The sequence below is a fragment of the Streptomyces sp. NPDC034099 genome (assembly GCF_055575415.1).
In genome coordinates this window covers 1-54,675 of sequence record NZ_JBVISR010000011.1, presented here as the reverse complement: position 1 = coordinate 54,675, position 54,675 = coordinate 1, and the positions used below count along the sequence as shown (strand labels likewise).

The window sequence follows — 54,675 nt, the reverse complement described above, 5'->3', positions numbered from 1 at the left end:
CGTGCCGGGCGGAGGAACGCTGGCGGGCCGGTGCATCGGCGAGGATCTCCGACAGCCGCTCCACCACCGACCCGGTCGCCGCCGTGACCACGGACGACGACGAGGCCGGCCCGCGCCCCGCCAGCTCCGCGCGCAGGATGTCGATACGGCCCTGCAGCAGCCGCCGTACGTAGCTGAGGTCGGCCTCCTCGCGCTGGGCGTCCCGGCGCAGCGTGCGCAGCTCCGGCAGGCTCAGCGCGGCCAGGTCCCGCTCCGGCGGGCCGGCCGGCAGCTCCGGGCTGTCCGTGCGCTGCACGGGCGGCCGGGGCGCCTCCGGACCACTCGGGCCGCCCGGACCGCCCCGGCCGCTCGGAGATGTCAACGCGGCAGTCCCGAACGACCGCCCCGTACTCGGTGTGCTCATGTGCCTCAACCGTCCCCTCGCCCGGCGCCTGGGAGCATCGTGCCACCCCAAGTGGCCGCTATGTGACCGAGTGCCCCCGATCGGACCCGATCGGCCCCAGATGGGGGGTTCGCAGCGAAAAGAAACCCCCTACGGCCCCGCCCCCCGGCACCCTGGGGGCGCACGGCATCATGACGGGATGCGTGCAGTGGTGCAGAGGGTGGACGGCGCGAGCGTCGTCGTGGACGGCGAGACCGTGGGCGCGATCGACGGCGAGGGCCTGTGCGTCCTGGTCGGCGTCACCCACGACGACACCGAGGAGAAGGCGGCGCAGCTGGCCCGCAAGCTCTGGTCGGTGCGGATCCTGCACGACGAGAAGTCGTGCAGTGACCTCGACGCCCCGCTGCTGGTGATCAGCCAGTTCACTCTTTACGGCGACGCCCGCAAGGGCCGCCGCCCCACCTGGAACGCCGCCGCGCCCGGCGACCTCGCCGAACCGCTGGTCGACGAGGTCGTCGCCCGGCTGCGCGCGCTGGGCGCGACCGTGGCGACGGGACGTTTCGGCGCGCAGATGCGGGTGTCGCTGACGAACGACGGCCCGTTCACGGTCCTCGTCGAGGTCTGAGGCGGCCCTACGGCTCGACGACGGTCTCCTGCGCGGCCGCCGTCTCCTCGGCCATCAGCCGGGCGTCCACCGGCACGTTCCGCTTCACCAGGGCGAGGGCGACCGGGCCCAGCTCGTGGTGGCGCGCGGACGTGGTGACGAACCCGATCTTCCGGCCGTCGGGGCCGTCGTCCGCGAGGCGGATCTCCGCCCCGTTCGGCGGCAGGTGGACCTCGCTGCCGTCCAGGTGCAGGAAGACCAGCCGGCGCGGCGGCTTGCCGAGGTTCTGCACCCGGGCGACGGTCTCCTGCCCGCGGTAGCAGCCCTTCTGGAGGTGCACGGCGGTACCGATCCAGCCCAGCTCGTGCGGGATGGTCCGGTGGTCGGTCTCGAAGCCGAGGCGGGGGCGGTGCTGCTCGACCCGCAGCGCCTCGTGGGCGAGGATCCCGGCCGCGGGCCCGGCCTGGGCGGCGAACGCCTCCAGCTCCTCCCTCGGCAGGAAGAGATCACGCCCGTACGGCGTCTCGCGTACAGCCACGGAGTCGGGGGCCTGGGCGATCGACCCGGCCGGCAGGTGCACGACGGCGGTGTCGGCGGTGCGGTCGGCGACCTCGACCCGGTAGAAGAACTTCATCGACTCCAGGTAGGCGATGAGCGCCTCCTGGCTGCCGGGCTCGACGTGGGCCCAGACGGTCGCGCCGTCGTCGACGAGGTACAGGGCGTGCTCGATGTGGCCGTTCGCGGAGAGGATCAGCGCCTCGGTGGCCTGGCCGGCCGGCAGGTCGCTGACGTGCTGGGTGAGCAGCAGGTGCAGCCAGCTCAGCCGGTCGTCGCCCGTGACGGTGACGACACCGCGGTGGGAGAGGTCGACGAAGCCGGAGCCGTCGGCGAGGGCACGCTGCTCGCGGAACAGGTCGCCGTAGTGGGCGGCGACGCCTTCGTCCACCCCCTCGGCGGGAACGGCGCCGGGCAGGGACAGCAGGGGGCTCTTCATACGCCCAGCCTACGACTCGCCTACGACTCGGTAGTTGAACCCTTCAGGGAACAGCTCTCGCACCGGCCGAAGATCGCGAAGTGCTTCATGTCGGTGTCGAAGCCGAACTGCTCGCGCAGCTTGGCGGTGAAGTCGGCGGCCACCGACAGGTCGGCCTCGATCACGTTGGTGCAGTCCCGGCAGACCAGGTGGATGTGGTGGTGCCGGTCGGCCAGGTGATAGGTGGGCGCACCGTGCCCGAGGTGGGCGTGGCTGACCAGCCCTAGCTCCTCCAGCAGCTCCAGCGTGCGGTACACGGTGGAGATGTTGACCCCCGACGCCGTCTTCCTCACTTCGCCGAGGATGTCGTCGGGGGTCGCGTGCTCCAGGGTGTCCACGGCTTCGAGCACCAGCTGCCGCTGGGGGGTCAGCCGGTAGCCACGCTGCCTGAGGTCGCTCTTCCAGTCGGTGCTCACCACACCACGAGTCTAGGACTACTTGAAGAAAGCGATCCCGTCGTCCGGCATGTCGTCCGGCAGGGCCTTGGCCCAGCGCTCGACGTCCTCCGGGGTGACGACCTTCTTCAGGTGCGCCGACATGTAGGGGCGCAGCTCGACCTCGGGGGTCTGCTTCTCGCCGACCCACATCAGGTCGCTCTTGACGTAGCCGTACAGCCGCTTGCCGCCGGTGTAGGGGCGGGAGGCCGCGGTGCGGGCCACCGCGTCCGTGACCAGGTCGATCTGGGGCTTCTGGTCGGCCAGCTCGCCGTACCAGATCTCGATGACGCCGTCGTCGCGGGTCATCGTGACCTCGACCTTGCGGTTCGCGTCGATGCGCCAGAAGCCGTGCTCGGACTCCAGGGGACGGACCTTGTTGCCGTCGTTGTCCAGCACCCAGGTGTGCGACTGGTACTCCAGGAAGTCCCGGCCGTCGTGGGTGAAGGAGACTTCCTGGCCGAAGTTGCACTTCTCGGCACCGGGGAAGTCGTGCACGCCCGCGCCGGCCCAGTCGCCCAGCAGGAAGACGAGCGGGACGAGGTCCTTGTGCAGGTCGGACGGGATCTCGATCATGAGCGGTACTTCCTGGCGTCGGTGATCAGCGCTGGCCCTGGTACAGCTTCTTCACGGTCAGACCGGCGAAGGCGAGAACGCCGACGCAGACCAGGACCAGCAGGGCTTCGAAGAAGATCTCCACGGGGTGCTCCTTGAGCGGGGGGCATAAACAGGGCCGGCCTCAGCTTACGCGGCCCGCGCCGGCTCCTCTCGCCGGACTCCGTCCAGGAAAGCGACCCACGCGGGCGCGGCGAAGAGGAGGGCTCCGCGGGCGGGGTCCTTGCTGTCGCGCACGGGTACGAGGGGGAGGCCGGGGGCGACCTCGACGCACTCGCCGCCGTCCTGGTTGCTATAGCTGCTCTTGCGCCAGGTGATCGTGCTCAGGTCGATGGCTCGCATGGCGCTTCCTCCAGCATCCGCTCGATGAACTCCCGCGACGCCCCCGGAGACAGGGCCGTATCGCGCACCCGATCGTATCGGAGCTGAAGCTGGTCGACTGCCGTAGTTTCCTGGACCAGTTCGCCCGAGTAGCCGGTCTCGACCCAGGCGACGATCCGGCCCGCGCCGTGCAGAAACATGGTGTGGGTGTTGGTCAGCGCGTGCAGCCCCGCCGACCACGGGACCACCTGGACACTGATATTCGGGCGCTCCCCCATCGCGACGAGATGGCGCAATTGCGCATGCCATTCAGCGCTGCTGCGCAGCGAACTGTGCAGCACCGTCTCCGAAAGGATGGCCCGGAACTGCGGCCCGCCTTCGGCCAGCAGCGGTTCACGCCGACCCATACGCGCCACCACCTGCTTGTCCAGCTCCACGCCCGTCAGCCCGCCCTGGCTGAGCAGCTCCGCCGCGTACTCGGGCGTCTGGAGCAGGCCCGGCACGATGCTCGGTGAGTACTGCCACATACTCACCGCCTCGGCCTCGAGGACCATGTACCGCCGGTACCGCTCCTTGAACTGCGTCGGGTCCGCCACCGCCAGCTCCCACAGCGTGAGCAGCATTCCGCCCGTGCCGTAGTACTGGTCCAGCGCCTCCACGATCTCCGGGCCGCCCAGCGTGTGGCCGTTCTCCATCTTTCCGAACTGGGACGCGTCCCACCCCACCACCTCCGCGACGCCCCGCAGGGACACGCCTCGCCCGTGCCGGAGCAGCCGCAGCTCCTCCGCGAACCGCGCCCTCGGCTCCTGACTGCGACCCGTGATCGCCCTCCGCTGCGGCACAGCACCCCTCCCGGCTGTGGAATTTGTGGAATTTGGAGCGCCCGTTGTGGCACTAGCGGCCGTTCCGGGCTTGGCGACCCCCGGCGTGGGTCATGCTCGTAACTGCCCACCGCTACGCAGAGTAGGGCAACTGTCACATTCCGTACAGACGTTGACGTAAGGGAGCGGACCCGTGAGAACAGAACCGGCCACCTACGAGCCCGGCACCGTGCTCTACGACACCGCCGCCGCCAAGGTCGGTGAGTACCGGGGCCGCAGCGGGGCGCGCATGATGCTCCGCCCCCTCGGCGGCGGCCGGGAGTGGGAGGCGGAACCGGCCGCACTGCGCCCGGCGACCGACCGCGAGCGCCTCGGGGCGAGCCTGCGCGCCGCGAACGACCGCACCCTCGCCACGCCCCCTGCCCCCGGCGACCAGGACCGACCGCCCCTGCCGGTCCCCGGCTGCGAGGCCTGCGCCTGGCTCGCCGACCGGCGGGAAGCCGCACGCGCGGCGTTCGACCACAGCGCGGTGACGGACGCGAACGTCCTGCTGCGCCAGCACCAGCGCAAGGAGCACGAGGGATGACGTACGACGGCGGACTGCCCTACGAGGAGTGCAGGCGGGCGCAGCGGCTCGCGCCGCGACAGGAGCGGGCTCCCCTCTCCCCCGGCTTCACGATGCCGCCGTTCCATCCGGGGCACCCGCCCCGGCCCGCGCCGAAGCACAAGGCCCGGCCCCGGCGGCGCACCCGGCTGGAGGGTGCCACCGAGGCCCTCGTCCATTGAGCGGTCACAGGAGCAGCCGGGTCTGCAGGGCCACGGTCTGCTGGAAGGGCACCTCCTCCGCCCCGCCCGCTCGACTCTGCAGCACCACCGCCAGAACATCGCCGGCGCCGAGGTATGCCTCGCGGACCTGTTCATCGCCGTAGGGCTCGGTCTCGGTATAGACGGAGGTGAGCACGTCGTCGGACTCGGCAGCCTCCGGGAACTCCTCGTCGGGCCCCACCGTTTCCGTGCCTCGCACGGCGTAGGCCGGACTGTCGTAGGGCGCCAGCTGCATGGTGATCAGATCGTCCACCGCGGCCGCCGTGCCGAACTGGAGCAGGTAGATCCGCGTGTGCGTCCCGTCGGCGGCGGTCCAGCCACGGGCGGCGATGTGCCGTAGCCCCGCGTCGACGATCTGCAGCCGCAGCGCGTCACGGTCGGCCTCCTCCCGGTACTCCGCGAGGAAGGTCTCCGTCCGCAGCCAACCGTCGTCGCCGTGCAGCCCCCGGTCCGCCGTCGCCCCCTCGGGCGCCGGCAGGAGCAGGTCCCGCAGATCGGCGTAGTGGGCACCGGCCGCGTTCTTCTCGTCGAACGGCCCCGGGCTGCCGGACGGCAGCGGCGCCGCGGTGAGCGTCGGGTAGGACCAGCGCCCGTCCGACGCGGTCGCGAGCCCGGGCACGTCCGTCCGGTCCATCCGCGTAACGCCGTAGGCCGCGGCCGACCCGACCGCCGCGAAGACGACGACGGCCGCGGTCCAGCGCAGCACGGCACGCAGGGCCCGGCGGTCCCTGCCCGACAAGGTCGGGGCGCCGGGCGGCGGGGCATCCGGCAGAGGCGGCAGCGCGGGCACCGGCGTGACGGGTGCCGACGGGGTGATCTGCTCGGTCACACGGACTCCCCGGGTTCGATGATCCGGTCCAACTGGTCCTTGAACAGCGTGGCGGCGGCCTCGGCGTCGATCGGCCACAGTCCCTCGGCGGTCGCGTTGACCGTGATGTTCGCCACGGAGGCCGAGCAGTACACCGAGTCGAGACTCTCGTCGTCGCCTGCGTCGGAGGGCGTCCGGAAACACTCCGCGTCCTTGTAGCCCTCGATCTCGGGGCCGTCACGGAAGACGTCCAAGGCCTTCATGAACTCGCTCCGGCCCTCTGTCACGGCACGCGCGGCGGCCGGATCCTTCATCCGGGCCAGAGTGATGCTCATGGTGGCGGCGACGCCGTTGAAGTGCTCATCCACGTTGAAGGCGTAGCTGCGCATCGCCATCTCCTCGATGGGCCTGCGGTCGATCTCCTTCTCCAGCTGCTTGCGCTCGGATCGAGGCAGTCCGGCCAGCGACTCCTTGAGCAGCGCGGCCGTCCGGGCGCCGTTCAGTACGGCGTCCGAACCGAACTCCCCCAGGTCGGGGCCGCGCGACCAGTCGTCGGGCCCGTACGGCACGAGGGCCGAGGCCAAACCGCCCGGTTCGGCCGCCGCCGGATGGTCCCGGGTGGGTTCGGGACGCGCCCAGGAAGGGGTGCCCGGATCCCGATCGGCGTCCGCGACGGCCGCGGCGGTGTAGGCGACGGCACCGACGACGGCACCGGCCAGCAGGAGTGCCCCGGTGACGGCCGCGATCCGGCGGCGGCCGCGCCGCCCGGCGGTGGGCGCTGCTTCGGCGGCGTCCACGGGGGCCGGCGTGGCGGCGCTCGCATCGGAAGGGGCCGCGGTCGTGGACGGGGCGTCGGTGCGGTTCTCGTTCACAGCCGCTCCATCTGCCGCTCGGCCACACTCGTGATCATCTTCTTCTCGACCCGCTTGGCTCCGCTCACCCAGATCTCCATGGCGATGTCACCCCGCCGGGCGTGCGCTTCCGCCTGGTAGGGAAACGGCGCGCCTTCGAGGCCGGGGACGGGCCGGTCGTACACGTACACCCGCCCGTCGCCCGTGCCCGGAATCCCCCCGTCGTCGACGCCTCCCTCGCCCGCGTGGTACTGGCCGCTCGCATTGGCTCCGCCTGCGCCGAGGACCTCGTCCTGCCGGTACTGGATCAGCCGGATCTCCACGGAGTACGCGCCGTCGACCTCCCAGCCGGTGACGGCGGCCCGGCGGAACTCGCTGTGCAGCAAGTGCTCGTACTCACGCGACGGATCCCCGAACGTCCCGGCGTAGCCCGCCAGGTCCATCCAGCCGTCGGAGCCCTCCAGCCAGTCGACCTCCTCCGCCCCGCTTGGCTTCTTCAGCAACAGGTCGCGCAGGTCACCCTCGGTGCGCACCTGGCGGTCCTGGTCGACGGACAGCGGCTTCGGCGCCTTCCCCGTACCGCGCGCGAGCGCGGCCTGCGACAGCGGCGGCAGCTTCGTCGGTTCCCGGTCCGCCTGCACGAGAACCCCGGTGCAGGTGCCGGCGACCAGACCCAGCGCCGCGGCGGCCGTGATGAGCACGGCCGTACGCCCGCGCCGTCGTCCGGCCCCCTCGGCGGGTGCGGCCGAATCGCCGGCCGGCGGCGCGGGTTCGTCCGGCACCACAGGGCCGTCCGCCGTCTCGCGGCTCTCCGCTTCTGCCGCGGACATCTCCGGTGTCGGCGCGGGCGGTGCCGCGGGTCTCGCCGGTTCCTCTTCCATGACGTCCCCCACAGAACGTATGACGCATTCGATCAAGCGTGCGCACAGGAGACCCACAGCCCTGCTCCTGGGTTGCGGCGGCGTTGATTACGATTCGGCCATGGCGAAGAAGCTCGTGATCAAGGTGACGGCGGGGGCGGACGCGCCCGAGCGGTGTTCTCAGGCGTTCACCGTGGCGGCGGTGGCGGTGGCCAGTGGGGTCGACGTGTCGCTGTGGCTGACTGGTGAGTCCGCGTGGTTCGCGGTGCCGGGGCGCGCGGCCGAGTTCGAGCTGCCGCACGCCGCGCCGCTGCCCGACCTGCTCGACTCGCTCCTGGCGGGCGGCCGGGTCACGCTGTGCACCCAGTGCGCGGCCCGCCGCGACCTCACCGAGAAGGACGTCATCGAGGGCGTACGGATCGCGGGCGCGCAGGTCTTCGTGCAGGAGGCGCTGGCTGACGACACGCAGGCGCTCGTCTACTGACGCAGGGCGGCGGCCACCAGGCCTTCGAGGGCCTCGCGCGGCACCTCGCCCCCGCAGACCAGCCGGTCGAAGACCAGCCCGTCGATGCAGGACAGCAGCGTGTGGGTGCGGTTCTCGACGTCCGTCACACCGTGCCCGGCGAGGAACAGCCGAACGGCCTCGCGGCCGGCGTTCTCGCGGGGTACGAGGATCTCCCGCAGCTCCGGGGCGCGCACGCTCTCGACGGCGCAGGCGTAGCGGGCGAGTGAGCGCCGGCGCCCCTCGCCGGTGAGCCGCCGGCGGACGAGCAGCGTCATGCCGTCCACCAGGTCCTCGGCCGTGCGCAGGGGCGGGAGACGCTCGGCCGTCGTGTGCAGTTCCGCCTGGTCGAGCTGGACCAGGCGGGTGACGAGTCCGGTGAGCAGCGCGGCCCGGGTGCGGAAGTACGCCGACGTGGTGCCGGACGGCAGGCCCGCCCGACGGTCCACTGCGCGGTGGGTCAGGCCGCGGATCCCTTCGTCGGCGAGTACGTCGAGAGCCGCGTCCGCGAGGAGGGTGCGCCGATCCGTAGCCACGCTCTCTTTCTACACCTGTAGCACTTGGGATAAGGTCGTTTTTCTACAGGGGTAGAAGAAGGTGGGGCTCGCCATGGGCAGCACAGCGGTGATCGTCGGAGGGGGCATCGGCGGACTGGCCGCCGCGATCGGCCTGCGTCGCATCGGCTGGGAGGTGACGGTCGTCGAGCGCGCGCCCGTACTCGACGACGTGGGGGCGGGCATCTCGCTGGCCGCCAACGGCCTTCGGGCACTGGACGAACTCGGAGTGGGCGAGGCGGTGCGGGAAGCGTCGCGGGGCCAGTACGAGGGCGGCACCCGCACTCCCGGGGGCGGTTGGCTGGCCCGGATGGACGGCGCGGCGCTGGAGAAGGCGGTCGGCACGCCCATCATGGGGATACCCCGCGCCGTCTTGCACCGGCTGCTGCGTGAGGCCCTGCCCGGCGAGACGCTGCTGATCGGCTCCGAGGCCGGCCCGGTCCAGGAGGCCGGGCCGGGGGCGGTTCGAGTCGGCTGCGGCGACCTGGTGCTGGACGCCGACCTGGTGGTGGCGGCCGACGGCATCGGCAGCACGTTCCGCGGCCGTCTGTTCCCCGCTCACCCCGGCCCGGTCCACAGCGGCTCGACGGTCCTGCGCGCCATCACCGAGCAGGCGGTCGATCTGCCCACCGACTTCGAGCTGACCTGGGGTCACGGCGCCGAGTTCGGGCACATCGCCTTCCTCGACGGGCGGGCCGAGTGGCACGCGGTCCTCACGCTGCCCGCAGGGACGCGGTTCTCCGAACCCCTGGCCGAACTGCGACGGCGCTTCCACGACTGGCACGATCCGATCCCCGCCCTGCTCGACGCGACCCGGCCCGACGCCGTGCTGCACCACGACGTGTACGAACTGCGTACACCGCTCCCCTCGTACACGGCCGGCCGCATCGCGCTGCTCGGTGACGCGGCGCACGCGATGACCCCGAACCTGGGACAGGGCGCCTGCCAGGCGCTGGAGGACGCGGTCGTCCTGGCCGCCGCGCTCGCCGCCGAGCCCTCGGTGGAAGCCGCGCTCACCCGGTACGACGCCGAGCGGCGACCCCGCAGTCAAGCCGTCGCACGCGCCGCCCGGCAGGCCGGACGGATGGGCCAGCAGCTCGCCCGCCCCCTGCCCGTCGCCCTGCGCAACACGGCCATGCGGCTGACCCCCTCCCGCGCCGCCGTGCGCATGATCCTCCGGCATCACGACTGGGCCCCACCGCACCTGAGCCGGCCCGGCCGGTGACCCCGGCACCCGTCGGCGCTCACTGACGACCGCGCCGTCCTCGCGGTGCGCTGCCTGCGACGCCTCCTGGGCGGCACGGACACACCGGACGACGAGGACGACGCCCTCCAGTCGGCGCCCTGAGGGGCTAGTGGCGCTTCTTGCCGTCCAGTTCGTCCCACCACTCGTCGGACTGGGCGTCGCCCGACGGGTCGTCCCACCAGCGGTCCTCGGGGCCGCGCCGGTTGGCGATCATCGCGGCCACCGGGGGGATGAGCATCGCGAACACACACAGGCCCACGGCCGCCGGGACGGACCACAGGCGCACGACTCCCCAGGCCAGGACGAAGAGCACGATGCAGGTCCCCATCATGGCGAAGTAGACGTGCCGCCGCCGCGCGTACATACCTCCAGCGTAGGCCGGGCACGCCGAAGGGGCCGCACCCCAGGCGTCCAACCCGGTGGGTGCGGCCCCTTCGGCCGTCACTGCCGTCAGACGGCGATCGCGACCTCCGCCAGGCCGCCCTGCTGGGCGACGACCGTGCGGTCGGCGGTGCCGCCCGGGACGAGCGCGCGCACGGTCCAGGTGCCCTCGGCCGCGTAGAAGCGGAACTGGCCCGTCGCGGAGGTCGGGACCTCCGCCGTGAACTCGCCGGTGGCGTCCAGCAGACGGACGTAGCCCGTCACCGGCTCGCCGCCGCGGGTCACCTGACCCTGGATGGTGGTCTCACCCGGCTTGATCGTCGAGGCGTCGGGGCCGCCGGCCTTCGCTCCGCACATGTCGTTACTCCTGAGGGGTTGAGAAGGGGCGGGCTTACTTGTTGGCGCCGAGCTCGATCGGCACGCCGACGAGGGAGCCGTACTCGGTCCAGGAGCCGTCGTAGTTCTTGACGTTCTCCACGCCCAGCAGCTCGTGCAGGACGAACCAGGTCAGGGCCGAGCGCTCACCGATGCGGCAGTAGGCGATCGTGTCCTTCGCCAGGTCGACCTGCTCGTCGGTGTAGAGCTGCTTCAGCTCGTCGTCCGACTTGAAGGTGCCGTCGTCGTTGGCGTTCTTCGACCACGGGATGTTGCGGGCGGACGGGACGTGGCCCGGACGCTGCGACTGCTCCTGCGGGAGGTGGGCCGGGGCGAGCAGCTTGCCGGAGAACTCGTCGGGCGAGCGCACGTCGACCAGGTTCTGCGCGCCGATCGCCTTGACCACGTCGTCGCGGAAGGCGCGGATCGCGGTGTTCTGCGGCTTAGCCTTGTAGTCGGTGGTGGCGCGCTGGGGCACCTCGTCACCGGGGACCAGCTCGCGGGCGTCCAGCTCCCACTTCTTGCGGCCGCCGTCGAGGAGCTTGACGTTCTCGTGGCCGTAGAGCTTGAAGTACCAGTAGGCGTACGACGCGAACCAGTTGTTGTTGCCGCCGTAGAGGACCACCAGCGTGTCGTTGGCGATGCCCTTGGCCGACAGGAGCTTCTCGAAGCCCTCCTGGTCGACGAAGTCGCGGCGGACCGGGTCCTGGAGGTCCTGGGTCCAGTCGATCCGGATCGCGTTCTTGATGTGGTTCTTCTCGTAGGCGGACGTGTCCTCGTCCACCTCGACGATCGCGATGGACGGGTCGTCCAGGTGGTCCTGCAGCCAGTCGGCGTCGACCAGGACGTCGCTGCGGCTCATGTTTTCTCCTCCGGGGCAGTTGCGGCGGGGCGTGCGGTGAGAGGGTGTGCGCGCTCGGGCCGTGTCACGGCGCGCGCGGGTGCCCACGACAGTGCGGGGCGAGGATGAGGGGGACACGGACGGCGACGTCGCCGTCCGCCTCAGAAGGCGCGACAGAGCATGGCGGCAACGCGGCACAGGTCCACTGCCCGCCGCTTCGTGAGATCCGCCTGTCGCTTCATAGGACCCGATCGTAGGGATTGAGGGCGGGCCATGTCACCGACGTGTCGCATGATGAGACACGATCGTCCGGAATGTGGGATCGAGAGGCTTGTGGCCTTGCCGCCGAGGCCTGCGGGAGCCTGGGCGGGTGTCTCCGCATCTGCGGTACGGACGGCACTGTCTCGCCAGTCGGACATCGGCCGCCGGGGCCCGGGGGCGACGCCCTTAGTCCTACCCGGCCAGCTTGACGTGGGAACCCTTCACCGTGATCTCGACGCCGTCCTTCGCCGCCTCGACCTTGTCCAGCTCGATACCGCCGGGCAGCTCGTCGATGGTCTGCTGGAAGTCGGTGATGGCCCGGATCCGGGACTCGGCGAGCTGCCTGCCGCCTATCTCCGGCAGCCCGTCGGCGACGACCTCGACGTCGTCGTCCTTGACCTTGACCGAGCTGAGCACCTCGACCGGCTCGGGCACCTCGACGCCGAGGACCGTGGCCTGCAGCGACACCTTGATCTTGCCGTTGCCGCCGTCGGAGAGGCCGACGACCTTGGCGTCGATGCCGGGCGCGATCCGGGTGGGCTCGGACTTGGTGGCCTTCATCAGCTCGTCGTAGCCGACGGTCGCGGTGCCGGTGGCGGTGGCCGCGGTGGCGGAGGTGTAGTCGCCGGAGAACTCGACGCCCTTCATGTGCGCACGCAGGCGGGCGATGCGGATCTTCTCGTTCGCGTTGCCGGTGGACGCCTCGTAGTCGTCGATGCCGATCTCCACGTCGTCCAGTTCACCGCCGGCGACCTGGGTGAGGAAGGGGAAACCGTTGATGGACACGTCCGGCGTCGAGGCCAGGTTCTCGGTGCTGCGCAGCTTGTCCGCCGCCTCGTCCTCGGCGAAGTTGACGGCCACACGGTCGGCGATCACGAAGAGGCCGCCCAGGATCACGACGACGATCAACAGTATTCGCAGTGCGCGCATGCGGTGTTTCCCCAACCCTGGACGCTCGACGGCGGCGGACCCGACGACCGGCGGCCGTCCAGCGCGAGCGTAACGCGGCCCCCGGGCACCCCCCGGGTTTTGTCGAACAGCTGTGACAGGGGGCGCCGCCACCCGTGACAGGCGGCGCCGGGGCTCAGGCCAGGGCCCGGCCCAGGAGGTACACGGCCGGGGCGGCCGCCGCGAGGGGCAGGGCCACGCCCGCCGTGAAGTGGACGAAGCGGGAGGGGTAGTCGTAGGCCGCCACCCGCAGGCCGATCAGCGCACAGACCGCCGCCCCCGCACCGAGCAGCGCTCCCGACGCCCCGAAGTCCGTCACCGAGCCGGCCGCGATCCCCGCCCCGGCCGCCGCGAGCAGCGCGACGACCACGGACGCCGGGGTCGGCAACGGCAGCGCACGGGCCACGGCGGCCACCGCCACCGCGATCCCGCCGACCGTCACCGCGTCCGCGTCGGCCGCGAGGTACCCGCCCGCGACCACGGCCAGGGCCGCCGCGGCGATGGTCGCCATCAGGCCGTACATCCGCTCGTCGGGGTCGGCGTGCGAGCGCAGTTGCAGGACCAGGGAGAGCAGCACCCACACCCCGAGCGTGCCGAGGATCGCCGCCGGGGAGCGGTCCGACACCAGCAGCGCCGCGTCGGCGGCGAGCGCGCCCGCGAAGCCCAGCGCGATGCCCTGCCGGGCGGGCCACATGCCGTTCAGCCGGAACCAGCCCGCCGCGGTGAGCGCCTGGAGGACGACGAGCGGGACGAGGAGGGCGTACGTGCCGAGCGCCGCCGCGCCGGACAGCAGCAGCCCGAGCAGTGCGGTGAGACCGGCCGGCTGCATGCCCGGGTCGATGATCGGCGAACGCCCCTCGGCGCGGGCCCGCTGCGCGTCCGTGATCCGCGTGTTCCCGGCGACGGTCGCGGGACCGTAGCCCGGATCGTCGGAGGAGGATGCGGCGGAGGGCGCGGGGGCGGGAGCGGGAGCGGAAGCAGGAGGCTCGTACGGCTGCGGCTGGGGCTGGGGCGCGTACGGCTGCGGCTGGGGCTGCGGCTGGGGCTGGTGGGACTGGTACGGCTGCGGCTGTCCGTACCCCTGCGACGGGTACGGCTCAGGCTGTGGCTGGGCGTGCGGCGGCAGGTACGCCGTCTCCTCCGCGGAGACCGGCGGCTGCACCTGCGTCTCCCAGGTCTGCCCCTGCCACTGCTGCGTGTACTGGTCGGCGTTCGGGTCCGGCTGCTCCCCGTAGCCCTGGTACGGCTGGTACGGCTGCTGCCCGGGCCACGCCTGGGCGTCGTATCCCTCGTACTGCTGATTCGGGTCGTACTGCTGTCGCGGGTCGTACTGCCGGTACGGCTGCTGCGGCTGGTCGGTCATCGCTCACCCTCCTGCGAACGGCGGGAGCACCTCGACCGTGCCGCCCTCGGCCAGCCGTACCGTCTCATGCCCGCGGGTGCCCACGGGGTCGCCGTCGACGAGGAACGAGCAGCGCAGCAGCACGCGCGTGAGTTCGCCGGGGTGGCGCTCGCGGACCGCGCCGAGCGCGTCGGCCAGCGTCACCGCGTCGTACGGCTCCTCGGCCACCCCCGCCGCGGCCTTCGCGGCCGCCCAGTAGCGCACCGTGACCTTTGCCATCTCGTTCCTTCGTCGTCGGCGATGAACAACGTCAGGCTAGCCCGCCCGGGCCACCGCCCAGTCGCCGATGCGGTCGAGCAGCTCCTCGCCGGAGGCGTTCTCGGCGTGGCCCATGCCGGGCTCCAGCCAGAGTTCGCCGTGGTCACCGGCCGCCTCGGCCAGCATCCGGGGGTGGTCGAGGGGAAAGTAGCCGTCCCGGTCGCCGTGCACGACGAGCAGTGGCCTCGGCGCGATCCGGGGCACCGCCTCCACCGGCGACAGCGGCACCGGGTCCCAGTCGCGGTGGTGGATACGGGTGCGCAGGCCGTAGCGGCCCACCAGGCGCCCGGCGGGGCGCATCACCAGCCAGTGCAGCCGGCGCATGGGTGCCGTGCCCCGGTAGTACCAGCGGGCGGGGGAGCTGACCGACACGACGGCGTCCGTGCCCGCCGCGTCGTCGCCGGCGTACAGCGCTGCGTGCCGCAGGACCACCGAGCCGCCCATGGAGAAGCCGACGGTGACCACACGGGTGTGCCCGAAGCCGCGCGCCCAGGCGACCGCCGCCGCCAGATCGAGCACTTCGCGGTCCCCCACGGTGGACCGCCCGCCGGACGCGCCGTGGCCCCGGAAGGAGAACGTGACCACGGCGCCGTGCCGCGCGAACGCCCCCGCGATCCGCCGTACGTGCGGCTTGTCGGCATCGCCGGTGAACCCGTGCGCGACGACGAACACCAGGTCAGAGGGGTCACGCCCGGTCCTTCCCGGCTCGTACACGGCGTCGACGGGGACACCGTCCGCCGTACGGAGGAAGGTGCGCGCGGGCGTGCGGCGCGGCGCTCCCCGGGGCGTCTCGGCATGCGGACGATTGGCTGGACCACGGGTGGAACGCGCCACATGACCCGGCGGTCGGTTGCTCATGTCGGCTATTCTGCTGGGCAGAGGACTCGGGCAACGTAGCCCCCGGGTCCTTTTGTGCTTCCGGGAGCGATGCCGGGCGGTCGTCGGGCGGTCGTCGGGCATTCACCTCCCGGACGCGCCGCGGGCCCCACGGGCACGGGACCCGCACCCGCACGACCTGTACGAAGCAGTGCCGTAAACGTCCTCGCAGGGACCCAGGAGGAACCAGACGTTATGGGCGAGCGAACCGGGCACGACCACGAACCGTCCCAGGCAGGTGGGGCGCGATGAGTTCTCTGCTGCTCCTGACCAACGCCCTCCAGCCGTCGACGGAGGTGCTCCCCGCTCTCGGCCTGCTGCTGCACAACGTGCGTGTCGCCCCCGCCGAGGGCCCCGCACTCGTCGACACCCCGGGCGCCGACGTCATCCTCGTCGACGGCCGCCGCGACCTTCCCCAGATCCGCAGCCTGTGCCAGTTGCTGCGCTCCACGGGGCTCAGCTGTCCGCTGGTGCTCATCGTCACCGAGGGCGGTCTCGCCGCCGTCACCGCCGACTGGGGCATCGACGACGTCCTGCTCGACACCGCCGGTCCGGCGGAGGTCGAGGCGCGGCTGCGGCTGGCCACGGGCCGCCAGCAGCTCGGCGGCGACGACTCCCCCATGGAGATCCGCAACGGCGACCTGTCGGTGGACGAGGCGACGTACTCCGCGAAGCTCAAGGGCCGGGTCCTGGACCTGACCTTCAAGGAGTTCGAGCTGCTGAAGTACCTCGCACAGCACCCCGGCCGCGTGTTCACCCGCGCGCAGCTGCTCCAGGAGGTGTGGGGCTACGACTACTTCGGCGGCACCCGCACGGTCGACGTGCACGTGCGGCGGCTGCGCGCCAAGCTCGGCCCCGAGCACGAGTCGCTGATCGGCACTGTCCGCAACGTGGGCTACCGCTTCGTGACGCCGGAGAAGCCCGAGAAGGGCGAGAAGACCGAGAAGGGTGAGAAGAGCGAGAAGCCCGAGAAGTCGGAGGAGGCGGAGCCGAAGGGCGCCGAGGACCGGTCCGACACGCCGGCGAAAGCGGCGGGCGCAAGGTCATCCAAGGTGTGATACGCCCTGCCCGGAGCGGATCCATCCGCGTAGACTCCGCGCGTGGCCAAGGTGACTCGGGATGATGTGGCGCGACTGGCGGGGACTTCCACCGCCGTCGTCAGCTACGTCATCAACAACGGACCCCGGCCGGTCGCCCCGGCCACGCGCGAGCGTGTCCTCGCCGCGATCAAGGAACTGGGGTACCGCCCGGACCGGGTCGCCCAGGCCATGGCGTCGCGGCGCACGGACCTCATAGGCCTGATCGTGCCGGACGCGCGCCAGCCGTTCTTCGCGGAGATGGCGCACGCGGTCGAGTGGGCCGCCTCCGAGCGCGGCAAGATGGTGCTCGTCGGCAACAGCGACTACGTCGGTGAGCGCGAGGTGCACTACCTGCGCGCCTTCCTCGGCATGCGGGTCTCCGGCCTGATCCTGGTCAGCCACGCGCTGAACGACAACGCCGCCGCCGAGATCGACGCCTGGGACGCCCGGGTGGTGCTGCTGCACGAGCGCCCCGAGGCCATCGACGACGTCGCCGTCGTCACCGACGACCTCGGCGGTGCCCAGCTCGCCGTACGGCACCTGCTGGAGCACGGGTACGCGTACGTCGCCTGTATGGGCGGCACCGCCGAGACGCCGTCCGTCGGCGACCCGGTCTCCGACCACGTCGAGGGCTGGAAGCGCGCGATGAAGGAGGCCGGGCTCTCCACCGAGGGCCGGCTCTTCGAGGCGCCGTACAACCGCTACGACGCGTACCGCGTGAGTCTGGAGCTGCTCTCCGGGCCGCAGCGCCCGCCCGCGATCTTCTGCTCCACCGACGACCAGGCGATCGGCCTGCTGCGCGCGGCCCGCGAGCTGCGCATCGACGTCCCCGGCGAGCTGGCGGTGGCCGGTTTCGACGACATCAAGGAGGCGGACCTCGCCGATCCACCGCTGACGACGGTCGCCTCGGACCGGTCGGCGATGGCGCGTGCCGCCGTGGACCTGGTCCTGGACGACGGCCTGCGGGTGGCGGGTTCCCGCCGCGAGCGGCTGAAGGTGTTCCCCTCGCAGTTGGTGGTACGGCAGTCCTGCGGCTGCGCGTAGGACCCGCCCCGACACCCTCGTCCGACGCCTTTATATCGGGCATACGAGGTTCTGCCGGGCTTCTCAGGCAGCCCTCAGGCCGCTCTCATACGAGGGCGGGAAGCTCATGGACATGACCGAGAGCCTCCGCCACAACGGCGAGTACGAGCACGCGAACCCGTACCAGGGACCCCACCAGCACGCCTCCTCTCCCGTCAACCCGGAGTGGCCGCCCCCGCCGGCGCAGCCGCCCGGGAACCACCCCATGCAGCCCCTGCCCGAGCCGCCGCACGGCAGGCGCGCGGCCCGGCGGCGCGGTCCCGCCGCCCTGCTGGTCGCCGTGGCGATCGTCGCGGCGGCCGTCGGCGGCGGCACGGCGTACGGCATCCAGGAGCTGGCCGGCGGCGACACCGTCGCTGCCGGCTCGACGAGCACCAACGTGGTGCCCTCCAGCCAGAAGGGCACGGTCTCCGGCGTCGCGAAGGCGGTCAGCCCGAGCATCGTCGAGATCAACGCCACCTCGAACGCCGGCTCCTCCACCGGTTCCGGCGTGATCATCACCGACGACGGCGAGATCATCACCAACAACCACGTCGTGTCCGGCGCCTCGTCCGTCAAGGTGACGACGAACGACGGCAAGCAGTACACCGCCGAGGTCGTCGGCACCGACAGCAAGAAGGACCTCGCGCTGATCAAGCTGAAGGACGCCTCCGGCCTCAAGGCCGCCGCCCTCGGCGACTCCGACGGCATCGGGGTCGGCGACCAGGTCGTCGCCATCGGCTCCCCCGAGGGCCTGACCGGCACCGTGACCAGCGGCATCGTCTCCGCCCTGAACCGGGACGTGACCGTCTCGACGGACGAGGGCCAGCAGCAACAGCAGCAGCGGCAGGGCGGCCAGTGGCCCTTCGAGTTCGGCGGGCAGCAGTTCAACGGCGACACCGGCTCGTCCACGACGACGTACAAGGCGATCCAGACCGACGCGTCCCTCAACCCGGGCAACTCCGGCGGCGCGCTGATCGACATGAACGGCAACATCATCGGCATCAACTCCGCGATGTACTCGGCGACCGAGTCCTCCGCGAGCGCGGGCAGCGTGGGCCTGGGCTTCGCCATCCCGGTCAACACGGTGAAGGCCGACCTGCCCGAGCTGCGGGCGGGCGCGAGCAACTGAGCGGGCGCGAAGACGTGCGACGCTGAAGGCGTTGACACCCCGTATCCGTACCCGACCGCACCCGAGGACCCGAGCCCATGAGCCCCGCAGACGCCGACCGCGACCGCGAGATCCAGCGCATCCTGATCGTCGACGACGAGCCGGCGGTCCGCGAGGCCCTGCAGCGCAGCCTCGCCTTCGAGGGGTACGACACCGAGGTCGCCGTCGACGGCGCCGACGCGCTGGAGAAGACGGCGGCGTACCGGCCCGACCTCGTCGTCCTGGACATCCAGATGCCCCGCATGGACGGCCTGACCGCCGCCCGCCGCATCCGCGGCGCGGGCGACCTGACGCCGATCCTGATGCTGACGGCCCGCGACACGGTCGGCGACCGGGTGACCGGCCTGGACGCGGGGGCGGACGACTACCTGGTCAAGCCGTTCGAGCTGGACGAGCTGTTCGCCCGCATCCGCGCGCTGCTGCGCCGCAGCTCCTACGCGGCGGCGGTGGACGCCACCGCCGAGGACGACGACACCCTGAGCTTCGCCGACCTGACCATGGACCTGGCGACCCGGGAGGTCACCCGCGCCGGACGCCCGGTGGAGCTGACCCGCACGGAGTTCACCCTGCTGGAGATGTTCATGGCGCACCCGCGCCAGGTCCTGACCCGGGAGCAGATCCTGAAGGCCGTCTGGGGCTTCGACTTCGAGCCGTCGTCGAACTCCCTCGACGTGTACGTCATGTACCTGCGCCGCAAGACCGAGGCGGGCGGCGAGCCGCGCCTGGTCCACACCGTCCGCGGCGTCGGCTACGTCCTGCGGCAGGGCGGCGCGGAGTGAGAGGCGTCGCCCGCCGGGTCCGGTCCCTGCCCATCAGGGCGCGGCTGTCACTGCTGGTGGCGGCGGCGGTGGCGTTCGCGGTGGCGGCGGCGGCGGTCGCCTGCTGGTTCGTCGTCAAGAGCGTGCTGGTCAGCTCGCTGGACGAGGCCCTGAAGGCCAACCGCATGACCAGGCAGCAGGTGAGCCAGTACGTCGACCTGCGCACCGGCGCCTGCGCCCACGACCCCGTCACGCACGAACAGAACCCCTTCGGCTCGTCCGTACAGCTCGTGGACGGCACGGGAGGGAGCTGTCTCATCATCGGCACGCGGGAGGTGCCGCTCAGCGACGCCGACCACGCCGTGGCCGAGGGCAAGACCACCGACGCGTTGCACGACGCCACGGGGGCCGACGGCGCCCAGTACCGGGTCTACACCTACAGCGTGCTGCCCGAGCTGGGCGTGGCCGTCTCCGCCGCGCGACCGCTGGGCGAGGTGAACAGCTCCCTCAACGACCTCGCCCTGGTGCTCGTGATCGTCGCGGGCGCGGGTGTCCTCGGCGCCGGCGCCGCCGGGCTGTGGGTGGCCCGCACCGGGCTGCGTCCCGTCGACGAACTCACCGAGGCCGTCGAACACGTCGCCCGCACCGAGGACCTCACCGTCCGCATCCCCGTCGCGGACGACAGCGACGACGAGATCGCCCGCCTCTCCCGGTCCTTCAACAGCATGACCTCGTCCCTGGCCAGCTCCCGCGACCTCCAGCAGCAGCTCATCGCCGACGCGGGCCACGAACTGCGCACCCCGCTCACCTCCCTGCGCACCAACATCGAGCTGCTCACCCGCAGCGAGGAGACGGGCCGCCCGATCCCGGAGGCCGACCGCAAGGCACTGCTCGCCTCGGTGAAGGCGCAGATGACGGAACTGGCCGCGCTCATCGGCGACCTCCAGGAACTCTCCCGCCCCGACACCGGCCAGCACGAGGGCCGGACCCGCATCCTCGCCTGGCACGACGTCGTCGAGTCGGCGCTGCGCCGCGCCCGCCTGCGCGGCCCGGAGCTGGCGATCAACGCGGACGTGCACCCCTGGTACGTACGGGCGGAACCGGCCGCCCTGGAACGCGCGGTGGTCAACATCCTGGACAACGCGGTGAAGTTCAGCCCGGAGGGCGGCACCGTCGACGTACGCCTCGCCGACGGCGTACTGACCGTCCGCGACCACGGGCCCGGCATCGCCGCCGACGAACTCCCGCACGTCTTCGACCGCTTCTGGCGCTCCCCGAGCGCCCGCGCCCTGCCCGGCTCGGGCCTGGGCCTGTCCATCGTGGCGCGGACGGTGCAGCAGGCGGGCGGCACGGTGAGCCTGACTCCGGCGGAGGGCGACGGCACGACCGCGACCGTACGGCTGCCGGGCGCGCCGACGCCGCCGCCCGAGGTCGTGTAGGGCGCCCCTCTGCCGGAGCCGGCTGCCGCCTACTGCACGACCGTGATCCGGTCCGCCGCCGGCGGAGCGATCGGGTCGGTCGCCGAGGAGTTGGCCGTCAGGTACTGCTCGAACGCCGTCAGGTCGTCCGCGCCGACGAGTTCGTTCGTCCCCTGGCCCAGCGTGGTGAAGCCGTCGCCGCCGCCCGCGAGGAAGCTGTTGGACGCGACGCGGTAGGTGGCGTTCTCGTCGATGGGCGAGCCGTTCAGGCGGACGGAGTCCGCGACGACGCGGTCCGCGCCCGACTTGGTCAGGTCCAGGGTGTAGGTGAGGCCGGAGGAGACCTGGAGGATCTTCGGGGCCGCCTCGTTCGGGCCGCTCACCTGCTCCTTGAGGACCTGGATCAGCTGGGCGCCCGTGTAGTCCTTGAGGTTCACCGTGTTGGCGAAGGGCTGGACCGTGAAGCCCTCGGCGTAGGTGACCACGCCGTCACCCTCGGCACCCGAGGCCGCGTAGGTCAGCGGGGCGCGGATGCCGCCCGGGTTCATCAGGGCCAGGTCGGTCTCCGGGTCCTGCGCCTTGCCGTACGCGAACTGCGCGTCGGCGATCAGGTCGCCCAGTGGGGACTCGGTGCCGGTGCGGTCGATGTCGGCGGAGACGTAGCCGACGGGGCGGTTGCCGATCGGGGCGGCCAGGGTGTTCCACTCGCCGATCAGCCGGGTCATGTCGGGCGCCTTCGGGACGTCCCGCGTCACCACGTGGTTCGCCGACTTCACCGACGTACGGGCGATGTCACCCGTGCGGCGGTCGTAGGTCAGCGTGGTGTCCGTGTACAGGCGGCCGAAGGACGAGGCCGAGGTGACCATGCGGGGGTTGCCCGCCGGGTCGGGGACCGTGCAGACGTACGCGTTGTGGGTGTGGCCGGTGACCAGCGCGTCGACCTGCGGCGTGACGTGCTTGGCGATGTCGACGATCGGACCGGAGATGCCGTCGCCCGCGCCCGGGGAGTCGCAGTCGTAGTTGTAGGAGGACGAGGCGGGGAAACCGCCCTCGTGGATGAGCGCGACGATCGACTTCACGCCCTGGCGCTGCAGCTCCTTGGCGTACTTGTTGATCGTCTCGACCTCGTCCTTGAACTTCAGGCCCTTCACGCCCTCCGCCGAGACGATGTCCGGGGTGCCCTCCAGGGTCACGCCGATGAAGCCGACCTTCACACCCCGCTGCTTCCACACCCAGTAGGGCTTGAGCAGGGGCTTCCCCGTCTTCTCGTCGAGGACGTTGGCCGCCAGGTAGGGGAAGTCGGCGCCCTTGAACCCCTTGTCCGTGTAGCAGCCCTCGGTGGGGTGGCAGCCGCCGTTCTGGAGGCGGGCCAGTTCCCGGGCACCCTCGTCGAACTCGTGGTTGCCGACGCTCGTCACGTCCAGGTCGAGCTTGTTCAGTGCCTCGATCGTCGGCTCGTCGTGGAAGAGGCCGGAGAGGAGGGGGGAGGCGCCGACCATGTCGCCGCCCGCGGCGGTGACGGAGTAGCGGTTGCCCTTGCGGGCCTCGCGCAGGTGGGTGGCCAGGTACTCCACACCGCCCGCGTCGATCGTCTTCGTCGAGCCGTCCGGCTGGACCTCGGTGACCCGGCCGGAGGAACCGGTGGGCGGCTCCAGGTTGCCGTGCAGGTCGTTGAAGGAGAGGAGCTGGACGTCCTGGTAACGGCCCTGGCCGTGCCCGTGGCCGCCGTGGCCGCGCTCGTTCCCGCCCGCGCTCGCGGAGGCCGGCAACGCCGCCGCGGCGAGCGCCCCGGCGGTGACGACGGTGGCGGCGGCGACGAGCAGACGGCTCGTACGGCGTCTGCGACGCGGCTGGTGCGGCTGTGCTGTGGCTGGCATGCGCCCCCCTGTGGGTGTGCGTGGCGCGAGCCGCTGAGGAGACGGCTCGTCGGCGCAGCAGCCTAGAGTCAACGCGCGTAGCGCGACAGGGGCTTCCGGGTTACAGCCTGGTTTAACTTCGCCCCCTCCCTCACCCCCGCCTTCTCCCCCTCCTGCGCCCTCTCCCGCCCCCCTCTTCTTCGTCTCCGTCCACTGCCGCCGCTTTGCCGCGCCCGCCCCTTACTCTCGTACGCATGACCAGCGACGACACCGTGCGGCCCGGCCGCCCCCGCTCGATCGAGACCCTCGCCGAACTCGCGCCGGAGCAGACCGACGCCGTCCTCGCCCTGCTCACCGAGGCGGCCCGGAACGACGGGCAGCACGCCGTGTCCGAGCAGGGCCGGCTGCAACTGCGCGGCCCCGCCCGGGAGGGCGTCGCGCACCTCCTGCTCACCGTCGACGGCGGTGAACTCGTCGGCTACGCGCAGCTGGAGGGCACCGACCCGGTCGAGCCGCCGGCCGCCGAGCTGGTCGTCCACCCCTCGCACCGGGGCCAGGGCCACGGACGGGCGCTGGGCGCCGCGCTGCTCGCCGCCTCCGGCAAGCGGCTGCGGATCTGGGCACACGGCGGGCACTCCGCCGCCCGGCACCTCGCGCAGGTGCTGGGACTGTCCCTCTTCCGCGAACTGCGGCAAATGCGGCGCCCGTTGGCCGGACTGGACCTGTCGGAGCCGGTGCTGCCCGAGGGCGTGAGCGTGCGCACCTTCGTGCCCGGCCGGGACGACACGGCCTGGCTCGCCGTGAACGCCGCCGCTTTCGCCCACCACCCCGAGCAGGGCTCGCTCACCCAGCGCGACCTCGACGACCGCGAGGCCGAGCCCTGGTTCGACCCGGCCGGGTTCTTCCTCGCCGAGCGGGACGGCGAACTGATCGGCTTCCACTGGACGAAGGTGCACGCCGAGGAGCGGCTGGGCGAGGTGTACGTCCTCGGGATCCGCCCGGACGCCCAGGGCGGCGGCCTGGGCAAGGCCCTGACCACGATCGGCCTGCGCCACCTGGAGGAACGGGGGCTGCCCACGGCGATGCTGTACGTCGACGCCGACAACAAGGCGGCGGTGGCCGTCTACGAACGCCTCGGATTCACCACCCACGAGACGGACCTGATGTACCGCACGGAGACGTGAGCCACCGGGGCCGGTCCCGCGGACGTGCCGTCCCGTCAGCGACCGGCCCGGCGGCCCAGCGGCTCCGGGCCGCACGCCGCCCCCGCCGCCGCCACGGCCACCGCCAGCACCGCCCACCGGTCGTGCCCGACGGCCCAGCGCGCGTCGTCGGCCTGGACGAACAGCGCCCAGTCCTCCGGCGCGAGCAGGGGCACCAGGACGGCCGCGAGCAGCAGGGCCGCCGCGACGAACGGCCCCGGCCGCGCCTCGTCCGTCAGCCGTACGGCCAGGGCGGCGGCCGCGAGGGCCAGGGCGCCCACCGCCAGCGCCTCCAGGGTGACCCCGCCGGCCGGGGGCCGGGACGCCGAGGGGGTCAGGAGCAGTACGGCCGCCCACCACAGCGCGGCGAACGGCGCGACCAGCGCCACCCGCAGTGCCTGCCGGACGAGCCTTCGGGTCGGCACGGGCGCGGTGAGGTGGCGGGCGGGGTCGTCCAGCAGGAAGGCCAGGCCGAGCGCCCCGATCAGGGCGCTGCCCCGCAGCAGCGTCAGCGTCTGCCAGGGCGCCGGTTCGGCGCCGGTCGCGAGGGGCGTGGCGGCTACCAGCAGGCCCAGCGTCCCCGCCGCCGCCAGTGCCCGCCACGGGAGCGTGCGCCACAGTGGGCCGACCAGGTCCACCGGCACCGCCGCTCGGGCCGCCGTCACTCCTCGCACGAGTCGGCCTTCCCCGGCCCGGCCACGCCGAGCAGGTCGGCGACCCGGGCGGTCGTGACGCCCGGGGCGGTCAGTTCGGCCCAGTGCTCCTTCACCCGCGCTCCGACACCGGCGGGCGGGTTCTCCAGCAGCCGGCGTACGACGTCGGTCTGGCCCTCCGTCATGGACAGCGGATTGGTGGGCGACAGGACGATCGCGGAGCCCGTCACGCTGTCGTCGAGGCGGACCCGGCGCAGCGCGTTCATCGGGTCGTCCTGCCAGCTCAGCGAGAGCCACATGACGGTGACCATCCGCCCGTCGCACAGCTCGCTCCCGGCCGCCTCCGTGCCGGCGACGAGGACGGCGGCGACGGCGCTGGAGAACTCGGGGACCCGGTTGCCGCCCCAGGCGGTGCCGACGGTGACCCGGTGCGGTTCGGTCGACGCGGGGATCGCGCTGTCGGTCCCCGGACCGTAGCGGGCGTCGATCCGCTGCCGTACGACGAGGGGCCGGTCGTGCGCGGAGCCGCCGGCCACGGCCTGGACGCGGTCCACGACCCCGGCCCAGGTGCCGGTGCGCGGCGCCCACTCGGGGAAGGCGCAGTACCGGGACCGGCCGTGCTCGGCGCAGGTCAGGTCCGGGTGCGCCGAGGCCCGCTCGCGGGCCGCGGTCAGCTCCGCCGACGGGGTCGCGCCGCGGGCCTGGAGGACCCCGCCGGTGACCGCCGCCGCGAGGCTCAGGACGAGTCCCGTACGGACGGCCGCGGTGCGCCCGCCGGCGGCGGCCACCGCCAGGAAGGAGAGGCACAGGGCCACGCCCGCGAGGTACAGGGCGTGCCAGGCGGCGGGGCGCCCCAGGAGGTCGGAGGGCAGGGCGTCGGGACCGGCCACGGTGACGGCCGGTGCCAGCCAGGTCAGCCCGCCCGCCTCGCTCGGCCCCGTCCCGAGGACGAACACGAACAGCAGCACGACCACCAGCAGCGGCGCGGCGAAGGCCGACATCGTCAGCCGGCCGAGCAGCGCCCCGAGCGCCCCGAACGCCAGCACCGTCAGTGGCCCCACCGCCAGTTCGGCCGGCGAACCGTGCCCGATCGCGCCCGGCTTGAGCGCCTCCCAGCCGAACTGGCCGGCCACGCACACGGCGGTGAGCAGGGCGGCCGGTACGACGGACAGCGCGTGGGCGGCCGTACGCTGCCAGGGCCGCAGGACCAGGACCGAGAAGTGGTGCTCGGTGCCGTGGCGTTCGGAACGCACGACCGCGCGGGCGGCGCCCAGCAGGACGGCGAGGCCGACCAGCATCGGCGTGGACTGGGTGGCCTGGTCGGCCTCCTGGAGGGCGGGGTAGCCGTCCCAGGACTCCCGCGTGCGCCAGACGATCCAGGCGACGTACGCCACGAAGGCGATGACGACGGGAACGCTCAGCAGCAGCCTGCGCGCCTCGAACCGGGCGAGGGCGAACACGGCCCGCGCCCCCCGGTCCTGGAGCGGCGCCTGTACGGGCGCGGACTCCTCGGTCAGTACGGTGCTCACGCGGCCGCCTCCTCGCCGGTCGTACCGGTCGTGCCGGCGTCGTCGAGGACGAGCAGGTAGCCGTCCTCCAGGGTGGGTTCGGCCGGTTCGGCGCCCGGGGGCGGGTCGCCCACGTTCCGGAAGGAGCCCGTCCCGGTGCGCCATCCGGCCTTCGCGCCGGGGTCCTTCTCCGTGCTGTTCCACACCCGCCCGGCGGCCCGCGCGGTCAGCTCGGCCGGGGTCCCCTCGAACCGCACCGTCCCGGCGGCCATGACGATCACGCGGTGGCAGAGCATCGCCACGTCCTCGGTCTGGTGGGTGGACAGCAGCACGGTCCGCCCCTCCCCGGCCCCGGCGATCAGCTCCCGGAACCGCATCCGCTGCTCGGGGTCGAGACCGACGGTCGGCTCGTCCAGCACCAGGAACCCCGGGTCGCCCACCAGCGCGGCGGCGAGCGCGACCCGTTGCCGCATGCCCCCGGACAGCTTCTTGATCCGGCGCCCGCGCACGTCCCCGAGGTCGACCTCCTCCAGTACGCGCCGCACCTCGCGGTGGCGTTCCCGGCGGTCCGTCAGCTCCTTCAGGATCGCCACGTAGTCGACGAACTCGAAGGCGGTGAAGTCCGGGTGGAAGCCGGGCGTCTGCGGCAGGTAGCCGAGCCGCCGCCGCACCTCTTGCCGGCCGCGCGAGGTCCCGGGGTCGTGCCCGAGCACGGTGAAGGCGCCCCGGTCGGCGGGCACGGCGGTGGCGAGCACGCGCAGCAGCGTGGTCTTCCCGGCGCCGTTGGGCCCGAGCAGCCCGGTGACGCCCGGGGTCAGCCGCAGCGACACGTCGTCGAGGGCGCGGGTGCGCCCGTAGTGCAGGCGCAGCCCGGAGGCGGAAACGGTGGGGGTCATACGGCACTCCCGTACGTGAAAGTGATCAGGAAGAAGAAGAAGAAGAAGGAGGAGGGGGAGGGGGAGGGGGAGGGGAGGAGCGGGGGCGGCTCAGGCGAGGCCGCGGCCCGAGACGTCGAACCGGTCGCGGAACAGGAACAGCAGCCCCGCACCCAGCACCGCCACCAGCCCGGACACGCCCTGCCCGGCCGCCGTGAACGGCGCCAGCGGACCGTCCGCGGACGCGCGCGCCGCGTCGGCGGCCAGCAGCACGGCCGCCCAGGCACCCGCGAGCAGGGACGGCGCGAGGACCGGACCCAGCCGGGGTGCCAGCGCGAGCCCCGTCGCGGTCAGGGCGAGCCCGGGCAGCAGCCAGGCCAGGGCGGCCGCCCCGAACCCGGGCAGCGCGAGACTGGCCAGGCCGCCCGCCCCGAGCGCCACCACGAGCACGGCGACCGTCCGGATCATCAGCAGCCGGAAGCCGTGCATCGGCGAGACGACGGCCATCTCGTACGTGGGATCGAGCACGGGCCCGTAGGCGAGCGCCACCGAGGCCAGCGGCAGCAGAGGGGCGAAGGCCAGGAACAGGGTGGGCCGGCCGGCCGCACCGGCCGCGAGGGCGACCGGGAAGGTCGTGAGCAGCACGGCGGCGAGCGCGCCGAACCAGGACCGGCGCAGTACGGGGGTGGCCGCGAGCAGCCGCGCCGTGGCGTCGCCCGCCCCGCACCGCGTCAGCAGCCGTTCGAGCCGGCCCGGCCGGGGCGCGTCCAGCTCGGCGTCCAGCCGTTCCCAGCCCGCGTCCAGCGCGGCGGCGTCGCTCACCTCGGCGAGGACGCCCCGGCAGGCGGCGCAGGCGGTCAGGTGGGTGTCGGCGGACCAGAGCAGGGGGGCGGCCAGTTCCCCGCGTGCGTAGGCCCGCAGGTCGTCCTCGTCCACGTGCCAGGCGTCTCCGCCCCGGCGGCCGCTGTCCTCGTTCCTCATGCCAGCGCCTCCCGCAGCTGCCGGCGGGCCCGCATCGCCCGCGTCTTGACCGTGCCCGGCGGGATGCCGAGCAGGACGGCCGCCTCACGGGTGGTCAGCCCGTCGACGACGGTGGCCTGGAGCACCGCGCGCAGCTCCGGCGAGAGCCTGACCAGCGCGCCGGCGAGGTCCCCGTGCTCGACCCCGGCGAGGACGCGCTCCTCCGCCGAGACCTCGTCCCGGTGCCGCAGCCGCGCCAGCGCCTGCCGCAGCCGTCCGCGCGCGCCGTCGCCGCGCAGCACGTCGATCAGCCGACGCGACCCGATCCGCCACAGCCACCCGGCCACGTCCCCCTCCTCCCGGTAGCGGGCGCTGCCGCGCCACACCGCGAGGAAGGTCTCCTGCACGACGTCGTCGACCACGGCGGGGTCGGCGCAGCGGCCGCGCATGCGGGCGGTCAGCCAGGGCGCGTACCGGCGGTACAGCTCCTCGAAGGCCCGGCGGTCGGCATCGGCCGCGACGGCCCGCAGCAGCTCCCCGTCGCTTCTCGTTTCGCTCACGTCTCCTCATCGCACGAGCCCTGCCGATCGGTTCACACCATCTCAGAGGAGTCCCGCCGCCTGTCCCGCCGCCTTTCCGCCGCCTTCCCCGGCGACCTTTCGGAGGCCCGCCGCTATCCCGCACGTCATGTCCCCGTAACCGTCGATTCAGACAGCCTTGCGAGGCTCGCCGAATGAAGCCGACCGAGCCGTACCCTTCCGGGCCCTCCGGGCCCTCCGACGCGCCTGACCCGCGCGCGGCGCGGAAGAATGGGTTCATGAGGCAGCCGAACCCCCAGGCAGAGGTCCAGCACACGCAGCCCTCCGTGGGCTCCATCGCGGCGCACCGCCCGGACACCGTGGCCGCCACGGTCTCCGGTCTGGAGCCGGACATCGACGCCGACCTCGACGCGTACGAGGAGTCGGAGGAGTCCCAGGACGGCGGCGCCCGCCTCCCGCAGGGCCGGTTCCTGGACCGCGAGCGCAGCTGGCTCGCGTTCAACGAACGCGTGCTCGAACTCGCCGAGGACCCGAACACGCCCCTCCTGGAGCGGGCCAACTTCCTCGCGATCTTCGCCAGCAACCTGGACGAGTTCTTCATGGTCCGGGTCGCCGGCCTCAAGCGCCGCATCGCGACCGGCGTCGCCACCCGCTCCGCCTCCGGCCTCCAGCCCCGCGAGGTGCTGGACATGATCTGGGCCCGTTCCCGCGAGCTGATGGCCCGGCACGCCGCCTGCTTCCACGAGGACGTCGCGCCGGCGCTCGCCGAGGAGGGCATCCACCTGGTCCGCTGGAACGAGCTGGCCGAGAAGGAGCAGGCCCGCCTGTTCACCCTCTTCCGGCACCGGATCTTCCCGGTCCTCACCCCCCTCGCGGTCGACCCGGCCCACCCCTTCCCGTACATCTCGGGCCTCTCCCTCAACCTCGCGGTCGTCGTCCGCAACCCCGTCACGGGCCACCGCCACTTCGCCCGCGTCAAGGTCCCGCCGCTGCTCTCCCGCTTCCTGGAGGCCTCCCCGGGCCGCTACGTCCCCGTCGAGGACGTCATCGCCGCCCACCTGGAGGAGCTGTTCCCGGGCATGGAGGTCCTGGAGCACCACACCTTCCGCCTGACCCGCAACGAGGACCTGGAGGTGGAGGAGGACGACGCGGAGAACCTCCTCCAGGCTCTGGAGAAGGAGCTGATGCGGCGGCGCCTGGGCCCGCCCGTGCGCCTGGAGGTCGAGGAGTCGGTCGACCGCGAGGTCCTGGACCTCCTCGTGCGCGAGCTGAAGATCGGCGAGGCGGAGGTCTACCCGCTCCCCGGCCCCCTGGACCTCACCGGCCTCTTCCGCATCCACAGCCTGGACCGGCCCGAGCTGAAGTACCCGAAGTTCGTCGCCGGCACCCACCGCGACCTGGCCGAGGTCGAGTCGGCGTCCGCGCCGGACATCTTCGCCGCCCTGCGCACCAAGGACGTCCTGCTCCACCACCCGTACGACTCCTTCTCCACCTCCGTGCAGGCGTTCCTGGAGCAGGCCGCCACCGACCCCGACGTCCTGGCGATCAAGCAGACGCTGTACCGGACGTCCGGCGACTCCCCCATAGTCGACGCCCTCATCGAGGCGGCCGAGTCCGGCAAGCAGGTCCTCGTCCTGGTCGAGATCAAGGCCCGCTTCGACGAGTCGGCCAACATCAAGTGGGCCCGCAAGCTGGAGGAGGCCGGCTGCCACGTCGTCTACGGCCTGGTGGGCCTGAAGACCCACTGCAAGCTCTCCCTGGTCGTACGGCAGGAGGGCGAGACGCTGCGCCGCTACAGCCACGTCGGCACCGGCAACTACCACCCGAAGACCGCCCGCCTGTACGAGGACCTGGGCCTGCTCACCTCGGACCCGCAGGTCGGCGCGGACCTCTCCGACCTGTTCAACCGCCTCTCCGGCTACTCCCGGCGCGAGACCTACCGCCGGCTGCTCGTCGCGCCCAAGTCGCTGCGCGACGGCCTCGTCTCCCGCATCCACAAGGAGATCCAGCACCACCGCGCCGGCCGTCCCGCCCACGTCCGCATCAAGGTCAACTCGATGGTCGACGAGGCCGTGATCGACGCCTGCTACCGGGCGTCCCAGGCCGGAGTGCCGGTCGACGTGTGGGTGCGCGGCATCTGCGCGCTGCGCCCGGGGGTGCCGGGCCTGTCGGAGAACATCCGGGTCCGCTCCGTCCTCGGCCGCTTCCTGGAGCACTCGCGGGTCTTCGCCTTCGGCAACGGCGGGGAGCCCGAGGTGTGGCTCGGCAGCGCCGACATGATGCACCGCAACCTCGACCGCCGGATAGAGGCCCTGGTCCGGGTCACCGACCCGGCCCACCGGGCGGCCCTGAACCGGCTCCTCGACAACGGCATGTCCGACGCCACCGCCTCCTGGCACCTCGGCGCGGACGGCGAGTGGACCCGGCACGCGACCGACGCGGACGGCCAGCCCCTGCGCAACGTCCAGGAGATGCTCATAGACGCCCGGAGGCGCCGGCGTGGCACAGCGACACCTTGACCCGACACAACCCGCGGCGACCGCCCCACCGCCGCACCCCGCGAGCACGGCCGGGCGCGGGGAGGCCGGTACGGCCGCGCGGCCCGGCGCGGGCACCGACGCGCTCGTGGGCTACCTGCGCGCCCAGGCCACGGAGTTCCTGCGCGCACTGCGCCGGCACCGGGAGTCGGGGACGGGATCGGCAGCCGGCGCGGGAACGGGGGCCGGGACGGAGGCGGCGGGCGCGAACGGCGCCTACGGCGCGTACGGCGGTCCGGACCGGGCGGCCCCGCCCGCGGACGACGTGGACGCGGCCCGCGCCCTGCGTCGCGCCGCCCGCCGCATCAGCGCCACCCTGCACACCTTCCAGCCGCTGCTGGACGCCGACTGGGCGGAGGAGCTGCGCCCCGAGCTGGCGTGGCTGTCCGGCACGCTGGCGATGGAGCACGCCTACGCGTCCCGTCTGGAACGCCTGCTCCAGGCCCTGCACCGGCTCTCCGGTTCCACGGCGTTCCCGGCCCCGCGGCCGGTGGGCCGGGCCACCGCCACCGCGGCCGTGCCGCCGACCGGCTCCCCCGCGCCCGCCGCCCACCCGGCGTCCGCGAACCAGGGCAACCTCACGGTCGGCGCGGCCAAGGCGGGCGCGCTGCTCGACCGGCAGCTCACCCTGGCCCGCACCCGGGCGCACTCCGCCGCCCTCCAGTGCCTGGGCAGCAGCCGCTTCCACGCCGTCGCCGACAAGGTCGCCTTACTCGCCAGCGAGGTCCCGCTGAGCGGCGCCGGACGCGGGGCCGCTGCCGCAGCGGGACCCGACGCCGCCCCCGTCGACCTGCGCCCGCTGGCCACCGCCGCGCAGGAGCGCCTCGCCGACGCCGTGGCCGCCCTCCCGCTGGTCACCGCGGGCAGTCCGTACAACGCCGAGGCGCTGGTCCACGGGCTCTCCCCGGACCCCGCCCCGCACCCCCAGGACGCCCCGTGGCACCAGGTCCGCCTGCTGCTGCGCCTGCACCGCTACGCCCTGGAGGCGCTGGCCGGCGCGGAGGCCGGGGGCAGCGGGGCCGTCGGTGCCGCCGAGGACTCCGTGGACGTGCGCCTCCTGGCCGCGGGCGAGGCCCTGAACCGCCACCGCGACGCCGCGGAGGCCGCCGCGGCCGCCGCCCAGGCCGCCCGTACCCCGCGCATCGCCCCGGCCACGGCGTACGCGCTCGGCGTGCTCCACGCCGACCAGCGGCATGAGGTGGAGGCGGCGCGGTACGCGTTCCAGCACAGCTGGCGCAAGGAACCGATCAGGCTGCCGTAGGACCGGCCGCAGGACGACGGGAGGCGTGCGCTCCGTGAGCCCCGCAGACGACGACACCACGGTCCGCGCGGCCGGCTGCGTCCTGTGGCGCCCCGCGCCCTCGACCGCCTCCCCCGGCCTGGAGCTGTGCCTCGTGCACCGCCCGAAGTACGACGACTGGTCGCACCCGAAGGGCAAGCTCAAACCCGGTGAGGACCCGCTCGCCGGCGCCCTGCGCGAGGTCGCGGAGGAGACCGGGTACGCCGCCGAACCGGGCACCGAGCTGCCCACCGTGCGCTATCGGGCGAACGGCCGCCCCAAGGAGGTCCGCTACTGGGCCGCGGCGGCGGGCGCCGGTGCCTTCACCCCCTCCGACGAGGTCGACCGCATCCTGTGGCTGACCCCCGGCGCGGCCCGTACCCGCCTCACCGAACCCCGGGACCGCGAGCTCGTCGACGCGCTGCTGGCGACCCACCCCCACGGAACCGGCCACGGAACCGGCCACTGACCCGACCCCCGGACCGGCCTCGGAACCCGCCCGTGTCCTCGACGTAAGCGTTCCGTGACCTCACCGCACCGTCCACAGGGGTTCACCCGGCGTTCATTCATGCCCTTCGGCGCCTTCATCTGATCTGCCTAATTTCGGCCTTACCACTCCTCGCACGCCGCCGAATTCAGGACGGCGGCTCCTGGAAGGAACTCCCTCAAGTGAAGCTTCAGCGCATGAACCGGCGGGCCCTCGCTCTCGGTGCTCTCGCCGTCTCCGGCGCCCTGGCCCTCACGGCGTGCGGCTCCGACGACACCGGCGGCAACAGCAACGGCGGAGACGCCGGCGCTGCCGCCAACAGCAACATCAAGTGCGACGACGCCAAGGGCCAGCTCCAGGCCTCCGGCTCCTCCGCCCAGAAGAACGCCATCGACGCCTGGGTCAAGCAGTACGTCGCCGCCTGCAACGGCGTGCAGATCAACTACAACCCGACCGGCTCGGGCGCGGGCATCACCGCCTTCACGCAGGGCCAGACCGCGTTCGCCGGTTCGGACTCCGCGCTGAAGCCGGAGGAGATCGAGGCCTCGAAGAAGGTCTGCAAGGACGGCCAGGCCATCGACCTGCCGATGGTCGGCGGCCCGATCGCGGTCGGCTTCAACGTCACGGGCGTCGACTCGCTCGTCCTGGACGCCCCGACGATGGCCAAGATCTTCGACAGCAAGATCACCAACTGGAACGACGAGGCGATCAAGAAGCTCAACCCCGACGCCAAGCTTCCGGACCTGAAGATCCAGGCCTTCCACCGCTCGGACGAGTCCGGCACCACGGACAACTTCACCAAGTACCTGAAGGCCGCCGCGCCCGAGGACTGGAAGTACGAGGGCGGCAAGTCCTGGGAGGCCAAGGGCGGCCAGTCCGCGCAGGGCTCCTCCGGCCTGGCCGGCCAGGTGAAGCAGACGCCCGGCGCCATCTCGTACTTCGAGCTGTCCTACGCCAAGGACGGCGTCAAGACCGTCGACGTCAAGACCGCGGCCGCCGAGCCGGTCAAGGCCACCGTCGAGAACGCCACCGCCGCCATCGGCGCGGCCAAGGTCGTCGGCACCGGCAAGGACCTCGCCCTGGAGCTGGACTACACCCCGGACGCCGCCGGCGCCTACCCGCTGGTCCTGGTGACGTACGAGATCGCCTGCGACAAGGGCAACAAGGCCGACACCCTGCCCGCCACCAAGTCCTTCCTGAACTACATGGCCTCGGAGGACGGCCAGGGCCTGCTGGCGGACGCCGGCTACGCCCCGATGCCCACCGAGATCATCACCAAGGTCCGCGAGACCATCTCGGGCCTGAGCTGACCCGAGTGCGGTCCGGTCCCCGCGGGGGCCGGGCCGCACCGTCCGGTGCACCGCCGCCAGGAGCCCCCGACCTGGGCTCCGCCCGAGCCGCCGACCACGACGGCTCCGCAGACCGGAGAACCCGATGGACATGACAACGGACACCCAGAAGCCAGCCCCCTCCCGCACACCCCAGCCGCCCGCCCCCGGCGACACGCGCGCCACCCGCGGCGTCACCCGCCCCGGCGACCGGATCTTCGTCGGGCTCTCCCGCGGATCCGGCATCCTCGTGCTGGTCATCATGGCCGCCATCGCGGCCTTCCTCACCTACCGCGCCGTCCTCGCCATCGGCGAGGACGAGGCGAACTTCTTCACCAGCTTCGAATGGAACCCGACCGGCAGCCCGCCGGAGTTCGGCATCGCGGTCCTGGCCTACGGCACCGTCGTGTCGTCGATCATCGCCATGGCCATCGCCGTCCCGGTCTCGGTCGGCATCGCGCTGTTCATCACGCACTACGCGCCGCGCAAGCTGGGCGGCCTGATCGGCTACGTGATCGACCTGCTCGCCGCGGTGCCCTCGATCGTCTACGGCCTGTGGGGCGCGCTCGTCCTCGTGCCGCACCTGGACGGACTCTACGGCTGGCTGGACGAGTACCTCGGCTGGACCGGGATCTTCGAGTGGAACGGCGGCGCGGGCCGCTCGCTGTTCACCGTGGGCATCCTGCTCGCGATCATGATCCTGCCGATCATCACCAATGTCAGCCGCGAGGTCTTCCGGCAGGTCCCGCGCATGCACGAGGAGGCCGCCCTGGCCCTCGGCGCCACGCGCTGGGAGGTCATCCGGATGTCGGTGCTCCCCTTCGGCCGCTCCGGCGTCATCTCCGCCTCGATGCTCGGCCTCGGGCGCGCGCTCGGCGAGACGATGGCCGTGGCCATGGTGCTCTCCCCGACCTTCGACATCAGCCCGAGCCTGCTCGACCCGGGCGGCGGCACCTTCGCCCAGAACATCGCCAGCAAGTTCAACGAGGCCACCCAGATGGGCCGTGACGCGCTGATCGCCTCCGGTCTCGTCCTGTTCGTCATCACCCTGCTGGTCAACGGCGGTGCCCGCATGATCATCGCCCGCCGCAAGGAGTACTCGGGGGCCAACGCATGAGCAACGCAACCCTGACCCCCAAGAACCGCAGCTCCCTGCGCGCCGCCACCCTGCCCAAGTGGTTCCCCTGGGCGGTCGCGGCCGGCTCGGTCCTCCTCGGCCTCGGCATCAGCGCCGCCGCCGGGCTGAACAGCAGCATCCAGTGGGCCCTGATCGCCGCGGTCCTCTTCGTCGGCGGTTCGTACGGCATCTCGGCGAGCGTCGAGGGCGGCCGGCAGGCCAAGGACCGGGTCGCGACCAGCATGGTCTGGGTCGCCTTCCTGCTGGCCCTGATCCCGCTGGTCTCCCTGATCTGGGAGACCGTGAAGCAGGGCGTGAAGGTCCTCGACGGCTACTTCCTGACCCACTCCATGGGCGTGGTCGGCGACGCGGAGCCCGGCGGCGGCATCTACCACGCCATCCTCGGCACCCTGGAGCAGGTCGGCCTGGCCACGCTGATCTCCGTGCCGATCGGGGTGCTCACCGCGATCTACCTGGTCGAGTACGGCCGCGGCCGGCTCGCCAGGGCCGTCACCTTCTTCGTGGACGTCATGACGGGCATCCCGTCCATCGTCGCGGGCCTGTTCGTGCTCAGCCTGTGGGTCCTGATCCTGGACATGGGCCCGTCCGGCGTGGCCGGCTCGTTCGCCCTGTGCATCCTGATGATCCCCGTGGTCGTCCGCTCCACCGAGGAGATGCTCAAGCTCGTCCCGAACGAGCTGCGCGAGGCGTCCCTCGCCCTGGGCGTGCCGAAGTGGCGCACGATCATCAAGGTGGTCCTGCCGACCTCGATCGGCGGCATCGTCACCGGCGTCATGCTGGCCGTCGCCCGCATCACCGGCGAGACGGCCCCCGTGCTGCTGCTGGTCTGGGGCACCGACTTCATCAACGCGAACCCCTTCAAGGATCCGCAGGAGTCGCTGCCGATGTACATCTACCTGCAGTACGGCGCGGGCTCCGACGCGGCCTACGACCGTGCCTGGGCGGCGGCCCTGACGCTGATCGCGTTCATCATGATCCTCAACCTCGCGGCCCGCGGCATCGCCCGCTGGAAGGCACCGAAGACGGGTCGCTGACGCGACCGACGGCACACAGTCAGCGACCTGACCCGAAAGAAGCAGTGATTTCCATGGCCAAGCGCATAGATGTCAGCGGCCTCAACGCCTACTACGGCTCGTTCCTGGCCATCGAGGACATCTCGATGACCGTCGAGCCCCGCTCCGTGACGGCCTTCATCGGCCCCTCCGGCTGCGGCAAGTCCACCTTCCTGCGCACGCTCAACCGCATGCACGAGGTCACCCCGGGCGGCCGCGTCGACGGCAAGGTGATGCTGGACGACGAGAACCTCTACGGCGCGGGCATCGACCCGGTGGCCGTGCGCCGCGAGGTCGGTATGGTCTTCCAGCGCCCGAACCCGTTCCCGACGATGTCGGTGTACGACAACGTGGCGGCGGGCCTGCGCCTGAACGGCAAGTACAAGAAGTCCCAGCTGGACGACGTCGTCGAGAAGTCGCTGCGCGGCGCCAACCTCTGGAACGAGGTCAAGGACCGCCTGAACAAGCCGGGCTCCGGCCTCTCCGGCGGCCAGCAGCAGCGCCTGTGCATCGCGCGGGCGATCGCGGTCGAGCCGAACGTGCTGCTCATGGACGAGCCCTGCTCCGCCCTCGACCCGATCTCCACCCTGGCGATCGAGGACCTGATCGGCGAGCTGAAGGAGCGCTTCACGATCGTCATCGTGACGCACAACATGCAGCAGGCGGCGCGCGTCTCGGACCGTACGGCGTTCTTCAACCTGGCGGCGGTCGGGCAGCCCGGCAAGCTGATCGAGATCGACGAGACGGAGCGCATCTTCTCCAACCCGTCGGTCCAGGCCACGGAGGACTACATCTCCGGCCGCTTCGGCTAGACCGCCCCTCCCAACCCCTCGCGGTGCTGCATGGCGGTGCCACCGCGGGGAGCACAAGGGCCCGCCCCCGGAATCCGGGGGCGGGCCCATCGCCGTACGGGGGGGCGCCGCTACAGGAACGCCAGGTTCACGATCCAGAACGACACCGCGGCCACCACCGCGGCGGCCGGCATCGTGATGAACCACCCCATGATGATGTTCTTCGCGACCCCCCACCGCACGGCGTTGACCCGCTTCGTGGCGCCCACACCCATGATCGCCGAGGTGATCACGTGCGTCGTGGAGATCGGCGCGTGGAACAGGAACGCGGACCCGAACATGATCGAGGCCCCCGTCGTCTCCGCGGCGAACCCCTGCGGCGGATCCAGCTCGATGATCTTCCGCCCCAGCGTCCGCATGATCCGCCAGCCGCCCGCGTACGTCCCGAGCGACAGCATCAGCGCGCAGGCGAGCTTCACCCACACCGGGATCGGGTCGCCGTAGTCCTCGACATCGGCGATGACCAGCGCCATCACCACGATGCCCATCGTCTTCTGCGCGTCCTGCAGACCGTGCCCCAGCGCCATACCCGCCGCCGACACCGTCTGCGCGATGCGGAAGCCGCGCTTCGCCTTGTGCGGATTGGCCCGCCGGAAGATCCACATGATCGCGGTCATCACCAGGTAACCGGCGACCAGACCGATCACCGGCGACACGAACATGGGGATGACGATCTTGTCGACGACCCCGTGCCAGTACACGGTCGTGCTCCCGGCCAGCGCCGCGCCGACCATGCCGCCGAACAGCGCGTGCGAGGACGAGGACGGCAGGCCGAAGTACCAGGTGATGAGGTTCCAGACGATGGCGCCCACGAGCGCCGCGAAGAGGATCCCCATCCCCTTCGAACCCTCGGGGGTCTGGATCACCCCCTCACTCACGGTCTTGGCGACCCCGGATCCCATGAACGCGCCTGCCAGGTTCATGACCGCCGCCATGGCGAGCGCCGCCCGGGGCGTCAGCGCACGCGTCGACACGGAGGTGGCGATCGCGTTGGCCGAATCGTGGAAACCGTTGGTGTAGGTGAAGAAGAGCGCGACCCCGATGGTCACGACCAGTGCAAAGGTGTCCATGAACGGCTCAGGACTCCTTGACGGCGATGGTCTCCACCGTGTTCGCCACGTGCTCGAACGCGTCGGCCGCTTCCTCCAGCACGTCCACGATCTGCTTCAGCTTCAGCACCTCGATGGCTTCGTACGAGCCGTTGAAGAGGTGGGCGAGCAGCTTGCGGTGGACCTGGTCGGCCTGGTTCTCCAGCCGGTTGACCTCGATCCAGTACTCGGTGAGGTTGTCCATGGTGCGCAGGTTCGGCATGGCCTCGGCGGTCAGCTCGGCGGCCCGCGCCAGCACCTCGATCTGCTGGTCGACGCCCTTGGGCAGCTCCTCGACGTTGTAGAGGACGACCAGGTCGACGGCCTCCTCCATGAAGTCCATGATGTCGTCGAGGGAGGAGGCGAGATTGTAGATGTCCTCGCGGTCGAAGGGCGTGATGAACGAGGAGTTCAGCTGGTGGAAGATCGCGTGCGTGGCGTCGTCACCCGCGTGTTCGGCGGCCCGCATACGCTCTGCGATCTCGGCCCGGGCGGATGCGTCCGCCCCGAGCAGTTCCATCAGGAGCTTGGAGCCCGTGACGATGTTGTCCGCGGAGGCGGCGAACATGTCGTAGAAGCTCGTCTCCCTGGGGGTCAGACGAAAGCGCACGTTGGGGTCCTCGGGGTGCATCGGTTTCGGTCAGGCTGATGCTAGGCGCATCATCCGGCCACTGCTAACGGGCCGTCCCCCAGTGTCGCCCATCGGGCAGAGTGATGAGCAGGGGGGCGACGTCGGCGCTCCGGCAAGGGCCCCCTACCCGGGAAAGTTCGTTACCATATACCCACCAGGGGTATATGTCCGTATCAGGAGGACGCGATGACGACCACCGAGGCCGGCGCGGGTGCGCCCTCCTCCGCCGCGGACCCGGCGGTGGACCAGGTGGAGACGGACGGCACGGACATCGTGACCGACCACGACCGCGGCGTGCACGGGTACCACAAGCAGAAGGACGAGCACCTCAAACGCCTGCGCCGGATCGAGGGCCAGATCCGCGGCCTGCAGCGGATGGTCGACGAGGACGTCTACTGCATCGACATACTGACCCAGGTCTCCGCCTCCACGAAGGCCCTGCAGTCCTTCGCGCTGCAACTGCTGGAGGAGCACCTGCGCCACTGCGTCGCCGACGCGGCCCTCAAGGGCGGTACGGAGATCGACGCGAAGGTGGAAGAGGCGACGAAGGCCATCGGCCGCCTACTGCGTACGTGAACGCTCCTCGGCCACGCGCAGCACCTCGTCGATGCTCTCCAGGCTGAGCCGCTCACGGGCGGCCGACGCCGCGATGATCAGCTCGCCGCACAGCTCGATCTCGGCGAGGGCCACGTGGTCCTGAACCGCCGTACCGCCGACCGGAGCCACACGCGTCACCTCGTCTCTGCCGTCACCGACTTCCTAGAGTAGGGAGCGGCCTACGCACCGCGCATGGCACGGAAGGGCTAGTTCTTGCCGTCCACCGCCGTGTCGCCCGGCTCCGCGGCGATCTTGCCGGCGTAGATGTCCTGGTCCTCGGGCAGCCGTACGCGGACGGCGGCGCCGAAGTCGTAGAGCAGCGTCGTCGAGTCGACGTCCACGATGCCGGTGCCGCTCTCCCGCCCGTTGGAGAAGCTGAAGCGGTGCCGGACCTTGCGGATGCGGCCCTCGTCGTCGAGGTAGGCGTCGAACGGCACCTCGGCGGTGGCGAACCCCTCGGCCGCCGCGGCCAGCGCCTTCCTGTTGCCCTCCGAGGCACCGCGCGCCGCCCGCGCGAGATCGGCGGTCCCCCGGTAGTGCCGCACCTCGGTCCCGGCCAGCTCCGTGCGCCCCACGAACTTCGCCGTCCGCGTCCCCCGCAGCACCTCGGCGGCGGCGAACGGGTCCGTCGCGCCGCCGGTCACCAGGTTCCCGTCGGACAGCGAGGCGGTCTCCACCCGCACCCACTTGTCGTCGGGCACACCGGCTCCCCGGTTCTTCATGAACAGGGCCCCCGGGGCCAGCAGTTCCGTGATCGGCCGGTGCTCGCTCGACCCCGCCGGGTCCTGCGGCAGCCGTACCTTCAACCGCCCGAGCCGCGTCTCGAAGTCGTACACGCCCTCGCCCCGGATGGTCACCCGCGTCCCGCCGCTGGCCATCTGCATCGCGGTACGCGCCTTGGCGCTCCCGGCGGCCACCAGCCGGTCGGCGGCCCGGTGCAGCACGGCGACCGGATCGCCGCCGTCCGCCCCCTGGACCGCGGCCCCCTGCCCGGAACACCCGGCGACGGCCAGACAGACGCAGACCACACCGCCGGCGAGGGCGGGACCGCCGCCCGGCCTCCCACTCCGCAGCTCCCGCTCCCGCCCGACCATCGCCACCTGCTATCCCAAGCCGTCACGCCCGTTCCGGACCCCGTGCCGTCCCGCTTAACGAGGGGCAGGCGACCCCGGTAACGTTGTGGGCGTGGCGCAGCAGGACGGTCTCGAAGCCCCCGGGGACGCACCGGAGCACCTGACGACAACGGTCGAGCAAGGCCCCTTCTGCCTGGCCCGCTGCACCTGCGGCTGGCGAGGCCCGGCCCGCAGAGCCAGAAGCCAGGCCCGCACCGACGCCCAGACCCACACCACCGCCACGTAGCCGCGGGGCCCCCCGTAGCTGCGGGCAGTCGTGCCTCCCCCAGTGCCTGAACGGCCTGGGAGGTACCCCCAGGCGGCACGGGTGGGCGGTGGGGCTGCCTCCCGCTCGAGCGAAGCCGAGAGTGGGGGAGGCACCCGGCGGCGCCGGTCAGTGCCCCCACCCCCGGCCGCCACCGACGCCGTACACCTGTCCACTGCCGCACACCCACCGCACCCCAGGGAACCCAACCCCCCACACCCCCGTCTCCCTCCACGACCCCCCACGGGACGCGGAGGCGACATGCACCGGCGCACATTCCTCAGCACCACCACAGCCGCCGCCCTGGCGGCCACCACGACCGCCTGCACAGGCAAGGACCACTCCCCAGGCACCGACTCCAAAGCCACCGGAGCCACCACCCCAACCACCACCACCCGCACCGCCAAGGTCGGCAACGGCGCCCCCCGCACCCCCACGCCCAAGGCCCCCGCCACCTGGACCGCCCTCGCCAAGTCCCTGGACGGCCCACTCGTCCGCCCCGGCGACCGCACCTGGAAAACGGCCCACCAGCTCTACAACACCCGCTTCGACACCCTGAAGCCCAGCGCCGTCGCCTACGCCGCCCACCCCGACGACATCCGCACGGCCCTCTCCTACGCCCGCGCCCACCACATCCCCGTGGCGATCCGCAACGGCGGCCACTCCTACGCCGGCTGGTCCTCGGGCGACGGCCGCCTGATCATCGACGTCTCGAAGCTGAACCGCGTCCGCGCCTCCGCCGGCGAGGCGGTCGTCGGCGGAGGCGCCAAGCTGATCGACGTCTACCGCGCCCTCGCCGCGAAGGGCGTGACCGTCCCGGCCGGCTCCTGCCCCACCGTCGGCGTCTCCGGCCTCACCCTCGGGGGCGGTCACGGCGTCGTCTCCCGCGCCTACGGCCTGACCTGCGACAGCCTCACCCGGGCCACGCTGATCACGGCGGACGGCAAGGAGATCACCGCCGACGCGGCGGGCGGCCACAAGGACCTCTTCTGGGCCCTGCGCGGCGCGGGCAACGGCAACTTCGGCATCGTCACGGAGTTCCACTTCCGCACCCACCCCGCGCCCCGGGCGGTGTCGGCGTACCTGACCTGGCCCTGGCGGAAGGCCGCCGCGGTCGTCCGCGCCTGGCAGGAGTGGGGCCCGGACCAGCCCGACGAGATCTGGTCCTCCCTCCACCTGGCCACCGCCCCCGGCCGCACCCCCACCGTCTCGGTCGCCGCCTTCTCCCTCGGCACCTACGGCGAGCTCCAGAACGCCGTGGACCGCCTCGCCGACCGCGTCGGATCGTCCGCGAGCCACGTCTCCCTCAAGCGCCGCACGTACGAGGAGTCGATGGAGATGTACGCGGGCTGCTCGTCGTTCTCGAGCGACGCCCGCTGCCACCTCCCGGGCTCCGTGCCCGGCCACTCGCCGGAGGGGGCACTCGGCCGCGAGACGTACGCCGCCCGCTCGGACTTCTTCGACCGCCCCATCCCGGCGGCCGGCATCAAGGCCCTGCTCTCCCACCTGACCACCCCCGTGCGCGGCGGCGCCGGCAGCATCGCGTTCACGGCACTCGGCGGCGCGGTGAACCGCGTCTCCCCGACGGCCACCGCGTTCGTGCACCGGCGCTCCCGGACGCTGGCCCAGTACATCGCCTCGTGGCGGCCGGGCACGAGCGGCACGGCGGCCCAGTCCTGGCTGAAATCCACCCACGGCGCGATGCACCCGTACGCCTCGGGCGCCGCCTATCAGAACTACACGGACCCGACCCTGAAGGACTGGCGGAAGGCCTACTACGGAGACGCGGCCCCGCGCCTGGCGCGTCTCAAGCACCAGTACGACCCGGACCGCGTCTTCACCTACCCACAGGCGCTGTGAACGTCAGGCGGCGAGATCCCGCTCGCCCGACGCCTCGGAGGCACTCTCCTTCCGTGCGCCCGGGACCACGGCGCCGCGCCCGGCGCCACCCGTCCGCCCGCGCGCGCTGATCAGCCACCCCACCCGGGGCGCGCGCTCGACGGCCCGGGTCAGCGGCGTCAGCAGGGCCATCGCGACCGGCGACAGCAGCAGCGCGACCGCCGTACCGAGCGCGAACCCGCCCACGACGTCCGTCGGATAGTGCACGCCCATGTAGACCCGGGCGAAGCCGCCGAACAGGGCCAGCACGATCGCGGCGATGCCGAACTTCCGGTTGGCGACGAAGAGTCCGACCGCCAGGGCCATGCAGAGCGTGGCGTGGTCGCTCACGAAGGAGAAGTCGTTCTTCCCCTCCACGAGCACTTCGAGCCCGTCATGCGACTTGAAGGGCCGGGGCCGCTCCACGAATCCCCGTATCGGCACGTTGACCAGGACCGCGACTCCGGCCGCGAGCGGCGCCCACACCAGCGCGGCCACGTTCGAGGCGGCGTCCTCGCCGCCGCGCCGCCGCACACCCCACCAGCACCACAGCACCAGCAGCACGATCGCGAACAGCAGTCCGTACTCACCGACGAACTCCATGACCCGGTCGAACCAGTGCGGCGCGTCCTTGGCCAGGCCGTTGATGTCGTAGAGCAGCTCGACGTCGGGGTTCGACCCGGATTCGGCGAGTCCAGCCATGGTGCTGCGGCCCCTTCGTCATGTCCTCCGGCGCACCGAACGCGCGCCTCTTCTGCCACCCCCGTGGTCAGCTGTACGTCAACAGGAACGCACGTCCCCTGTTGATACGTTCCACACTCCACTGAATGATCACGCAGACGTTATCGAAGAGAGACACGTCGCCGCAGCTCAGGGCAGGGTTTCACGCTGAGTTCACACCCTCCCATTCACACCGTGGTGGGCAGCGCTTTCGCGCCATCCTCGGTCACCCGGGTGGCCCCGAAGTAGTCGGGGGTGTCGATCGGGTCGAACCGGATCACGGCACCCGTCCGCGGCGCGTCGATCATGTACCCGCCGCCCACGTAGATCCCCACGTGCCGGATGGCGCGCGAGTTGGTGAGGTCGTCCGAGAAGAACACCAGGTCCCCCGGCAGCAGTTCGTCCCGCGCGGGATGCGCCCCGGCGTTGTACTGGTCGTTGGCGACCCGCGGCAGCTTGATCCCCACACTCTCGTACGCCGCCTTGGTCAGCCCCGAACAGTCGAACCGCCCGCCCTGATCGGCTGTCCCGTTCCCGCCCCACAGATACGGCGTCCCGAGCTTCTTCTGCGCGTAGGCGATGGCCCCGGCGGCCTGCTCCGACGGATCGACCCGGGTGGTGGGCGCGGCGAAGCTCTTCTCCAGGGTCGTGATCACCTTGACGTAGTTCTGCGTCTCCCTGTACGGCGGCACGCCCTGATACTTGATCACCGCGTAGGCCCCCGCGTTGTAGGAGGCCAGCATGTTCCTGGTGGGATCGCCGGGCACGTCCTTCACGTACGAGGCGAGGGAGCAGTCGTACGACGCCGCCGACGGAATCGCGTCCGCCGGGTCCCACACGTCCCGGTCCCCGTCCCCGTCGCCGTCGATGCCGTGGGTGGCCCACGTTCCGGGAATGAACTGCGCTATCCCCTGCGCCGCCGCCGCGCTCCGGGCCTGCGGGTTGAACCCGCTCTCCTGGTACAACTGGGCGGCGAGCAGCGCGGGGTTGATGGCGGGGCAGAGATTGCCCCACTTCTGCACGATCGCCTGGTACGCCGCGGGCACGCTCCCCTTGGCGAGCTTCTTGGCCCCGCCGCCCGCACCGCCGGCCAGGTTCCCGGCGACGAGGTAGACACCGACGACGAGCAGCATCACGAAGCCCATCCCCAGGGCAACCGCGACACCGGCACCGACCCACATCTTGCGCATGGTCCAACCATCCCCCATGGGCGCACGGTTCAGTGACGTTTCCCGGCCATGTCGGACTACCTGAAAGTCAGTCACACACCGTGATATCGGGCTGATTCGATCACACCGCAGAAGGGCTCAACGACGCAACCACGTAACAGGTTGCGCCCCGCATCATTGCCCGGCGTAACCTCACGTGATACACAGAGTGACCATACGACTCTCTACGCACCGTTCCGCACCACCCGGCCAGGGCCCGGCGCGGAACGGTGGCAAGCTATTCGTACGAAACCCGCCAATCAATGACGCCAAGTCGACATGCGACGGTGCCATTGTCGGTGACAATGAGGCTTGACCTCTGCATGTCCGCAGAGGATGCGGAACTACCCAACAGGGGCGGTGACTTACATGCTCTTTGCGGCCGACGAGGGAGACATCAACACCATCATCGGGGGGATCGCTCCGGACTGGGGCCCCTTCGGTGCGCTGGGGACCGAGGCCAAGACGATGGTCCAGGTCGTCATGGCCGTCGCCATCCTGCTCTGCCTCGGCATCGCCATCTGGGGCGCCGCCAAGCAGCGCATCGGCGCCACCGCGCTCCGGGACACCTTCAGCGCGGAGCAGGGCAAGGGCCTGATCGTCGCGGGGCTGACGGGCGTGTTCATCATCGGCTCGCTCGGCACGCTCTTCACCATCGTGTACGGGATGGCCGTGTAGCCCGGCACGCAACGGTTCCTCCCCCTCCATCCCACCCGCCCGTCGTGCCAACCGGCTGAGGTTGCGTTTCCCTGATGTCGAGTCATAACACCGCGCCCGAGCGGGAACCAGCACGGCTACCGTCGTACGTACACGGTCGACCCGACGTCGAGGGGGCGTACGCGGCATGAGTCTCGGAGACGATCACCACTCGTCCGGCGATTACGGCGGTGCCGGTCAGACCCGGCTCCGGCTGCCGGAGGAAGAGGGCGGCCCCCGACGCGGCGGCCGCTCCTCCTCGCGGAGCCTGGTCACCGTGGTCGGCGTCGTCGTCCTGCTCATCGCCGCGATCGCCTTCGCGAACCGCGGAGGAGACGATTCCGCATCCGCGGAGGGCGGCGACGGGGACAAGCCGAAGACGTCGGCGACGGCACCCTCGGGGACGCGCCCGGTCCAGTCGGGCTTCGCCCATGACGAGCAGGGGGCACAGAGCGCGGCGGCGAACTACGCGGTGACTCTCGTGTCGGCCGACATCTTCAAGCCTGCCCAGCGGAACGACATCGTGCGGCAGGTCTTCGTGGCCGACAAGCAGGCCGCTCTCGCCGCCAAGTTCGACAAGGTCTACAGCGAAGAGTTCCTCAGCAGCATCGGCCTGGACAAGAACGGCAACGCCACAGGTGGCAACACCTATGTGTCGCGCACCATGCCGATCGGGACCAAGGCCACGCAGTACTCCGACACCAACGCGACCGTGGACGTCTGGTGCACGGGTGTGTTCGGCACAGCGGGTGAGAAGACCACCACCCCCGTCAGCAGCGACTGGTTCACCATGACCCTGCAGCTGCGCTGGGTGGACAGCGACTGGAAGGTGGAGTCCTTCTCACAGAAGGACGGCCCGGCGCCAGTCCCGGGCGACAACAAGGCCTCCAGCGCCGAAGAGATGTCCAAGGCCGTCCAGGAGTACGGAGGGTTCACGTATGCCCGCTAACCAGCGTCGCGTACTCAAGGCCGCCGCTGCCTTGACCGCCGTACAGACCGCGCTCGTGCTGCTCGCCACGCGTGCCGCCGCGGCACCCACGCCGTCGCCGACCCCGTCGGACGACAACTGCGACCTCATCGTGGGCCCCGCCAAGGACTACTGCGAACGAGGCGAAGGCGGTGGCTCCGGTGGGGGTGGGGGGACCACCCCCGACACCCTCCCCAACACCCTCGACCCCCTCTCCTCCCTCGCCAAGGGCTGTGCCGACGCCGCCGCCTGGACCGTCGACACGCTCAGCGACGCCGTGAAGAACACCGCCGACGTCGACTTCACGAACGACACGTTCCTCAAGCAGTACGCCGTCGTCTTCGCGGCCTCCGCGTTCCTGACCCTGATCCTCTGGCTGCTCGCCGTGGCCAAGCGCGCCGTCCGCGGCGTCCCGCTCACCACCGCGCTCTCCGAGGCCGTCGGGTTCCTCTGGCTCACCGTCCTGGCGTCGGCCTTCACGCCGTTGATCCTGTACACGGTCGTGTCGGCCACCGACGCCGTGACCGAGGTCCTGGCCAAGGGCACCGGCGACCAGACGGACACCTTCTTCGGCACGTTCTCCGAGGCGCTGAAGCAGGGCAACGACATCGGCGGCGGCCCGATCATGCTGATCCTGGTGTCGTTCGTGTCGATCGTCGCCGCCGGCGTGCTCTACCTGGAGCTGTACCTGCGCGCCGTCCTGCTCTACGTCGGCGCCCTGCTCGGCGTCGTCGTCTACGCGGGCCTGGTCGACAAGAACCTGTGGGGCCACGTCCGCCGCTGGGCCGGCATCATGATCGCCGTGATCATGGTCAAGCCCGTGATCGTCATCGTGCTGGGCCTCGCGGGCGCGCTGACCACGGCGGACGGGCCCGACTCCGTGGCCGCCATCGTGTCCGGCCTCGCCATCATCCTGCTCGCGATCTTCGCCTCCGCGATGATCTACCGCTTCGTCCCCGGCTTCGGCGACGAGATCGCCAACGGCCGCAACAACCGGATCATGCAGGGCGCCGAGGGCAAGGCCGCCGCCGTGATCAGCTCCCCGGCGAACCTCGTCGCCCAGGGCATCAGAACCCACAGCAGCCGCAACAACGGCGACAGCGGCGGCGGGCCGTCCTCGTCCTCCGCCGCGGCCCGCCCCTCGAACCCCGCCTCCGGCGGAGTCGCCGCGCACAGCTCGCGCCCCTCGAACGGCGGCGGCGGAAATGTCCCCTCCGCCGCACCCGCACCCGCACCGCGCTCCGGCAGCCCGGTGAACACACCGCACGCAAGCAACACCCGCAACAGCAAGAGCACAGGAGGTGACGGGCGTTGACGACCGAGTCCCACGTGTCCCACACGGTCACGCCCCGCCGTACGTATCTGATCGGCCGCGCCCGGCCGAACGCGATCGTCGGCCGCAACCGCGAGACCGGAGAGATCGCGCTGATCGTCGCGGGCGCGTTCCTCGGCATGATGTGCGGGCTCCTCGTCCCCGTCCTGAGCCTGCGCATCGTGCTGCTCGCCGGCTTCCCGATGCTCGCGCTGGCGGCCGTCTACGTGCCGTACAACCACCGGACGTTCTACCGGTGGTTCGAGATCAACCGCAGCTACAAGCGCACGCTCCGCAAGGGCACCACCTACCGCTCCGGCGCCATCGAGGCCGGTACCAGGATCGACGGCCAGGAGATCGAGGTCGGCCCGCCGCCCGGCATCGGCCGGATCTCCTGGCTGGCGGCGCCCTTCGGGCCCGACGAGATCGCCGTACTGCTGCACGCCGACCGCAAGACCGTCACGGCCGCCATCGAGATCGAGGGCCCCGGCGTCGGCCTGCGCGACTCCGAGGACCAGGAAGCCCTCGTCGACCGCTTCGGCACCCTGCTCAAGCATGTGGCCAACGGCGACGGCTTCGTCACCCGCATCCAGATGCTCGCCCGCACCCTCCCGGCCGACCCCGACGCGCACGCCAAGGACGTCGCCCAGCGTGGCGACGCCAGGTCACCGGCCTGGCTGCAGCAGTCGTACGACCAGCTCCAGTCGATGGTGTCCACCAGCAGCGAGCAGCACCGCGCCTACCTGATCGCCTGCATGCACTACAACCGCGAGCTGGCCGCCGAGGCGCACACCATGGCCCGCGCCGCCCGGCCGCACAGCGGGCGCAAGCTGGACCGGGACGCCGGTCTCGCGGTCGTGATGGCGCGCGAGCTGACCGACATCTGCTCCCGTCTCCAGGAAGCCGACATCCGCGTCCGCCAGCCGCTGGGCCAGGGCCGGCTCGCCTCCCTGATCCACGCCATGTACGACCCGGACCACCCGATCGACCACATCCAGGCGATGACCAAGCGCAACGCCTGGCCGGCCGAGCTGGACGCCATGGAGCCCACCTACCTCCAGGCCAAGACCCGCGAGTCCGCCACGCGCGCCCCCTGGTGCCACGCCACCGCCTGGATCAAGGAGTGGCCGATGACCCCGGTGGGCGTCAACTTCCTGGCCCCGCTCCTGGTCCACACCCCGGACGTGATCCGCACGGTCGCCGTCACCATGGACCTCGAACCCACCGAGGTCGCCATCGAGCGGATGCTGACCGAGAAGACGAACGACGACGCCGAGGCCTCCCGCGCCGCCAAGATGAACCGCACCGTGGACCCCCGCGACATCGCCGCCCACGGCCGCCTCGACCAGCGCGGCGAGGACCTCGCCAGTGGCGCGGCCGGCGTCAACCTGGTCGGCTACATCACCGTCTCCTCCCGCAACCCCGAGGCGCTGGCCCGCGACAAGCGGACGATAAGGGCCTCGGCCGGGAAGTCGTACCTGAAACTGGAGTGGTGCGACCGTGAGCACCATCGCGCCTTCGTGAACACTCTTCCGTTCGCCACCGGCATCCGAAGGTAGGGGCTGAGCCTGATGCGGGACCCGCTGACCGTCCTCACCGACGCCTTCACGTCCTTCCTGTTCGGGAAGGTGGAGACGACCCGCCTCCCCGTCCGCACGTCCACCGGCCAGGCCCAGGCTGTCTACCTGCCCACGGCCGCCCCCGGCCTCGGCGACTCCGGCGTGATCATCGGCCGCGAGGTCTACTCCGGCAAGGGCTACATCTACGACCCCTTCCAGCTGTACGGCCAGCAGCTCCCCGCCCCGCACTGGCTGGTGCTGGGCGAGTCCGGCAACGGCAAGTCGGCCCTCGAGAAGACGTACGTCCTGCGCCAGCTCCGCTTCCGCGACCGCCAGGTCGTCGTCCTGGACGCCCAGGGCGAGGACGGCGTCGGCGAGTGGAACCTCATCGCCGAGGAGCTGGGCATAACTCCCATCCGCCTCGACCCGATGGCCGCCCTGGACCACGGCATCCGGCTCAACCCGCTGGACCCGGCGATCACGACGACGGGCCAGCTGGCGCTGCTCCGGACGATCATCGAGGTCGCCATGGGCCACGGCCTGGACGAGCGCTCCGGCTTCGCCCTCAAGGTCGCGCATGCCTACGTCAACGAGACCATCGTCGAGCGCCAGCCGGTCCTCACCGACATCGTCGAGCGGCTCCGCCACCCCGAGCCGGAGTCCGCCGAGGCGATGAACGTCGCCATAGACGACGTACGGGCCTGGGGCCTGGACGTGGCGCTGGTCCTGGACCGCCTCGTCGACGGTGACCTGCGCGGCATGTTCGACGGCCCGACGACGGTCGGCATCGACCTCGACGCCCCGCTCATCGTCTTCGACCTCTCCCACATCGACCGCAACTCCATCGCCATGCCCATCCTCATGGCCATCGTGGGCGTGTGGCTGGAGCACACCTGGATCCGGCCCGACCGGAAGAAGCGCATCTTCCTGGTCGAGGAGGCCTGGCACATCATCAACAGCCCGTTCGTGGCGCAGCTGTTCCAGCGGCTGCTGAAGTTCGGGCGCCGGCTCGGTCTGTCGTTCGTGGCGGTGGTGCACCACCTGTCGGACGTCGTCGACGGGGCGGCCGCCAGAGAGGCCGCGGCCATCCTCAAGATGGCCTCCACCCGGACCATCTACGCCCAGAAGGCCGACGAGGCACGGGCCACCGGACGCGTCCTCGGCCTGCCCCGCTGGGCGGTGGAGATCATCCCCTCCCTCACCCCCGGCATCGCGGTGTGGGACGTCAACGGCAACGTCCAGGTGGTCAAGCACCTGATCACCGAGACCGAACGCCCCCTGGTCTTCACCGACCGCGCGATGACCGAGTCCTCCGCCGACCACCTGACCGACGACGCGCTGCGCGCCGCGGAGCTGGAGGCGGAGGAGCGGGCGGCGGCGTTCATGGAGCAGCACATCGGCGACTCGTCGGAATCGACGGTGGCGTAGGACGCGAAACGGAGAGGCACCGGACGCATGAGACCGGACGACCGCCGCGATCAGCGGCCGGCCCAGGGCGGCATCCCCGACGGCCTGCTGATCGGCATACTGGCCTTCCTCCTCGGCATGACCCTGCTGGTGTGGACGGCGACCGGCCTGTCCGCCCTGTTCGCCCACGGCGCCTGGCCGGCCGGCGTCAGCTTCACCGGGACCCCGCAGGCCATGCGCCAGCTGATCGCCCAGCCCCACGACCTCCCCGGCGCCTGGCCGGACGCCCCTCGGACGGCACTCTCCGGATACGGGCTGTTCTGGGGCCTGTTCATCGGCCAGCTGATGGTGCTGGTGGTGCTGGCGGTGTTCGTGATGGGCACGGTGGCGCGATGGCGTGCGGTACGGCAGCGACGGCGCGAGGAACCGGTGCCGGCTCCGGCACCGGTGGCGCAGGAGACGGCGGTCCAGGAGACGCTGGTCCAGGAGACCCGGGTCGAGGACGTACCAGCGCACGAGGTACCCACCCCGAGGACCCCGCAACAGGCCCCCGTGACTCCACACACTCCGGCCCGGGAGACCGACCACCCCTCAGCTTCTCTGCTGAAGGGCAAACGGGTGGGTGGGTGGGAAGCAACCCGCGCCGAAGGCGCGGTGCACTACGGCCCCAAGGCCAGCCGCCACGAAACCGCAACCGCCGCCCTGCGGGACGCGGAAGCCGCCGCCCTCGTCATCACCTCCAACCCCGCCCTCTGGTCGGAGACCAAGGACGCCCGCGCCAAACTCGGCCCCACCCACCTCTACGACCCGAACCACCTCTGCGACACCCCCGCCCGCTTCCACTGGTCCCCCACCGCGGGCTGCGAGGACAGGGCGACCGCCACCGCCAGGGCCGCCGCCCTGCTCACCCCGGTCCGCCCCACCGCCCGCCTCGACCAGGCGGTCGGCGACACGGCCGAACTGCTGCTGCGGAGCTACCTCCACGCCGCCGCCATCGACGGCCGCACCGTCCGCCACGTCCACCGCTGGTCGCAGGGCCTCCAGGTCCAGGACGCCGTCCGCATCCTGCGTACTCATCCCAAGGCCGCCCCCGGTTCCGCGGGAGAACTCGAAGGGTCCCTCACCGCCCACCCCGAGCGCCGGGACATGGCCCAGCAGCTGACCGCGCGGGCCCTGGCCGCGCTGTCCACGGTCAACATCCGCGAGGCGTGCACTCCCAACCGAAATGATGCCCTCGCCTTGGATTCCTTCGTCCATGAACAGGGCACCCTTTACGTGGTGGGTGAATCCATTGAGGACCCCCGCACGAGCCCGGGCGCGATGCCGCTGCTGACGGCGCTCGTCTCCAGCGTGGTCGAGCGCGGCCGGCGCATGGCCGAACGGTCATCCTCCGGTCGCCTCGACCCACCAATGACACTCGTCCTGGACGACGTCGCGGCCGTGGCCCCGCTCCCCCAGCTCCCGGAACTGCTGGCCACCGGCACGGACATCGGCATGCCGACCCTGGCCCTGCTCCGCTCCCGTGAACAGGGCCGGGCCCGCTGGCCCCACGACGAGCTTCCCGTCTGACCGGAGCGCGGGCCGGGTCAGCGCTCGAGCACGTACTCCAACTCGTGGTCGCCGGGCCCGCCCACCAGCGGCACCGTCCGCCCGCTCGGCACGAACCCGGCCTTGCGGTAGGCCCCCTGCGCCCGCCCGTTGTCCGGATGCACGATGAGCCGCATCCGCTCCGCGCCGTGCGCCCACGCCCACTCCAGACCCGCGTCGAACAACGCCTTGGTCAGCCCGCTCCCCCGCCATTCGGACCGTACGAACACTCCGACGACGTGCCCCTGCCGCCGCTCCACCGGAAACCCGGCCCAGTCCGTACTCCCGGCCTCCTCCATGAGCACGGTCAGCGTGCCGAGCCACAGTCCGCCGGGCCCCACGGCCACGAGCTGCTGCGCCCCGGCAGCCCCTTCGGCGCCCCCGGCCGCCCGCTCCTGCCAGAAGGAGTCCGGCCGCGCGGCCGCGTCGTCGTACGTCTCCAGGTACGCGAGGTCCGCGACCGGATCCCGCAGCGCCCGCAGCCGCAGTTCCCTCACCGCGGGCCATTCGTCGGCGCGTATGGAGCGGATCACGTAGTCACCGGGGACCGAGGCACTCATGCCGGCCACCGTAATACCCGGGTACTAGGCCCCTCACCTCATATACGGCCCCCCGGGCGGACGCCCGCCGCGCTCCGACCCCCGACCATGGTCGGATGGAGCCCGTGAAGCCGGTGCCGGAACACCGAGCCGCCGAACCACTCACCGAGTACGTCCAACGCGTCAGCCGGCGGCTCCGTGCCTTCGACCACCGCCATCCGCTCGTGTGGGACCTCCTCCTCACCGGCTTCTGGGTACTGGCCGCCCTGATCGACGCCACGGGCGGCGGCTGGCGCAACGTCGCCCACGACCCCGGCGTTCCCGTCGGCCTCGTCCTCGTGCTCAGCCTCGCCCTCTCCGTCCCCCTTCTCTGGCGCCGCGGTCACCCGAGGGCAGCCCTCCTCGTCACCCTGCCCGCGGCACTGGTGAGCGCCTGGTCGGGCGCCGCGCTCCAGGCCGCCCTGCTCCAGCTCCTCCTCGTCCACCACATCGCGCTGCGTCTGCCGCTGCGCAACCTCTGGTGGGTGGTGGCCCTGGTCATTGCCCCGACCTGCGTCACGGCCGCCCGCTACGGGGACAGTGCGGGCTCCTGGAACCAGCAGCTCGGCTCGCAGCTCCTCTCCATCGGCGTGGCCGCCCTGATCGGCATCACCGTCCGTGCCCGACGCGACCACACCGAGGTCCTCGAGGACCGCGCCCGCCGCCTGGAGACCGAACGCGACCAGCAGATCAGGCTCGCCGCCGCAGCCGAACGCGCGCGCATAGCCCGGGAGATGCACGACATCATCGGCCACAACCTCTCCGTCATCACCGGCCTCGCCGACGGCGGCCGGTACGCCGCCGCCAAGTCCCCCGACCGGGCCGCCCAGGCCCTCGACGCCATCGGCACCACCAGCCGCCAGGCCCTCGGCGAACTCCGCCGCCTCCTGGACGTCCTGCGCGACGACGACCATGACGGCACCGGCCCGTCGCCCGAACTGGCCCCGCAGCCCGCCCTCACCGACCTCGACCGCCTCCTCGACGGCGTCCGCCGGGCCGGCCTCCCCGTCCGCACCACCGTCAAGGGGGAGCCCGCACTCCCCGAGGGCCGCCAGCTCACGCTCTACCGCGTCATCCAGGAAGCCCTCACCAACACCCTCAAGCACGCCGGCCCCGACGCCACCGCCCATATCGACCTCTCCTATGAGGCGGGCGGCGCCGTCACCCTCACCGTCACCGACACGGGACGAGCGGCCCCGCTCCCGTCCCCCGCCCTCTCCGGCGGCCGCGGCCTGCCCGGCATGCGCGAGCGAACCTCCTTGTACGGGGGCACACTTGAGGCCGGCCCACGCCCGGCCCCCGAGCAAGGCTGGCGCGTCCATCTGCACCTACCGGAGGAACCCCCGCAGTGACCACCGTCCTCATCGCCGACGACCAGCCCCTCCAACGCTTCGGCTTCCGCATGCTCCTGGAGAGCCAGGACGACATGACGGTCGTGGGCGAGGCGGCCAACGGCGCCGAAGCGACCCGGATGACGGCCGAACTCCACCCCGACGTCGTCCTCATGGACGTCCGCATGCCCGGCCTGGACGGCATCGAGGCGACCCGTCGCATCGTCGCGGGCGGCGGCCGCACCCGCGTCCTCATCCTCACCACCTTCGACCTGGACGAGTACGCCTACTCCGGCCTGCGCGCCGGCGCCTCCGGCTTCCTGGTCAAGGACGCCCAGCCGGAGGAGCTCCTCTCCGGCATCCGCGCGGTGGCCACGGGCGACGCGGTGGTCGCCCCGAGCCTGACCCGCCGCCTGCTCGACGCCTACGTCCACCACCTCCCGGCCGCCACACAGCCGAGCCCGAGCGGTGCCCCCGACCCCCGCCTGACCACCCTCACGGACCGGGAGACCGAGATCCTGCGTGTCATGGGCCAGGGCTGGACCAACACGGAGATAGCCGAGCGCCTCCACCTCGCCGAGTCCACGGTGAAGACCCACGTCGGCCGCATCCTGGCCAAGACGGGTTCGAGGGACCGCGTCCAGGCCGTCATCCTGGCCTACGAGACAAAACTGGTCGGCTAGGAAATGGGGGCTGAACGCAGAAAACCCCGCACCGTTCCCGGTGCGGGGTTTCCTCGCAATAATTGTTCGGCGGCGTCCTACTCTCCCACAGGGTCCCCCCTGCAG

The 54,675-nt window shown here is 71.9% G+C and carries 59 protein-coding genes (1 of these 59 only partly in view); 29 read left to right on the top strand and 30 right to left on the bottom strand.

Features of this window, described 5'->3' with window-relative positions; translation table 11 throughout:
* On the bottom strand, positions 1-403 hold the 5' portion of the coding sequence (locus ACZ56V_RS28480) for an RsiG family protein (RefSeq protein ID WP_356364862.1). 251 nt of this gene lie to the left of the window's left edge; only the first 403 of its 654 coding nucleotides appear in the window; the start codon lies at positions 401-403; the stop codon falls past the left edge of the window.
* Between the two features lie 178 nt (positions 404-581).
* Here ACZ56V_RS28480 and dtd point away from each other — a divergent pair, with 178 nt between their 5' ends.
* Positions 582-1,007 (top strand): D-aminoacyl-tRNA deacylase, encoded by a 426-nt coding sequence (gene dtd / locus ACZ56V_RS28475; protein WP_104635640.1) that lies wholly within the window; start codon positions 582-584, stop codon positions 1,005-1,007.
* 7 nt (positions 1,008-1,014) lie between these two features.
* On the opposite strand, the gene ygfZ is transcribed toward dtd, so the two are convergent.
* From ygfZ to ACZ56V_RS28450, 5 genes are all read right to left on the bottom strand, one after another.
* Complete coding sequence (gene ygfZ, locus ACZ56V_RS28470) at positions 1,015-1,980, bottom strand: CAF17-like 4Fe-4S cluster assembly/insertion protein YgfZ (protein WP_398914371.1); 966 nt, start codon at positions 1,978-1,980, stop codon at positions 1,015-1,017.
* 20 nt (positions 1,981-2,000) lie between these two features.
* The gene (locus ACZ56V_RS28465) at positions 2,001-2,438 is read right to left on the bottom strand and encodes a Fur family transcriptional regulator (RefSeq protein WP_052842947.1); all 438 of its coding nucleotides are present in this window, start codon (positions 2,436-2,438) and stop codon (positions 2,001-2,003) included.
* Between the two features lie 15 nt (positions 2,439-2,453).
* On the bottom strand, positions 2,454-3,029 hold the full coding sequence (locus ACZ56V_RS28460) for a heme-binding beta-barrel domain-containing protein (RefSeq protein WP_087808593.1): 576 nt from the start codon (positions 3,027-3,029) through the stop codon (positions 2,454-2,456).
* Positions 3,030-3,197: 168 nt separating this feature from the next.
* On the bottom strand, positions 3,198-3,410 hold the full coding sequence (locus ACZ56V_RS28455; protein ID WP_468946158.1) for a DUF397 domain-containing protein: 213 nt from the start codon (positions 3,408-3,410) through the stop codon (positions 3,198-3,200).
* Positions 3,392-4,231 (bottom strand): helix-turn-helix domain-containing protein, encoded by an 840-nt coding sequence (locus tag ACZ56V_RS28450; RefSeq protein ID WP_468946155.1) that lies wholly within the window; start codon positions 4,229-4,231, stop codon positions 3,392-3,394. The genes ACZ56V_RS28455 and ACZ56V_RS28450 overlap by 19 nt, the downstream gene beginning before the upstream one ends.
* Before the next feature lie 172 nt (positions 4,232-4,403).
* On the opposite strand from ACZ56V_RS28450, the gene ACZ56V_RS28445 reads away from it, so the two are divergent.
* Together ACZ56V_RS28445 and ACZ56V_RS28440 are read left to right on the top strand one after the other, a co-directional pair.
* Entirely contained in the window at positions 4,404-4,796 is a 393-nt protein-coding gene (locus ACZ56V_RS28445) for a hypothetical protein (RefSeq protein ID WP_467379451.1), read from the top strand.
* A complete protein-coding gene (locus ACZ56V_RS28440) occupies positions 4,793-4,996 on the top strand; it encodes a hypothetical protein (protein ID WP_468946152.1) in 204 nt (67 codons plus the stop codon). Before ACZ56V_RS28445 ends, ACZ56V_RS28440 begins: the two co-directional genes overlap by 4 nt.
* A 4-nt stretch (positions 4,997-5,000) precedes the next feature.
* Here ACZ56V_RS28440 and ACZ56V_RS28435 read toward each other — a convergent pair whose 3' ends face one another.
* Genes ACZ56V_RS28435 through ACZ56V_RS28425 form a run of 3 tightly spaced genes read right to left on the bottom strand, consistent with a single transcriptional unit; the run spans position 5,001 to position 7,575 of the window.
* Positions 5,001-5,864 (bottom strand): hypothetical protein, encoded by an 864-nt coding sequence (locus ACZ56V_RS28435; protein ID WP_468946150.1) that lies wholly within the window; start codon positions 5,862-5,864, stop codon positions 5,001-5,003.
* A complete protein-coding gene (locus ACZ56V_RS28430) occupies positions 5,861-6,715 on the bottom strand; it encodes a hypothetical protein (RefSeq protein WP_468946147.1) in 855 nt (284 codons plus the stop codon). Before ACZ56V_RS28430 ends, ACZ56V_RS28435 begins: the two co-directional genes overlap by 4 nt.
* Positions 6,712-7,575: a hypothetical protein gene (locus ACZ56V_RS28425; protein WP_468946144.1), complete on the bottom strand. Its 864-nt coding sequence runs from the start codon at positions 7,573-7,575 to the stop codon at positions 6,712-6,714. Before ACZ56V_RS28425 ends, ACZ56V_RS28430 begins: the two co-directional genes overlap by 4 nt.
* A gap of 100 nt (positions 7,576-7,675) precedes the next feature.
* Between ACZ56V_RS28425 and ACZ56V_RS28420 the strand changes: the two genes are divergently transcribed.
* Entirely contained in the window at positions 7,676-8,038 is a 363-nt protein-coding gene (locus tag ACZ56V_RS28420) for a DsrE family protein (RefSeq protein ID WP_003974797.1), read from the top strand.
* Here ACZ56V_RS28420 and ACZ56V_RS28415 read toward each other — a convergent pair.
* Positions 8,032-8,592, bottom strand: a complete 561-nt coding sequence (locus tag ACZ56V_RS28415) for a TetR/AcrR family transcriptional regulator (RefSeq protein WP_398914358.1) — start codon at positions 8,590-8,592, stop codon at positions 8,032-8,034. The genes ACZ56V_RS28420 and ACZ56V_RS28415 overlap by 7 nt on opposite strands.
* 73 nt (positions 8,593-8,665) lie before the next feature.
* On the opposite strand from ACZ56V_RS28415, the gene ACZ56V_RS28410 reads away from it, so the two are divergent.
* On the top strand, positions 8,666-9,835 hold the full coding sequence (locus ACZ56V_RS28410) for an FAD-dependent monooxygenase (RefSeq protein ID WP_468946140.1): 1,170 nt from the start codon (positions 8,666-8,668) through the stop codon (positions 9,833-9,835).
* Positions 9,836-9,962: 127 nt separating this feature from the next.
* On the opposite strand, the gene ACZ56V_RS28405 is transcribed toward ACZ56V_RS28410, so the two are convergent.
* The 7 genes from ACZ56V_RS28405 to ACZ56V_RS28375 form a co-directional block, all read right to left on the bottom strand.
* Entirely contained in the window at positions 9,963-10,220 is a 258-nt protein-coding gene (locus ACZ56V_RS28405; RefSeq protein WP_356364833.1) for a DUF3099 domain-containing protein, read from the bottom strand.
* 86 nt (positions 10,221-10,306) lie between these two features.
* Positions 10,307-10,594 (bottom strand): DUF1416 domain-containing protein, encoded by a 288-nt coding sequence (locus ACZ56V_RS28400; protein ID WP_076975427.1) that lies wholly within the window; start codon positions 10,592-10,594, stop codon positions 10,307-10,309.
* A 34-nt stretch (positions 10,595-10,628) separates the two neighbouring features.
* Positions 10,629-11,474, bottom strand: coding sequence for a sulfurtransferase (locus ACZ56V_RS28395; protein ID WP_076975426.1), 846 nt, complete (start codon positions 11,472-11,474; stop codon positions 10,629-10,631).
* Between the two features lie 432 nt (positions 11,475-11,906).
* Positions 11,907-12,644, bottom strand: a complete 738-nt coding sequence (locus ACZ56V_RS28390; protein WP_468946135.1) for an LmeA family phospholipid-binding protein — start codon at positions 12,642-12,644, stop codon at positions 11,907-11,909.
* A 154-nt stretch (positions 12,645-12,798) separates the two neighbouring features.
* Positions 12,799-14,025 (bottom strand): hypothetical protein, encoded by a 1,227-nt coding sequence (locus ACZ56V_RS28385; RefSeq protein ID WP_468946132.1) that lies wholly within the window; start codon positions 14,023-14,025, stop codon positions 12,799-12,801.
* A 3-nt stretch (positions 14,026-14,028) separates the two neighbouring features.
* Positions 14,029-14,283 carry a MoaD/ThiS family protein gene (locus ACZ56V_RS28380; RefSeq protein WP_030187984.1) on the bottom strand — a complete coding sequence of 85 codons (255 nt, stop codon included), beginning with the start codon at positions 14,281-14,283 and terminating at the stop codon, positions 14,029-14,031.
* A 36-nt stretch (positions 14,284-14,319) separates the two neighbouring features.
* Positions 14,320-15,180 carry an alpha/beta hydrolase gene (locus tag ACZ56V_RS28375; RefSeq protein ID WP_468946129.1) on the bottom strand — a complete coding sequence of 287 codons (861 nt, stop codon included), beginning with the start codon at positions 15,178-15,180 and terminating at the stop codon, positions 14,320-14,322.
* 266 nt (positions 15,181-15,446) lie between these two features.
* On the opposite strand from ACZ56V_RS28375, the gene ACZ56V_RS28370 reads away from it, so the two are divergent.
* From ACZ56V_RS28370 to ACZ56V_RS28350, 5 genes are all read left to right on the top strand, one after another.
* On the top strand, positions 15,447-16,256 hold the full coding sequence (locus tag ACZ56V_RS28370; RefSeq protein ID WP_398914347.1) for a winged helix-turn-helix domain-containing protein: 810 nt from the start codon (positions 15,447-15,449) through the stop codon (positions 16,254-16,256).
* A 42-nt stretch (positions 16,257-16,298) separates the two neighbouring features.
* On the top strand, positions 16,299-17,321 hold the full coding sequence (locus ACZ56V_RS28365; RefSeq protein ID WP_356364822.1) for a LacI family DNA-binding transcriptional regulator: 1,023 nt from the start codon (positions 16,299-16,301) through the stop codon (positions 17,319-17,321).
* Between the two features lie 112 nt (positions 17,322-17,433).
* Positions 17,434-18,471 (top strand): S1C family serine protease, encoded by a 1,038-nt coding sequence (locus tag ACZ56V_RS28360; protein ID WP_468946124.1) that lies wholly within the window; start codon positions 17,434-17,436, stop codon positions 18,469-18,471.
* A gap of 77 nt (positions 18,472-18,548) precedes the next feature.
* Positions 18,549-19,289 (top strand): response regulator transcription factor, encoded by a 741-nt coding sequence (locus ACZ56V_RS28355; RefSeq protein WP_468946121.1) that lies wholly within the window; start codon positions 18,549-18,551, stop codon positions 19,287-19,289.
* Positions 19,286-20,707: a sensor histidine kinase gene (locus tag ACZ56V_RS28350; RefSeq protein WP_467379442.1), complete on the top strand. Its 1,422-nt coding sequence runs from the start codon at positions 19,286-19,288 to the stop codon at positions 20,705-20,707. The genes ACZ56V_RS28355 and ACZ56V_RS28350 overlap by 4 nt, the downstream gene beginning before the upstream one ends.
* Positions 20,708-20,736: 29 nt before the next feature.
* On the opposite strand, the gene ACZ56V_RS28345 is transcribed toward ACZ56V_RS28350, so the two are convergent.
* Complete coding sequence (locus ACZ56V_RS28345) at positions 20,737-22,563, bottom strand: bifunctional metallophosphatase/5'-nucleotidase (protein ID WP_398914341.1); 1,827 nt, start codon at positions 22,561-22,563, stop codon at positions 20,737-20,739.
* Between the two features lie 233 nt (positions 22,564-22,796).
* Here ACZ56V_RS28345 and mshD point away from each other — a divergent pair, with 233 nt between their 5' ends.
* Positions 22,797-23,726 carry a mycothiol synthase gene (gene mshD / locus ACZ56V_RS28340; RefSeq protein WP_356364812.1) on the top strand — a complete coding sequence of 310 codons (930 nt, stop codon included), beginning with the start codon at positions 22,797-22,799 and terminating at the stop codon, positions 23,724-23,726.
* Positions 23,727-23,761: 35 nt separating this feature from the next.
* On the opposite strand, the gene ACZ56V_RS28335 is transcribed toward mshD, so the two are convergent.
* From ACZ56V_RS28335 to ACZ56V_RS28315, 5 genes are all read right to left on the bottom strand, one after another.
* Positions 23,762-24,418 carry an ABC transporter gene (locus ACZ56V_RS28335; RefSeq protein ID WP_398914338.1) on the bottom strand — a complete coding sequence of 219 codons (657 nt, stop codon included), beginning with the start codon at positions 24,416-24,418 and terminating at the stop codon, positions 23,762-23,764.
* Positions 24,406-25,926: an ABC transporter permease gene (locus tag ACZ56V_RS28330; RefSeq protein WP_468946116.1), complete on the bottom strand. Its 1,521-nt coding sequence runs from the start codon at positions 25,924-25,926 to the stop codon at positions 24,406-24,408. The genes ACZ56V_RS28335 and ACZ56V_RS28330 overlap by 13 nt, the downstream gene beginning before the upstream one ends.
* A complete protein-coding gene (locus tag ACZ56V_RS28325) occupies positions 25,923-26,801 on the bottom strand; it encodes an ABC transporter ATP-binding protein (protein ID WP_468946114.1) in 879 nt (292 codons plus the stop codon). The genes ACZ56V_RS28330 and ACZ56V_RS28325 overlap by 4 nt, the downstream gene beginning before the upstream one ends.
* A 90-nt stretch (positions 26,802-26,891) precedes the next feature.
* Positions 26,892-27,761 (bottom strand): cupin domain-containing protein, encoded by an 870-nt coding sequence (locus tag ACZ56V_RS28320; RefSeq protein WP_468946111.1) that lies wholly within the window; start codon positions 27,759-27,761, stop codon positions 26,892-26,894.
* Complete coding sequence (locus ACZ56V_RS28315) at positions 27,758-28,300, bottom strand: RNA polymerase sigma factor (RefSeq protein WP_104636653.1); 543 nt, start codon at positions 28,298-28,300, stop codon at positions 27,758-27,760. The genes ACZ56V_RS28320 and ACZ56V_RS28315 overlap by 4 nt, the downstream gene beginning before the upstream one ends.
* 257 nt (positions 28,301-28,557) lie before the next feature.
* Here ACZ56V_RS28315 and ACZ56V_RS28310 point away from each other — a divergent pair, with 257 nt between their 5' ends.
* From ACZ56V_RS28310 to pstB, 7 genes are all read left to right on the top strand, one after another.
* Entirely contained in the window at positions 28,558-30,798 is a 2,241-nt protein-coding gene (locus ACZ56V_RS28310) for an RNA degradosome polyphosphate kinase (RefSeq protein WP_398914330.1), read from the top strand.
* Positions 30,779-32,077, top strand: a complete 1,299-nt coding sequence (locus ACZ56V_RS28305) for a CHAD domain-containing protein (protein WP_468946108.1) — start codon at positions 30,779-30,781, stop codon at positions 32,075-32,077. The genes ACZ56V_RS28310 and ACZ56V_RS28305 overlap by 20 nt, the downstream gene beginning before the upstream one ends.
* 34 nt (positions 32,078-32,111) lie before the next feature.
* Positions 32,112-32,564: an NUDIX hydrolase gene (locus ACZ56V_RS28300; protein ID WP_398914326.1), complete on the top strand. Its 453-nt coding sequence runs from the start codon at positions 32,112-32,114 to the stop codon at positions 32,562-32,564.
* A gap of 200 nt (positions 32,565-32,764) precedes the next feature.
* Positions 32,765-33,892, top strand: a complete 1,128-nt coding sequence (gene pstS, locus ACZ56V_RS28295) for a phosphate ABC transporter substrate-binding protein PstS (protein WP_398914324.1) — start codon at positions 32,765-32,767, stop codon at positions 33,890-33,892.
* Between the two features lie 124 nt (positions 33,893-34,016).
* A complete protein-coding gene (gene pstC, locus ACZ56V_RS28290) occupies positions 34,017-35,027 on the top strand; it encodes a phosphate ABC transporter permease subunit PstC (protein WP_398914322.1) in 1,011 nt (336 codons plus the stop codon).
* Positions 35,024-36,082, top strand: coding sequence for a phosphate ABC transporter permease PstA (pstA, locus tag ACZ56V_RS28285; RefSeq protein ID WP_356364794.1), 1,059 nt, complete (start codon positions 35,024-35,026; stop codon positions 36,080-36,082). Before pstC ends, pstA begins: the two co-directional genes overlap by 4 nt.
* A 53-nt stretch (positions 36,083-36,135) precedes the next feature.
* Complete coding sequence (pstB, locus tag ACZ56V_RS28280) at positions 36,136-36,912, top strand: phosphate ABC transporter ATP-binding protein PstB (RefSeq protein ID WP_003974830.1); 777 nt, start codon at positions 36,136-36,138, stop codon at positions 36,910-36,912.
* A gap of 110 nt (positions 36,913-37,022) precedes the next feature.
* On the opposite strand, the gene pitH is transcribed toward pstB, so the two are convergent.
* Positions 37,023-38,021: a low-affinity phosphate transporter PitH gene (pitH, locus tag ACZ56V_RS28275; protein ID WP_356364792.1), complete on the bottom strand. Its 999-nt coding sequence runs from the start codon at positions 38,019-38,021 to the stop codon at positions 37,023-37,025.
* Positions 38,022-38,028: 7 nt separating this feature from the next.
* Positions 38,029-38,649 (bottom strand): DUF47 domain-containing protein, encoded by a 621-nt coding sequence (locus tag ACZ56V_RS28270; RefSeq protein ID WP_007451048.1) that lies wholly within the window; start codon positions 38,647-38,649, stop codon positions 38,029-38,031.
* Between the two features lie 207 nt (positions 38,650-38,856).
* Between ACZ56V_RS28270 and ACZ56V_RS28265 the strand changes: the two genes are divergently transcribed.
* Positions 38,857-39,246: a metal-sensitive transcriptional regulator gene (locus ACZ56V_RS28265; RefSeq protein WP_356364790.1), complete on the top strand. Its 390-nt coding sequence runs from the start codon at positions 38,857-38,859 to the stop codon at positions 39,244-39,246.
* Here the strand turns inward: ACZ56V_RS28265 and ACZ56V_RS28260 are convergent.
* Together ACZ56V_RS28260 and ACZ56V_RS28255 are read right to left on the bottom strand one after the other, a co-directional pair.
* Positions 39,232-39,396: a hypothetical protein gene (locus ACZ56V_RS28260; protein ID WP_171987290.1), complete on the bottom strand. Its 165-nt coding sequence runs from the start codon at positions 39,394-39,396 to the stop codon at positions 39,232-39,234. The genes ACZ56V_RS28265 and ACZ56V_RS28260 overlap by 15 nt on opposite strands.
* A 77-nt stretch (positions 39,397-39,473) precedes the next feature.
* Entirely contained in the window at positions 39,474-40,361 is an 888-nt protein-coding gene (locus ACZ56V_RS28255; RefSeq protein ID WP_468946517.1) for an SCO4651 family lipoprotein, read from the bottom strand.
* A gap of 91 nt (positions 40,362-40,452) precedes the next feature.
* Here ACZ56V_RS28255 and ACZ56V_RS28250 point away from each other — a divergent pair, with 91 nt between their 5' ends.
* Together ACZ56V_RS28250 and ACZ56V_RS28245 are read left to right on the top strand one after the other, a co-directional pair.
* Positions 40,453-40,626 carry a hypothetical protein gene (locus ACZ56V_RS28250; RefSeq protein WP_398914317.1) on the top strand — a complete coding sequence of 58 codons (174 nt, stop codon included), beginning with the start codon at positions 40,453-40,455 and terminating at the stop codon, positions 40,624-40,626.
* Between the two features lie 279 nt (positions 40,627-40,905).
* Positions 40,906-42,504: an FAD-binding oxidoreductase gene (locus ACZ56V_RS28245; protein ID WP_468946101.1), complete on the top strand. Its 1,599-nt coding sequence runs from the start codon at positions 40,906-40,908 to the stop codon at positions 42,502-42,504.
* Positions 42,505-42,507: 3 nt separating this feature from the next.
* Here ACZ56V_RS28245 and ACZ56V_RS28240 read toward each other — a convergent pair whose 3' ends face one another.
* Both ACZ56V_RS28240 and ACZ56V_RS28235 read right to left on the bottom strand, forming a co-directional pair.
* Positions 42,508-43,224: a phosphatase PAP2 family protein gene (locus ACZ56V_RS28240; RefSeq protein ID WP_468946098.1), complete on the bottom strand. Its 717-nt coding sequence runs from the start codon at positions 43,222-43,224 to the stop codon at positions 42,508-42,510.
* Positions 43,225-43,430: 206 nt separating this feature from the next.
* The gene (locus ACZ56V_RS28235; RefSeq protein WP_398914311.1) at positions 43,431-44,450 is read right to left on the bottom strand and encodes a C40 family peptidase; all 1,020 of its coding nucleotides are present in this window, start codon (positions 44,448-44,450) and stop codon (positions 43,431-43,433) included.
* Between the two features lie 369 nt (positions 44,451-44,819).
* On the opposite strand from ACZ56V_RS28235, the gene ACZ56V_RS28230 reads away from it, so the two are divergent.
* From ACZ56V_RS28230 to ACZ56V_RS28205, 6 genes are all read left to right on the top strand, one after another.
* Positions 44,820-45,128, top strand: a complete 309-nt coding sequence (locus ACZ56V_RS28230; RefSeq protein ID WP_104636152.1) for a hypothetical protein — start codon at positions 44,820-44,822, stop codon at positions 45,126-45,128.
* A gap of 166 nt (positions 45,129-45,294) precedes the next feature.
* The gene (locus tag ACZ56V_RS28225) at positions 45,295-46,095 is read left to right on the top strand and encodes a DUF8175 domain-containg protein (protein WP_468946095.1); all 801 of its coding nucleotides are present in this window, start codon (positions 45,295-45,297) and stop codon (positions 46,093-46,095) included.
* The gene (locus ACZ56V_RS28220) at positions 46,085-47,428 is read left to right on the top strand and encodes an energy-coupling factor transporter transmembrane component T family protein (protein WP_468946092.1); all 1,344 of its coding nucleotides are present in this window, start codon (positions 46,085-46,087) and stop codon (positions 47,426-47,428) included. The genes ACZ56V_RS28225 and ACZ56V_RS28220 overlap by 11 nt, the downstream gene beginning before the upstream one ends.
* Positions 47,425-48,984 carry an SCO6880 family protein gene (locus ACZ56V_RS28215; RefSeq protein ID WP_356364778.1) on the top strand — a complete coding sequence of 520 codons (1,560 nt, stop codon included), beginning with the start codon at positions 47,425-47,427 and terminating at the stop codon, positions 48,982-48,984. The genes ACZ56V_RS28220 and ACZ56V_RS28215 overlap by 4 nt, the downstream gene beginning before the upstream one ends.
* Before the next feature lie 12 nt (positions 48,985-48,996).
* Complete coding sequence (locus ACZ56V_RS28210) at positions 48,997-50,412, top strand: ATP-binding protein (RefSeq protein WP_003974843.1); 1,416 nt, start codon at positions 48,997-48,999, stop codon at positions 50,410-50,412.
* 27 nt (positions 50,413-50,439) lie between these two features.
* Complete coding sequence (locus ACZ56V_RS28205) at positions 50,440-51,960, top strand: type IV secretory system conjugative DNA transfer family protein (protein WP_468946089.1); 1,521 nt, start codon at positions 50,440-50,442, stop codon at positions 51,958-51,960.
* A 17-nt stretch (positions 51,961-51,977) separates the two neighbouring features.
* Here ACZ56V_RS28205 and ACZ56V_RS28200 read toward each other — a convergent pair whose 3' ends face one another.
* A complete protein-coding gene (locus tag ACZ56V_RS28200; protein WP_467379432.1) occupies positions 51,978-52,538 on the bottom strand; it encodes a GNAT family N-acetyltransferase in 561 nt (186 codons plus the stop codon).
* A 95-nt stretch (positions 52,539-52,633) separates the two neighbouring features.
* Here ACZ56V_RS28200 and ACZ56V_RS28195 point away from each other — a divergent pair, with 95 nt between their 5' ends.
* On the top strand, positions 52,634-53,908 hold the full coding sequence (locus ACZ56V_RS28195) for a sensor histidine kinase (RefSeq protein WP_468946087.1): 1,275 nt from the start codon (positions 52,634-52,636) through the stop codon (positions 53,906-53,908).
* On the top strand, positions 53,905-54,570 hold the full coding sequence (locus tag ACZ56V_RS28190) for a response regulator (protein ID WP_398914300.1): 666 nt from the start codon (positions 53,905-53,907) through the stop codon (positions 54,568-54,570). The genes ACZ56V_RS28195 and ACZ56V_RS28190 overlap by 4 nt, the downstream gene beginning before the upstream one ends.
* The last annotated feature ends 105 nt before the right edge of the window (positions 54,571-54,675 follow it).

What these genes read in the sequence shown, in the direction of transcription:
- ACZ56V_RS28220 (WP_468946092.1), top strand. Translation starts at nt 46,085, where the DNA reads ATGCCCGCTAACCAGCGTCGCGTACTCAAGGCCGCCGCTGCCTTGACC.
- ACZ56V_RS28325 (WP_468946114.1), bottom strand. Translation starts at nt 26,801, where the DNA reads ATGACCCCCACCGTTTCCGCCTCCGGGCTGCGCCTGCACTACGGGCGC.
- ACZ56V_RS28390 (WP_468946135.1), bottom strand. Translation starts at nt 12,644, where the DNA reads ATGCGCGCACTGCGAATACTGTTGATCGTCGTCGTGATCCTGGGCGGC.
- ACZ56V_RS28205 (WP_468946089.1), top strand. Translation starts at nt 50,440, where the DNA reads ATGAGACCGGACGACCGCCGCGATCAGCGGCCGGCCCAGGGCGGCATC.
- ygfZ (WP_398914371.1), bottom strand. Translation starts at nt 1,980, where the DNA reads ATGAAGAGCCCCCTGCTGTCCCTGCCCGGCGCCGTTCCCGCCGAGGGG.
- ACZ56V_RS28410 (WP_468946140.1), top strand. Translation starts at nt 8,666, where the DNA reads ATGGGCAGCACAGCGGTGATCGTCGGAGGGGGCATCGGCGGACTGGCC.
- ACZ56V_RS28210 (WP_003974843.1), top strand. Translation starts at nt 48,997, where the DNA reads ATGCGGGACCCGCTGACCGTCCTCACCGACGCCTTCACGTCCTTCCTG.
- ACZ56V_RS28320 (WP_468946111.1), bottom strand. Translation starts at nt 27,761, where the DNA reads ATGAGGAACGAGGACAGCGGCCGCCGGGGCGGAGACGCCTGGCACGTG.
- ACZ56V_RS28225 (WP_468946095.1), top strand. Translation starts at nt 45,295, where the DNA reads ATGAGTCTCGGAGACGATCACCACTCGTCCGGCGATTACGGCGGTGCC.
- ACZ56V_RS28395 (WP_076975426.1), bottom strand. Translation starts at nt 11,474, where the DNA reads ATGAGCCGCAGCGACGTCCTGGTCGACGCCGACTGGCTGCAGGACCAC.
- ACZ56V_RS28425 (WP_468946144.1), bottom strand. Translation starts at nt 7,575, where the DNA reads ATGGAAGAGGAACCGGCGAGACCCGCGGCACCGCCCGCGCCGACACCG.
- ACZ56V_RS28455 (WP_468946158.1), bottom strand. Translation starts at nt 3,410, where the DNA reads ATGCGAGCCATCGACCTGAGCACGATCACCTGGCGCAAGAGCAGCTAT.
- ACZ56V_RS28355 (WP_468946121.1), top strand. Translation starts at nt 18,549, where the DNA reads ATGAGCCCCGCAGACGCCGACCGCGACCGCGAGATCCAGCGCATCCTG.
- ACZ56V_RS28440 (WP_468946152.1), top strand. Translation starts at nt 4,793, where the DNA reads ATGACGTACGACGGCGGACTGCCCTACGAGGAGTGCAGGCGGGCGCAG.
- ACZ56V_RS28245 (WP_468946101.1), top strand. Translation starts at nt 40,906, where the DNA reads ATGCACCGGCGCACATTCCTCAGCACCACCACAGCCGCCGCCCTGGCG.
- ACZ56V_RS28230 (WP_104636152.1), top strand. Translation starts at nt 44,820, where the DNA reads ATGCTCTTTGCGGCCGACGAGGGAGACATCAACACCATCATCGGGGGG.
- ACZ56V_RS28370 (WP_398914347.1), top strand. Translation starts at nt 15,447, where the DNA reads ATGAGTTCTCTGCTGCTCCTGACCAACGCCCTCCAGCCGTCGACGGAG.
- ACZ56V_RS28420 (WP_003974797.1), top strand. Translation starts at nt 7,676, where the DNA reads ATGGCGAAGAAGCTCGTGATCAAGGTGACGGCGGGGGCGGACGCGCCC.
- ACZ56V_RS28265 (WP_356364790.1), top strand. Translation starts at nt 38,857, where the DNA reads ATGACGACCACCGAGGCCGGCGCGGGTGCGCCCTCCTCCGCCGCGGAC.
- pitH (WP_356364792.1), bottom strand. Translation starts at nt 38,021, where the DNA reads ATGGACACCTTTGCACTGGTCGTGACCATCGGGGTCGCGCTCTTCTTC.
- ACZ56V_RS28405 (WP_356364833.1), bottom strand. Translation starts at nt 10,220, where the DNA reads ATGTACGCGCGGCGGCGGCACGTCTACTTCGCCATGATGGGGACCTGC.
- ACZ56V_RS28235 (WP_398914311.1), bottom strand. Translation starts at nt 44,450, where the DNA reads ATGGGGGATGGTTGGACCATGCGCAAGATGTGGGTCGGTGCCGGTGTC.
- ACZ56V_RS28375 (WP_468946129.1), bottom strand. Translation starts at nt 15,180, where the DNA reads ATGAGCAACCGACCGCCGGGTCATGTGGCGCGTTCCACCCGTGGTCCA.
- mshD (WP_356364812.1), top strand. Translation starts at nt 22,797, where the DNA reads ATGACCAGCGACGACACCGTGCGGCCCGGCCGCCCCCGCTCGATCGAG.
- pstA (WP_356364794.1), top strand. Translation starts at nt 35,024, where the DNA reads ATGAGCAACGCAACCCTGACCCCCAAGAACCGCAGCTCCCTGCGCGCC.
- ACZ56V_RS28310 (WP_398914330.1), top strand. Translation starts at nt 28,558, where the DNA reads ATGAGGCAGCCGAACCCCCAGGCAGAGGTCCAGCACACGCAGCCCTCC.
- ACZ56V_RS28460 (WP_087808593.1), bottom strand. Translation starts at nt 3,029, where the DNA reads ATGATCGAGATCCCGTCCGACCTGCACAAGGACCTCGTCCCGCTCGTC.
- ACZ56V_RS28240 (WP_468946098.1), bottom strand. Translation starts at nt 43,224, where the DNA reads ATGGCTGGACTCGCCGAATCCGGGTCGAACCCCGACGTCGAGCTGCTC.
- ACZ56V_RS28380 (WP_030187984.1), bottom strand. Translation starts at nt 14,283, where the DNA reads ATGGCAAAGGTCACGGTGCGCTACTGGGCGGCCGCGAAGGCCGCGGCG.
- pstB (WP_003974830.1), top strand. Translation starts at nt 36,136, where the DNA reads ATGGCCAAGCGCATAGATGTCAGCGGCCTCAACGCCTACTACGGCTCG.
- ACZ56V_RS28360 (WP_468946124.1), top strand. Translation starts at nt 17,434, where the DNA reads ATGACCGAGAGCCTCCGCCACAACGGCGAGTACGAGCACGCGAACCCG.
- ACZ56V_RS28400 (WP_076975427.1), bottom strand. Translation starts at nt 10,594, where the DNA reads ATGTGCGGAGCGAAGGCCGGCGGCCCCGACGCCTCGACGATCAAGCCG.
- ACZ56V_RS28385 (WP_468946132.1), bottom strand. Translation starts at nt 14,025, where the DNA reads ATGACCGACCAGCCGCAGCAGCCGTACCGGCAGTACGACCCGCGACAG.
- dtd (WP_104635640.1), top strand. Translation starts at nt 582, where the DNA reads ATGCGTGCAGTGGTGCAGAGGGTGGACGGCGCGAGCGTCGTCGTGGAC.
- ACZ56V_RS28200 (WP_467379432.1), bottom strand. Translation starts at nt 52,538, where the DNA reads ATGAGTGCCTCGGTCCCCGGTGACTACGTGATCCGCTCCATACGCGCC.
- ACZ56V_RS28255 (WP_468946517.1), bottom strand. Translation starts at nt 40,361, where the DNA reads ATGGTCGGGCGGGAGCGGGAGCTGCGGAGTGGGAGGCCGGGCGGCGGT.
- ACZ56V_RS28195 (WP_468946087.1), top strand. Translation starts at nt 52,634, where the DNA reads ATGGAGCCCGTGAAGCCGGTGCCGGAACACCGAGCCGCCGAACCACTC.
- ACZ56V_RS28345 (WP_398914341.1), bottom strand. Translation starts at nt 22,563, where the DNA reads ATGCCAGCCACAGCACAGCCGCACCAGCCGCGTCGCAGACGCCGTACG.
- pstC (WP_398914322.1), top strand. Translation starts at nt 34,017, where the DNA reads ATGGACATGACAACGGACACCCAGAAGCCAGCCCCCTCCCGCACACCC.